This is a genomic window from Campylobacter sp. CH186 (assembly GCF_004378925.1).
Taxonomy (GTDB): Bacteria; Campylobacterota; Campylobacteria; order Campylobacterales; family Campylobacteraceae; genus Campylobacter_D; species Campylobacter_D jejuni.
In genome coordinates this window covers 1-56,606 of sequence record NZ_RYYB01000004.1, presented here as the reverse complement: position 1 = coordinate 56,606, position 56,606 = coordinate 1, and the positions used below count along the sequence as shown (strand labels likewise).

At 29.9% G+C, this 56,606-nt stretch carries 60 protein-coding genes and 4 pseudogenes (1 of these 64 running past the window's edge); 42 read left to right on the top strand and 22 right to left on the bottom strand.

Features of this window, described 5'->3' with window-relative positions; translation table 11 throughout:
• From cmeA to ccoG, 3 genes are all read right to left on the bottom strand, one after another.
• On the bottom strand, nt 1–488 hold the start of the coding sequence (gene cmeA / locus ELQ09_RS04975) for a multidrug efflux RND transporter periplasmic adaptor subunit CmeA (protein WP_057042683.1). 616 nt of this gene lie to the left of the window's left edge; the window shows 488 of its 1,104 coding nt (coding positions 1–488); the start codon lies at nt 486–488; its stop codon lies off the left edge, out of view.
• Nucleotides 489–581: 93 nt separating this feature from the next.
• Nucleotides 582–1,214: a multidrug efflux system transcriptional regulator CmeR gene (gene cmeR / locus ELQ09_RS04970; RefSeq protein ID WP_002854190.1), complete on the bottom strand. Its 633-nt coding sequence runs from the start codon at nt 1,212–1,214 to the stop codon at nt 582–584.
• On the bottom strand, nt 1,201–2,577 hold the full coding sequence (ccoG, locus tag ELQ09_RS04965) for a cytochrome c oxidase accessory protein CcoG (RefSeq protein WP_057042684.1): 1,377 nt from the start codon (nt 2,575–2,577) through the stop codon (nt 1,201–1,203). Before ccoG ends, cmeR begins: the two co-directional genes overlap by 14 nt.
• Nucleotides 2,578–2,736: 159 nt before the next feature.
• Here ccoG and rpsU point away from each other — a divergent pair, with 159 nt between their 5' ends.
• From rpsU to ELQ09_RS04920, 8 genes are all read left to right on the top strand, one after another.
• Nucleotides 2,737–2,949 (top strand): 30S ribosomal protein S21, encoded by a 213-nt coding sequence (gene rpsU, locus ELQ09_RS04960; RefSeq protein WP_002780697.1) that lies wholly within the window; start codon nt 2,737–2,739, stop codon nt 2,947–2,949.
• A 122-nt stretch (nt 2,950–3,071) separates the two neighbouring features.
• Nucleotides 3,072–3,677 carry a UPF0323 family lipoprotein gene (locus ELQ09_RS04950; RefSeq protein ID WP_002866630.1) on the top strand — a complete coding sequence of 202 codons (606 nt, stop codon included), beginning with the start codon at nt 3,072–3,074 and terminating at the stop codon, nt 3,675–3,677.
• A 9-nt stretch (nt 3,678–3,686) separates the two neighbouring features.
• Nucleotides 3,687–4,856, top strand: a complete 1,170-nt coding sequence (locus ELQ09_RS04945) for a glutathionylspermidine synthase family protein (protein ID WP_057042685.1) — start codon at nt 3,687–3,689, stop codon at nt 4,854–4,856.
• Between the two features lie 2 nt (nt 4,857–4,858).
• Nucleotides 4,859–5,794: a D-2-hydroxyacid dehydrogenase gene (locus ELQ09_RS04940; RefSeq protein ID WP_088303801.1), complete on the top strand. Its 936-nt coding sequence runs from the start codon at nt 4,859–4,861 to the stop codon at nt 5,792–5,794.
• Nucleotides 5,784–6,275 carry a YajQ family cyclic di-GMP-binding protein gene (locus ELQ09_RS04935; RefSeq protein WP_088303802.1) on the top strand — a complete coding sequence of 164 codons (492 nt, stop codon included), beginning with the start codon at nt 5,784–5,786 and terminating at the stop codon, nt 6,273–6,275. Before ELQ09_RS04940 ends, ELQ09_RS04935 begins: the two co-directional genes overlap by 11 nt.
• 8 nt (nt 6,276–6,283) lie before the next feature.
• Nucleotides 6,284–6,760 (top strand): hypothetical protein, encoded by a 477-nt coding sequence (locus ELQ09_RS04930; protein WP_002854442.1) that lies wholly within the window; start codon nt 6,284–6,286, stop codon nt 6,758–6,760.
• Nucleotides 6,761–6,770: 10 nt separating this feature from the next.
• A complete protein-coding gene (locus ELQ09_RS04925; protein WP_088303803.1) occupies nt 6,771–7,595 on the top strand; it encodes a hypothetical protein in 825 nt (274 codons plus the stop codon).
• Nucleotides 7,595–9,307, top strand: a complete 1,713-nt coding sequence (locus tag ELQ09_RS04920) for an ATP-binding protein (RefSeq protein ID WP_070295332.1) — start codon at nt 7,595–7,597, stop codon at nt 9,305–9,307. Before ELQ09_RS04925 ends, ELQ09_RS04920 begins: the two co-directional genes overlap by 1 nt.
• On the opposite strand, the gene ELQ09_RS04915 is transcribed toward ELQ09_RS04920, so the two are convergent.
• The 7 genes and pseudogenes from ELQ09_RS04915 to ELQ09_RS04885 all read right to left on the bottom strand — a co-directional run bounded on the left by ELQ09_RS04915 (nt 9,272) and on the right by ELQ09_RS04885 (nt 14,072).
• The gene (locus ELQ09_RS04915; protein WP_052776093.1) at nt 9,272–9,844 is read right to left on the bottom strand and encodes a sulfite oxidase heme-binding subunit YedZ; all 573 of its coding nucleotides are present in this window, start codon (nt 9,842–9,844) and stop codon (nt 9,272–9,274) included. The two genes, ELQ09_RS04920 and ELQ09_RS04915, sit on opposite strands and share 36 nt — an antisense overlap.
• Entirely contained in the window at nt 9,844–10,737 is an 894-nt protein-coding gene (gene msrP / locus ELQ09_RS04910) for a protein-methionine-sulfoxide reductase catalytic subunit MsrP (protein ID WP_002857634.1), read from the bottom strand. The genes ELQ09_RS04915 and msrP overlap by 1 nt, the downstream gene beginning before the upstream one ends.
• Nucleotides 10,738–10,794: 57 nt before the next feature.
• Nucleotides 10,795–11,472 (bottom strand): annotated as a pseudogene (gene pyrF / locus ELQ09_RS04905) (orotidine-5'-phosphate decarboxylase); the annotation flags it as partial.
• A complete protein-coding gene (gene nusB, locus ELQ09_RS04900) occupies nt 11,469–11,867 on the bottom strand; it encodes a transcription antitermination factor NusB (protein ID WP_002854405.1) in 399 nt (132 codons plus the stop codon). The pseudogene pyrF and the gene nusB, both read right to left, overlap by 4 nt.
• A complete protein-coding gene (ribE, locus tag ELQ09_RS04895; protein ID WP_002933962.1) occupies nt 11,867–12,331 on the bottom strand; it encodes a 6,7-dimethyl-8-ribityllumazine synthase in 465 nt (154 codons plus the stop codon). The genes nusB and ribE overlap by 1 nt, the downstream gene beginning before the upstream one ends.
• Entirely contained in the window at nt 12,328–13,143 is an 816-nt protein-coding gene (kdsA, locus tag ELQ09_RS04890; RefSeq protein ID WP_134224752.1) for a 3-deoxy-8-phosphooctulonate synthase, read from the bottom strand. Before kdsA ends, ribE begins: the two co-directional genes overlap by 4 nt.
• Nucleotides 13,140–14,072, bottom strand: a complete 933-nt coding sequence (locus ELQ09_RS04885) for an EamA family transporter (RefSeq protein WP_087695556.1) — start codon at nt 14,070–14,072, stop codon at nt 13,140–13,142. The genes kdsA and ELQ09_RS04885 overlap by 4 nt, the downstream gene beginning before the upstream one ends.
• Before the next feature lie 101 nt (nt 14,073–14,173).
• Here ELQ09_RS04885 and der point away from each other — a divergent pair, with 101 nt between their 5' ends.
• From der to pflB, 5 genes are read left to right on the top strand one after another with little or no spacing between them, the layout of a single operon-like run.
• Nucleotides 14,174–15,556 (top strand): ribosome biogenesis GTPase Der, encoded by a 1,383-nt coding sequence (gene der / locus ELQ09_RS04880; RefSeq protein ID WP_038816916.1) that lies wholly within the window; start codon nt 14,174–14,176, stop codon nt 15,554–15,556.
• Nucleotides 15,543–16,040 carry a shikimate kinase gene (locus ELQ09_RS04875; protein WP_072225852.1) on the top strand — a complete coding sequence of 166 codons (498 nt, stop codon included), beginning with the start codon at nt 15,543–15,545 and terminating at the stop codon, nt 16,038–16,040. The genes der and ELQ09_RS04875 overlap by 14 nt, the downstream gene beginning before the upstream one ends.
• The gene (gene trpS / locus ELQ09_RS04870; protein ID WP_087695559.1) at nt 16,037–16,996 is read left to right on the top strand and encodes a tryptophan--tRNA ligase; all 960 of its coding nucleotides are present in this window, start codon (nt 16,037–16,039) and stop codon (nt 16,994–16,996) included. The genes ELQ09_RS04875 and trpS overlap by 4 nt, the downstream gene beginning before the upstream one ends.
• Before the next feature lie 10 nt (nt 16,997–17,006).
• Nucleotides 17,007–18,242, top strand: coding sequence for a serine--tRNA ligase (serS, locus tag ELQ09_RS04865; RefSeq protein WP_087695560.1), 1,236 nt, complete (start codon nt 17,007–17,009; stop codon nt 18,240–18,242).
• Between the two features lie 9 nt (nt 18,243–18,251).
• Nucleotides 18,252–20,714 carry a motility protein PflB gene (gene pflB, locus ELQ09_RS04860; protein ID WP_134224751.1) on the top strand — a complete coding sequence of 821 codons (2,463 nt, stop codon included), beginning with the start codon at nt 18,252–18,254 and terminating at the stop codon, nt 20,712–20,714.
• A gap of 30 nt (nt 20,715–20,744) precedes the next feature.
• On the opposite strand, the gene ELQ09_RS04855 is transcribed toward pflB, so the two are convergent.
• The 7 genes from ELQ09_RS04855 to ELQ09_RS04825 form a co-directional block, all read right to left on the bottom strand.
• Nucleotides 20,745–21,380 carry a hypothetical protein gene (locus ELQ09_RS04855; protein WP_134224750.1) on the bottom strand — a complete coding sequence of 212 codons (636 nt, stop codon included), beginning with the start codon at nt 21,378–21,380 and terminating at the stop codon, nt 20,745–20,747.
• A gap of 97 nt (nt 21,381–21,477) precedes the next feature.
• Complete coding sequence (gene pyk, locus ELQ09_RS04850) at nt 21,478–22,920, bottom strand: pyruvate kinase (RefSeq protein ID WP_134224749.1); 1,443 nt, start codon at nt 22,918–22,920, stop codon at nt 21,478–21,480.
• A gap of 48 nt (nt 22,921–22,968) precedes the next feature.
• Entirely contained in the window at nt 22,969–24,315 is a 1,347-nt protein-coding gene (locus tag ELQ09_RS04845; protein WP_002854402.1) for an FAD-dependent oxidoreductase, read from the bottom strand.
• Between the two features lie 119 nt (nt 24,316–24,434).
• Nucleotides 24,435–25,064: a type III pantothenate kinase gene (locus ELQ09_RS04840; RefSeq protein ID WP_002854234.1), complete on the bottom strand. Its 630-nt coding sequence runs from the start codon at nt 25,062–25,064 to the stop codon at nt 24,435–24,437.
• A complete protein-coding gene (locus ELQ09_RS04835; protein WP_002938172.1) occupies nt 25,051–25,341 on the bottom strand; it encodes a hypothetical protein in 291 nt (96 codons plus the stop codon). Before ELQ09_RS04835 ends, ELQ09_RS04840 begins: the two co-directional genes overlap by 14 nt.
• Entirely contained in the window at nt 25,338–26,336 is a 999-nt protein-coding gene (locus ELQ09_RS04830) for a hypothetical protein (RefSeq protein WP_002861152.1), read from the bottom strand. The genes ELQ09_RS04835 and ELQ09_RS04830 overlap by 4 nt, the downstream gene beginning before the upstream one ends.
• Nucleotides 26,333–26,911, bottom strand: a complete 579-nt coding sequence (locus ELQ09_RS04825) for a hypothetical protein (protein ID WP_002860270.1) — start codon at nt 26,909–26,911, stop codon at nt 26,333–26,335. The genes ELQ09_RS04830 and ELQ09_RS04825 overlap by 4 nt, the downstream gene beginning before the upstream one ends.
• A gap of 143 nt (nt 26,912–27,054) precedes the next feature.
• Between ELQ09_RS04825 and gatC the strand changes: the two genes are divergently transcribed.
• The 8 genes from gatC to ELQ09_RS04785 all read left to right on the top strand — a co-directional run bounded on the left by gatC (nt 27,055) and on the right by ELQ09_RS04785 (nt 33,358).
• The gene (gatC, locus tag ELQ09_RS04820) at nt 27,055–27,339 is read left to right on the top strand and encodes an Asp-tRNA(Asn)/Glu-tRNA(Gln) amidotransferase subunit GatC (protein ID WP_002858734.1); all 285 of its coding nucleotides are present in this window, start codon (nt 27,055–27,057) and stop codon (nt 27,337–27,339) included.
• Nucleotides 27,340–27,407: 68 nt separating this feature from the next.
• The gene (locus tag ELQ09_RS04815; protein WP_002882168.1) at nt 27,408–27,971 is read left to right on the top strand and encodes a CvpA family protein; all 564 of its coding nucleotides are present in this window, start codon (nt 27,408–27,410) and stop codon (nt 27,969–27,971) included.
• Nucleotide 27,972: 1 nt separating this feature from the next.
• Nucleotides 27,973–28,446: a Fur family transcriptional regulator gene (locus ELQ09_RS04810; protein ID WP_002854230.1), complete on the top strand. Its 474-nt coding sequence runs from the start codon at nt 27,973–27,975 to the stop codon at nt 28,444–28,446.
• Nucleotides 28,447–29,952, top strand: a complete 1,506-nt coding sequence (gene lysS / locus ELQ09_RS04805) for a lysine--tRNA ligase (protein ID WP_134224748.1) — start codon at nt 28,447–28,449, stop codon at nt 29,950–29,952.
• Nucleotides 29,949–31,193, top strand: a complete 1,245-nt coding sequence (locus ELQ09_RS04800) for a serine hydroxymethyltransferase (RefSeq protein WP_134224747.1) — start codon at nt 29,949–29,951, stop codon at nt 31,191–31,193. The genes lysS and ELQ09_RS04800 overlap by 4 nt, the downstream gene beginning before the upstream one ends.
• Nucleotides 31,190–31,735 (top strand): DUF1882 domain-containing protein, encoded by a 546-nt coding sequence (locus tag ELQ09_RS04795; RefSeq protein ID WP_002859481.1) that lies wholly within the window; start codon nt 31,190–31,192, stop codon nt 31,733–31,735. Before ELQ09_RS04800 ends, ELQ09_RS04795 begins: the two co-directional genes overlap by 4 nt.
• A gap of 13 nt (nt 31,736–31,748) precedes the next feature.
• The gene (locus ELQ09_RS04790) at nt 31,749–32,573 is read left to right on the top strand and encodes an SPOR domain-containing protein (protein WP_134224746.1); all 825 of its coding nucleotides are present in this window, start codon (nt 31,749–31,751) and stop codon (nt 32,571–32,573) included.
• Nucleotides 32,570–33,358 (top strand): shikimate dehydrogenase, encoded by a 789-nt coding sequence (locus ELQ09_RS04785; RefSeq protein ID WP_070316747.1) that lies wholly within the window; start codon nt 32,570–32,572, stop codon nt 33,356–33,358. The genes ELQ09_RS04790 and ELQ09_RS04785 overlap by 4 nt, the downstream gene beginning before the upstream one ends.
• A gap of 73 nt (nt 33,359–33,431) precedes the next feature.
• On the opposite strand, the gene ELQ09_RS04780 is transcribed toward ELQ09_RS04785, so the two are convergent.
• A complete protein-coding gene (locus ELQ09_RS04780) occupies nt 33,432–34,331 on the bottom strand; it encodes a membrane lipoprotein lipid attachment site-containing protein (protein ID WP_070316748.1) in 900 nt (299 codons plus the stop codon).
• An 89-nt stretch (nt 34,332–34,420) separates the two neighbouring features.
• Between ELQ09_RS04780 and lgt the strand changes: the two genes are divergently transcribed.
• From lgt to ELQ09_RS04725, 11 genes and pseudogenes are all read left to right on the top strand, one after another.
• Nucleotides 34,421–35,236, top strand: coding sequence for a prolipoprotein diacylglyceryl transferase (lgt, locus tag ELQ09_RS04775; RefSeq protein WP_070316749.1), 816 nt, complete (start codon nt 34,421–34,423; stop codon nt 35,234–35,236).
• A gap of 68 nt (nt 35,237–35,304) precedes the next feature.
• Nucleotides 35,305–36,087 carry a fumarate reductase cytochrome b subunit gene (locus ELQ09_RS04770; RefSeq protein ID WP_070316750.1) on the top strand — a complete coding sequence of 261 codons (783 nt, stop codon included), beginning with the start codon at nt 35,305–35,307 and terminating at the stop codon, nt 36,085–36,087.
• Complete coding sequence (locus tag ELQ09_RS04765) at nt 36,071–38,062, top strand: fumarate reductase flavoprotein subunit (RefSeq protein WP_070316751.1); 1,992 nt, start codon at nt 36,071–36,073, stop codon at nt 38,060–38,062. The genes ELQ09_RS04770 and ELQ09_RS04765 overlap by 17 nt, the downstream gene beginning before the upstream one ends.
• The gene (locus ELQ09_RS04760; protein WP_002854302.1) at nt 38,055–38,780 is read left to right on the top strand and encodes a fumarate reductase iron-sulfur subunit; all 726 of its coding nucleotides are present in this window, start codon (nt 38,055–38,057) and stop codon (nt 38,778–38,780) included. The genes ELQ09_RS04765 and ELQ09_RS04760 overlap by 8 nt, the downstream gene beginning before the upstream one ends.
• A 27-nt stretch (nt 38,781–38,807) precedes the next feature.
• Entirely contained in the window at nt 38,808–40,994 is a 2,187-nt protein-coding gene (locus ELQ09_RS04755) for a dynamin family protein (RefSeq protein ID WP_134224745.1), read from the top strand.
• The gene (locus tag ELQ09_RS04750; RefSeq protein WP_070316754.1) at nt 40,984–42,813 is read left to right on the top strand and encodes a dynamin family protein; all 1,830 of its coding nucleotides are present in this window, start codon (nt 40,984–40,986) and stop codon (nt 42,811–42,813) included. Before ELQ09_RS04755 ends, ELQ09_RS04750 begins: the two co-directional genes overlap by 11 nt.
• Nucleotides 42,813–43,517: a tetratricopeptide repeat protein gene (locus ELQ09_RS04745; RefSeq protein ID WP_088303932.1), complete on the top strand. Its 705-nt coding sequence runs from the start codon at nt 42,813–42,815 to the stop codon at nt 43,515–43,517. Before ELQ09_RS04750 ends, ELQ09_RS04745 begins: the two co-directional genes overlap by 1 nt.
• Before the next feature lie 135 nt (nt 43,518–43,652).
• A complete protein-coding gene (locus ELQ09_RS04740; protein ID WP_070316756.1) occupies nt 43,653–44,381 on the top strand; it encodes a gluconate 2-dehydrogenase subunit 3 family protein in 729 nt (242 codons plus the stop codon).
• Between the two features lies 1 nt (nt 44,382).
• Nucleotides 44,383–46,104, top strand: coding sequence for a GMC family oxidoreductase (locus tag ELQ09_RS04735; RefSeq protein ID WP_134263814.1), 1,722 nt, complete (start codon nt 44,383–44,385; stop codon nt 46,102–46,104).
• A 170-nt stretch (nt 46,105–46,274) separates the two neighbouring features.
• Nucleotides 46,275–46,361, top strand: a pseudogene (locus ELQ09_RS08400) (hypothetical protein); the annotation flags it as partial.
• A gap of 31 nt (nt 46,362–46,392) precedes the next feature.
• Nucleotides 46,393–46,606 (top strand): annotated as a pseudogene (locus ELQ09_RS04725) (hypothetical protein).
• Between the two features lie 58 nt (nt 46,607–46,664).
• Here ELQ09_RS04725 and ELQ09_RS04720 read toward each other — a convergent pair.
• On the bottom strand, nt 46,665–47,369 hold the full coding sequence (locus ELQ09_RS04720; protein ID WP_134263813.1) for a putative metalloprotease CJM1_0395 family protein: 705 nt from the start codon (nt 47,367–47,369) through the stop codon (nt 46,665–46,667).
• A gap of 106 nt (nt 47,370–47,475) precedes the next feature.
• Between ELQ09_RS04720 and ELQ09_RS04715 the strand changes: the two genes are divergently transcribed.
• Nucleotides 47,476–47,838 carry an HIT family protein gene (locus tag ELQ09_RS04715; protein ID WP_002857306.1) on the top strand — a complete coding sequence of 121 codons (363 nt, stop codon included), beginning with the start codon at nt 47,476–47,478 and terminating at the stop codon, nt 47,836–47,838.
• A 74-nt stretch (nt 47,839–47,912) separates the two neighbouring features.
• Nucleotides 47,913–48,485, top strand: coding sequence for a YceI family protein (locus tag ELQ09_RS04710; RefSeq protein WP_134224743.1), 573 nt, complete (start codon nt 47,913–47,915; stop codon nt 48,483–48,485).
• Nucleotides 48,486–48,489: 4 nt separating this feature from the next.
• Here the strand turns inward: ELQ09_RS04710 and ELQ09_RS04705 are convergent, their stop codons facing one another.
• Together ELQ09_RS04705 and ELQ09_RS04700 are read right to left on the bottom strand one after the other, a co-directional pair.
• Nucleotides 48,490–49,446 (bottom strand): membrane protein, encoded by a 957-nt coding sequence (locus tag ELQ09_RS04705; protein ID WP_002921846.1) that lies wholly within the window; start codon nt 49,444–49,446, stop codon nt 48,490–48,492.
• Between the two features lie 60 nt (nt 49,447–49,506).
• Entirely contained in the window at nt 49,507–49,716 is a 210-nt protein-coding gene (locus ELQ09_RS04700; protein ID WP_002778401.1) for a transcriptional regulator, read from the bottom strand.
• Between the two features lie 166 nt (nt 49,717–49,882).
• Here ELQ09_RS04700 and ELQ09_RS04695 point away from each other — a divergent pair, with 166 nt between their 5' ends.
• The 6 genes and pseudogenes from ELQ09_RS04695 (at nt 49,883) to ELQ09_RS04670 (ending at nt 53,828) form a co-directional block, all read left to right on the top strand.
• Complete coding sequence (locus ELQ09_RS04695; RefSeq protein ID WP_134224742.1) at nt 49,883–50,305, top strand: hypothetical protein; 423 nt, start codon at nt 49,883–49,885, stop codon at nt 50,303–50,305.
• Between the two features lie 250 nt (nt 50,306–50,555).
• Nucleotides 50,556–50,873, top strand: coding sequence for a hypothetical protein (locus ELQ09_RS04690; protein WP_134224741.1), 318 nt, complete (start codon nt 50,556–50,558; stop codon nt 50,871–50,873).
• Nucleotides 50,874–50,922: 49 nt separating this feature from the next.
• Nucleotides 50,923–51,389: pseudogene (locus ELQ09_RS04685) on the top strand (hypothetical protein).
• 77 nt (nt 51,390–51,466) lie between these two features.
• Complete coding sequence (locus tag ELQ09_RS04680; RefSeq protein ID WP_134263812.1) at nt 51,467–53,044, top strand: ABC-F family ATP-binding cassette domain-containing protein; 1,578 nt, start codon at nt 51,467–51,469, stop codon at nt 53,042–53,044.
• Nucleotides 53,034–53,369 (top strand): hypothetical protein, encoded by a 336-nt coding sequence (locus ELQ09_RS04675; protein ID WP_002859498.1) that lies wholly within the window; start codon nt 53,034–53,036, stop codon nt 53,367–53,369. Before ELQ09_RS04680 ends, ELQ09_RS04675 begins: the two co-directional genes overlap by 11 nt.
• Nucleotides 53,370–53,444: 75 nt before the next feature.
• Nucleotides 53,445–53,828, top strand: coding sequence for a hypothetical protein (locus ELQ09_RS04670; protein WP_134224740.1), 384 nt, complete (start codon nt 53,445–53,447; stop codon nt 53,826–53,828).
• A gap of 43 nt (nt 53,829–53,871) precedes the next feature.
• On the opposite strand, the gene ELQ09_RS04665 is transcribed toward ELQ09_RS04670, so the two are convergent.
• Nucleotides 53,872–54,456 (bottom strand): YigZ family protein, encoded by a 585-nt coding sequence (locus ELQ09_RS04665; protein ID WP_070316764.1) that lies wholly within the window; start codon nt 54,454–54,456, stop codon nt 53,872–53,874.
• Nucleotides 54,457–54,582: 126 nt separating this feature from the next.
• Here ELQ09_RS04665 and ELQ09_RS04660 point away from each other — a divergent pair, with 126 nt between their 5' ends.
• The gene (locus tag ELQ09_RS04660; protein ID WP_134224739.1) at nt 54,583–55,809 is read left to right on the top strand and encodes a hypothetical protein; all 1,227 of its coding nucleotides are present in this window, start codon (nt 54,583–54,585) and stop codon (nt 55,807–55,809) included.
• Nucleotides 55,802–56,539 carry an ATP-binding protein gene (locus tag ELQ09_RS04655; protein ID WP_134224738.1) on the top strand — a complete coding sequence of 246 codons (738 nt, stop codon included), beginning with the start codon at nt 55,802–55,804 and terminating at the stop codon, nt 56,537–56,539. Before ELQ09_RS04660 ends, ELQ09_RS04655 begins: the two co-directional genes overlap by 8 nt.
• Nucleotides 56,540–56,606: the final 67 nt, after the last annotated feature.

Below are 56,606 nucleotides of genomic sequence, written 5' to 3'. Positions count from 1 at the left end.
GCATTTGCAAGTTGTGCTCTAGCACTTGCTAGACTAGCTTTTGAATTGTTAAATGTAGCAAGAGAAGAGTCGTATTCCTTTTGAGAGATTGCATTTTTACTAAAAAGAGCTTTAGAACGATTAAAATCCTTGCTTGCATTTTCAAAAGTTGCTCTAGCCATTAAAGCTTGTCCGTAAGCCGAATCAACACTAGCTTTAAATTTATCTTGCTCTATAATAAATAATGTTTGTCCTTTTTTTACCTTATCCCCAGCTTTAAAAAGTTTATTTACTATTACGCCACTAACTTGAGGTTTTATAATGACATCATAATCGCTGACAAGTTTAGCAGGGTAAGTAAAACTAAGTGGTAAATCTTCAGATTTAGCACTCATGGTTGTTACAGGTTGAGGCGGCATTTGTATTTTTGGTGCTTCTTCTTTGCTACAAGCAGTGAGTAAAAGCACAACACCTAAAGCTAAAATAGTATTTTTTTGAAATAATTTCATGGTTTTGCCTTGAAAAATTAAATTAAAAATTGTAATATTTATTACAAAAATTTTTGGCTAATTATATCTTAATTTTGGTTAATAAAATTATTTTTAAGCTTTGGAGCCATTGATCCCATTTAGAAAAACGTTTACAACAAATTCAACATGTTCTTTTTGTTCTTTTTTATTTTTCAAAGGAGTATTAATTAAAACATTAAGATGATGATAAGGTTCTTTTAACATAGTACAAAAAAGAACAGCAAGTTTTTCTGCATTTTTTTTCATATAAGAATTATTTTGTTGCTTGAAAAAATCCATAAGTATGTTATAGGAAAAATTTTGTTGATTATTTTCTATCCAATTGGCAAGATGTCTATCTTTGTCATAAACTTGAGAATAGATAATTTTACCAAAAGCTACAGCTTCTGGTTGATTGAAAATTTCTATAAAAGCTAAACCAAAAGAAGTTAAAATTTCTTTTAAAGTGCCATTTTCAATTTCTTGTGTTTTGGAATAAATAAGATGAAAGTGTTTTTTACATATGTCATCTAAAATTTCAAAGAATAGCCCTTCTTTACTTTTAAAACCATCATAAATATTAGAATAAGATCCTCCGGATAATTTAATAATATCACTCAAACTTGTTTCTTGGTATCCTTTTGTTAAAAAAAGCTCTAAGGCCACTGCTTTGATTTTTTCTTGTCTGGCTAAAACTTTTTGTGACGGTGTTCTATTTGAGTTCATTTTTATCCTTTATAAGAGTGCTTTTAGGGTATACAAATATACTTTTTCTAAAAACCGAAATTTTTTCATTATCCTTTGCGTAAGCTTTTATATGTAAAGGAAAGATTACATCTTTTTTATCATTATTTGCTAAATTTTTTGTAGCCCTGATAACAACTATTTTTTTGATTTGTTCTCCTGCTTTTAATTTAAAAGGTTTGTTTGGTCTTATGATTTCAATTCCATCATTTATTCCTTCTAAATTTGCTGTAAAATAATATTCATGAGGTTTAGAATCTGTATTTTGAAACAAAAAGGTATAAGCATTTGAAATGACTAATTCACCTTTAATATTTGAAATATTATATAATTCGCTACTACGATTGATGTTTAAAAGCATGCTTTCTTTTTTGCTTCCCATGATGATTAAAGCCAATAAAGCAATTAAAAGAACTATAAAATATGCTATCGTTCTAAATCTTAAATAATGAACCTTAGAACGCGTTTCAATAGCTTTTGCACTTGTCCAATTGATCAAACTTGGACGATTAAATTTGCTTTGTACCTTAGAGCAAGCATCGGCACATTCAAGACAATTAATACATTCAAGTTGCATTCCTTTGCGTATGTCAATATGAGTTGGACAGATGCTAACACAGGCTTCACAACCTATGCATTCTCCCTCAGGCGGTTTTTTATGAAGTTTGGTGTGTCCATCATAGATCAAGCCCCCGCGTTTTTCATCGTAGATCACTTGCATTGTATCATGATCGAACATTACAGATTGTATTCTTGCATAAGGACAGACATAAACACAAAATTTTTCTTGTAAGTAGGTAATATCCAAAGTAAAAAGTAAGCTAGCACAAAATAAAATTCCAAGTAAAAGTAGATGCTCGCCAGGATTTTGAATATAATTGAAAAAATCTTCAGGAGGAATAAAGTACCAAAGTAAATTACTAACAGCAACTAAAGATATAAAATAAAAAATTATTACTCCAAGAAATTTTTTAAAATATTGCCCTCCATATTCTTTTTGTTTGTTATTGATATTTTTGCGAATTTTAAGAAATTTAGTTTGTATGATATCTCTATATATAACTCTAAAAATCGTTTGTGGACAACTCCAAGCACACCAAATTCTTCCACCTAAAGTTGTAATAAAAAAAATAAATAAAAAAAGAAATATAAGAACAAAAGGCATGAGATAAAATTCTTGTGTTGAAAAAGAAATAAAAAATAGGTTTAATTTAGAATGATCAAAACTTAAAAGAAAAAAATGATTCTCATTAATTCTTATGAAAGGTAGGGCAAATATGATAATACTTGCAATTAAATATACAAAATATCGTTTTTTTGTATAGTTTGTAATGTGTCCTTGCATTTTTAGACCTTAATTATAATTTTTTAGCACTTTGTAATTAAGGATTATAACCGATAAAAACTAAAACAATTTTTAAATGCTTTCTAAGTTAGAATTAATAAGAAGTGTTTTATAATTATATTTCACAACAAAAATTTACACAGAAAGGTGGTGAGGACTGTGCCAGGAATCAAGGTGCATCCTAACGAGTCTTTTGATGAAGCGTATCGTAAATTCAAAAAACAAGTAGATAGAAATCTAGTTGTAACTGAAGTAAGAGCAAGAAGATTTTTCGAGCCTATGACTGAAATTCGCAAAAAACAAAAAATTTCAGCACGCAAAAAAATGCTTAAAAGACTTTATATGCTTAGACGCTACGAGTCAAGACTCTAACCCAAAAGCCCGAAAGGGCTTTTTTTATATCTACGAACTTCATTTGGTATTAAATTAAAAAGTATTTATTATTTTTTGTTAAAATTTCTAAATTTAAATTTTCTGTTTTTAGGATAAACTCTATGAAAAAAATCAAAAAAATCATTCAAATTGGTATGATAGGTGGTTTAGCAGCTGTTGCTGGAGGTGCTTTAGCAGGTTGTGGAAGTAATAATGACAATGCAGATACTTTAAATCAAGCAGCTAATGCTCAAGGAGCTTTTGTAATTATCGAAGAAACAGCTCCAGGGCAGTATAAAATCAAAGATCAATATCCAAGTGATGAAACAAGGGTAGTTTTAAAAGATCTTAATGGTACAGAAAGAATTTTATCCAAAGAAGAAATGGATGCTTTGATTAAAGAAGAAGCAGCTAAAATTGACAATGGAACTTCAAATTTAACTAAAGATAATGGGCAAATCAGTAGTGGGGGATTGAGTTTAGGAGAAACTTTACTCGCAAGTGCTGCAGGTGCTATTTTGGGAAGTTGGATAGGTTCAAAACTTTTCAATAATCAAAATTTTGCTAATCAACAACGCGGTGCTTTTTCAAATCAAAGTGCTTATCAAAGGAGTGTCAATAGTTTTAATAAAGCAGGCACAACAAGTTCTACTTCAAGTGCTAAAAAATCAGGTTTTTTTGGTGGAGGCTCTAAAGCTGCAAGTTCTAGTTCCTCTTTTGGCTCTTAAGGATAAATAATGCAATTACTACAAGTAGATAAACTTCAAAAAGATTATTTAGAAAATATAGGTTTTTCTTGGCATACAGATGAAGATGGAAGTGATTATATTAGCAATAAGTTAGTTTGTGTTAAAGAAAGCGAAGCTAATGCTTATTATGAAGCAGTAAATGAACTTTATGATATGTTTATTGCTGCAGCGCAAGAAGTGATTGATAATGATCGTTTTGATGAGCTTGGAATTCCTTTTAATCTTATTGATGCGATTAAGATGAGTTGGGAAAATGAAGTGCATTGGCATTTATATGGGCGTTTTGATTTAGCGGGTGGACTTGATGGCAAGCCTATAAAACTTATAGAATTTAATGCTGATACCCCTACTGCTCTTTTTGAAAGTGCGATTTTACAATGGGCGCTTTTAAAACAAAATGGAATGGATGAAAGCGCACAATTTAACAGCATTTATGAAAGTTTGATGGATAATTTTAAAAGACTTATTACCCTTGATGAAAGTGTTGAAGGGTTTGAAGAGCATTATCAAGGATGGAAAATTCTTTTTTCAAGTGTTGCAGGAAGTAAAGAAGAAGAAATCACTACAAAATTACTTTCTCATATAGCCAATGAAGCAGGTTTTCAAACTAATTTTTCCTTTGTAGATGAGGTGGAATTTAGTGAAGAGGGTGTTTTTAAAGAGGGTGAAAATTATGAGTATTGGTTTAAGCTTATTCCTTGGGAAGATATAGCCATAGAAGAGGGTGAACTTGCCATGCTTTTAACTCAAATTATGCGTAATCAAAGAGCAATTATTTTAAATCCTGCTTATACACTTTTATTTCAATCTAAGGGAATTTTAAAAATTCTATGGGAACTTTATCCAAATCATCCATTACTTTTAGAAACAAAAGATACTCCTTTGGAAGGTAAAGACTATGTTAAAAAACCTGTTTTTGGTAGAGAAGGCGCAAATATCAGTATAATTAAAGATGGAAAAACTTTGCATGAGAATGTAGGTCCTTATGGGAATAATAAGGTTATTTATCAAGAATATGTAGAGTTTAATTCATGTGAAAACGAATACTATCAAGCAGGTGTTTTCTTTGCTTATGAAGGGTGTGGCTTAGGATTTAGAAAAGGAGGACTTGTGCTTGATAATTATTCTAAATTTGTAGGACATATTATAAAGGATTAGAAATGAAAATTGTTTGTTTAGATGCGGCAACTTTAGGGGATTATGATTTAAGTGTTTTTGAAAAATTTGGTTCTTTGCAAATTTATACTATAACAAATAAAGAGCAAACCATAGAGCGTTTAAAAGATGCTAATGTCGCCATGACAAACAAGGTTGTAATTGATAAAGATGTGATTGATGCTTGTAAAAATTTAAAACTCATTTTAGAAACTGCAACAGGGGTTAATAATATCGATATTGAGTATGCTAAAGAAAAAGGTATTATTGTAAAAAATGCTGCTGGGTATTCTACTATGAGTGTGGTGCAACATACTTTTGCGTTTATGTTTGCTTTTTTAAATCAAATACCTTATTATGACAAATGGAGCAAAGAGGGTAAATGGTGTGAAAGTCCTATTTTTACAGATTATAGTAGAATTTTAAACACCTTAAGTGGTAAAAAACATGGTATTATAGGTTTAGGAACCATAGGTAAAGAAGTGGCAAAAATTTCAAAGGCTTTTGGAGCCGAAATTTATTATTATTCTACGAGTGGAGCTAATAAAAACGCAGATTTTGTACATTTGGAATTAAAAGATTTATTAAAAACTTGCGATATTATAAGTATCCACGCACCTTTAAATGAAAAAACCAAAAATTTACTCGCCTTTGAAGAATTAAAGCATTTAAAAGATAATGCGATTTTGATTAATGTAGGAAGAGGCGGGATTGTCAATGAAAATGATTTAGCTAAAATCATAGATGAAAAAAATATTCGTGTAGGGCTTGATGTTTTAGAAATTGAACCTATGATGAAAAATCATCCACTTTTAAGCATTAAAAATAAAGAAAATCTTATTATCACTCCTCATGTTGCGTGGGCGAGCAAGGAGGCTTTAAATGCTTTAATGGATATAGTTTATAATAATTTAAAAGAATGGATAGAAAATGGCAAGTGAACATAGTTTTGATATTTCAGCAGCTTTAGATAAACAAGAGTTAAAAAATGCTTTTGAACAAGCTAAAAAAGAACTTGATAGTCGTTATGACTTAAAAGGAATTAAGTGTGAGATTGATTTAAGCGAAAAAGAGAGTATTTTTAAACTCAGTTCTTCTAGTGAAGGAAAGCTTGATGTTTTAAGAGATATAGTGATTTCTAAACTTATCAAAAGAGGAATTAATCCTAATGTTATTAAAGAGCTTTCTCGTGAAAGTGGAGCAATGTTTCGTTTAAATTTGAAAGCAAACGATGCTATTGATAGTGAAAATGCCAAAAAAATCAATAAAGCTATCAAAGATAGCAAACTTAAAGTTAATTCTTTGATTCGTGGTGAAGAAATTCGTGTTGTAGCAAAACAAATTGATGATTTACAAGCTGTGATGAAGCTTGTAAAAGAGCTTGATTTAGAGTTAAATATCAGTTTTAAAAATCTTAAATAAGGTCAAATTTGAAGCATTGTTTAGCTCTGTGTTTTATTTTTTTTCTTTGTGCTTGTAGTGTGAAAAATCAAAATTTTTCGAGTCAAAGCTTGATGGTTTTGATTGCTTCTCCTATGATAAAAATCAATGACGCAGCTTTTTTAAAAAAAGAAAATAATGCTTTAAATTTAGAAGTTTATAAACTAGGGCAAGCTTTTTTTGAACTCAAAATCAAAGATAAAATTTGTATCAATGCAGTGTGTTATGATAAAAAAGTGTTTAATCAAAAATTTTTTAAAAATGTATATTATGATGATATTTTAAGTGATATTTTAAAGGCAAATGCTTTATGGCAGGGTAAAAATTTAGAAAAAACTGATTGTGGTTTTGAACAAAATTTAAAAGCAAAAAATTATGAAATTTTTTATCAAGTTTGTGATAATAAAGTAAGTTTTTTTGATAAAATTTCACATACTAAAATTATCTTAACGCATATTCAAAATTGAAGGATAGAGTTTGAAATTTTTTTTACTGGTATTTTGCTTTGTAAATCTAGCTTTAGCGAAAATTTATAAAGGTGAATTGTATTTTTATCATTTGCAGGATAAAGAAATTTTTGCCATAGTTTATGATAATGCACCTATGACCCCACTTTTTGACAGGGATAAAAATCAAACAAGTTCTAGTTTTTTAATTGTTGATGATATAAATGGAAATTTAGAGATTCCGCTCGTTAAGACAAATGATTTTTGGCAGGATGAGCGTAAAAAATATAAAATCAATTCTTCTAAAATGCTTACATATGATAATAAAAATTTTCAAGGAGAAAATTTAGGAACAACTACTTTAGAACTTGTCGAAACGCAAGATGGCATTCGTATAAAGCGTAGTCTTGATTTTATAGGTTTTAATGATGATTTTAAAGAATTTCATCCTGTTCATAAGGGTGTATTTAGCTTTGAGCAAATTTGCCAAAAACCTATTTTTTTACAAGATGGAAAAATTAGTTTTGAAGAATGGTATTATTTTTATGAAGATGGTATGAGTCGTGCTATTTTAGAGTTAAATAATTTTGTTTATGATATTAATGCTCACGCATTTGTAAAACTAAATGATTTGTATAATACTGAAAATCAAAAATTTCAAAATCTTTTACATGAGAAGCTTAAAAATACATGTGATGAGTGTTTTGAAGATCTGCAAAATTTACAATTTAATAATAATTTTTTGCTTAATAATGGAAAACTAAAAATTTGTTATCTACCTTTTGAAGGTCATTTTTTAGATGAAAATATTTGCGTAGAATTTAATGAAGATGAGCTTAAGGAATTTAAAAAATAATGGAAAAATTAAAAAATTTTTTAAGTTTGAAAAATATAGAAGATACTCAAATTTATAAAGAGCTTAAGTGTGCTAAAAATGAAGCTTTGATTCTTAGAGAGCTTTGTAGAAATTATGTCGTTTCTATTTCTTCTATCAATGCCTTTACTTTATTATCGACAATTTTTGGAAATGATAAGTATCTTTATCTTGATGCTTTGGAGGATTTAAAAAAACTTATCGAAAGAGGTTTTGTAAATCAAAATTCGAGTTTTTTTAAAAGTTTGGAAAATAATAAAACTCAAACATTAACTCTTGCCTTATTGCAAAGTGAGCTTAGTTTAAGTGAATATTTTTTAGAATTTTTAGAAGCAAAACCTCGTTTAAACTTTGAGAAACAAGAGGCTTATGCAGATTATTTAGAATATTTAAAAGATGAATTTGTGCGTATTCAATTATACGAAAGATTAAGTTTTATACAAAAAAGTGCTTATAATAGTGAAATAAAAAATCAAATTAAACTTTATGAAAAACATATCAAAGAAAGACTAAAAAAAAGTAAATTTTATAATGTATTGGCTGATATTTTTAAAGAATACAATCTTGAACATAAAGAACAAATTATTTTTCTAGCACTTTTAAAAGAAGAATACGCCTTAAGTAATGAAAGTTCGATTTCTAGAGAAATGAATTCTTTACTTTCTTTAATCAGTGAAAATGATTTAGAAAGACACAAAAATAAAAAACTATTACAAGAAAATGCTCCTCTTTTAAACTTAATCGAGTATGATGAATATTTAAATGCTTTTGGAGATATTTCTAAAAGTTTTTTTATTATTGATGAAATTTTACAAAGAATTATAAATTTTGAACCAAAACAAAGTAAAAAAATCAAAATTGAAAGTGTTTTAAAAGATCAAGATATTTTCGAGCTTATAGAACCAAGCACTGACATCAATGATATTATTATGCCTGAAAATACAAAAGAGCTTTTAGAAAATATTTTAAAACAACAAGATAAAAAAGTCCTAGAAAGACTTCATTCTTGGGGTATAAAGAGCAATAAAAATATAGAAGCTAAAATTATTTTTTATGGTCCTGCTGGTACTGGAAAAACTATGTCAGCTTTAGCTATGGCTAAATCAATGAAAAAATCTGTTCTTAGTTTTGACTGTTCTAAAATTTTGAGCAAATGGGTTGGAGAGAGTGAGCAAAATGTAAGAAAAATTTTTGATACTTATAAAAATATTGTGCAAACTTGTAAACAAAGTCCTATTTTACTTCTCAATGAAGCCGATCAGTTTTTAAGTACGCGTGTAGATGGAAGTAGTGGTAGTGATAAAATGCATAATCAAATGCAAAATATATTCTTAGAGCAAATTGAGCGTTTTAGTGGTGTAATTATCGCTACGACAAATTTTTTAGAAAGCTTAGATAGTGCATTTTCAAGAAGATTTGATTATAAGATAGAATTTAAAAAACCTGATTTTAAAGATAGGCTTAAAATTTGGGAAAAATTTCTACCTAAAAAAGCATTATTTGAAAAAGATTTTGATATAAATATTTTATCAAATTATGAATTAAGTGGAGCACAAATTTTAATGATAGTAAAGAATACAGCTTTGAAAGTAGCTGTATCACAAGATGGGGTTTTTAAAATGCAAGATTTTATAGAAAGCATACAAAAAGAATTAAATTCAAGTTTTGATAAAAGTAAGATTGTTGGATTTTAACTTTTTTAATGTTTTTGTATAGCGAACTATAAAATAAAACAAAGCTACAATTAAAGCACTCCATTCCCAAAACATAGGAACTTTTGGGGTTAAAAAATAATGATAACTTGCCAAAACTAAGCATAAATATCCTAGTTTTCTGATTTTACTAAGTTTTTTAAAGATTTTAAAAGAACTTAAAAGCATTAAAAATATGATTAAAAACGCGATAAATCCACTTGCTTCTAATAAACGATGTGAAATATCATCGAAAAGCCTTGAAATTTGAGCATTTCTATCAAAAATAAAATAATTTAAAAAGTGCAAAATCGCCCAAAAAGCTGCAAAAATACCTAAAATTTTAGGATAATTTTTTGTTTTTTTAAATTTAAGTAAAGAAAATAAAAGACTTAAATTTAAAAAGATTAAAGCAAATATTCCAGTGTAAATGTAGGCTTCTTTTACAAAATCAAAGGCTTTTATGATATGATAAAAGCCATAGATTAAACTTATGATAAAGCTAAAATAAGCAAGAAATTTAAAGTATTTTGTCTGCATTAAAAATTCACTTTTAAGTCCATGTTTTTATATAAACTTGCCACTTCTTTTTCATAACCATTAAACATTAAAGTAGGCTTGGTAAAGAAGTCTCCTAAAGCCCTTTCGTTAGCTTGAGACCATCTAGGATGAGAAACATTAGGATTGACATTAGCATAAAAACCATATTCACTTGGAGCGTAACTTTCCCAAGTGGATTTAGGCTGTTCTTTGGTAAATTCTATTTTAACTATAGATTTAATACTTTTAAAGCCATATTTCCAAGGAACAACAAGGCGTATTGGAGCACCATTTTGAGGCTTTAAGGCTTTTTTATACATTCCTACTGCAAGCAAGGTAAGAGGATGCATAGCTTCATCCATGCGAAGTCCTTCTACATAAGGATAGTCTATAGTTGGAAATAAAGCGTCTTGATCGGGAAATTGGCTCTTATCTAAAAGAGTGGTGAATTTAACAAATTTTGCCTCGCTTGTAGGTTTTGCCATTTCAATCAAACGACGCAATTCAAAGCCTACCCAAGGTACCACCATAGACCAAGTTTCAACACAGCGAAAACGATAAATTCTTTCTTCTAGTGGGAATTTTAAAATATCTTCCATGCTTAAAGTTAAAGGTTTTTCTATTTCTCCACTGATATCGATTTTCCAATTTTGAGTATTGAAATTTTGTGCCAATGATACAGCCTTTTTTTTATCTGTTGAAAATTCATAAAAATTGACATAATTTGTAGCAAGTTCTTCATCGCTGATTTCAAGTTTGTTTGGATTAGTATCGCTTGTGAAATTTAAAGCAGATAATTTAGAAGCAAGCACGCTTGAACTTATTAAAGCACCTGCTCCAAGTTTTAAAAAATCTCTTCTTTTTTTATATAAATTCTCAGGGGTTATAATCATAATTTTTCCTTGTTAAAAATTTTTATTATTAAAACATAACAAGGATAATGATTATTAAATTTCTTGTAGAATTTTTTCGCAAATTTTTCTAGGGTTATTATCTTTATAAATAGGGCGTCCAACTACTATAAAATCGCTTAAATTTTCTCTAGCCATTGTTAAATTAGCGACGCGTTTTTGATCATCATTTTTCTCTCCAAATGGACGAATTCCTGGAGTGAGAGTTAGGAAATTTCTTTGAGTGTGTTCTTTGATGATTTTACTTTCAAAAACAGAGCATACCATACCATCAAGTCCATTTTCATAGGATATTTTTGAAAAATTAATTACAGCTTCTTCGATTTTTTGTCTATAAATACTAAAGAAATTTTCTTCATCAAAACTCGTAAGAGCAGAAACTGCTAAAACTAAAGGTCTTTTTGAAAATTTGCTAAGCCGTGTCATAACTTCTTGCATAGCTATTTTTCCAGCACTTGCGTGGATATTGATCATATCAACACCAAGTTTTGATATTTCTTCGCAAGCATCTGCCATAGTGTTGGGAATATCATGAATTTTAAGATCAAGAAATATTTTAAAATCATCAACTTTTTTAAGTTCTTCTATGAATTTAAAACCATCTCTTAAATATGCTCTTAAACCTACTTTTAACCATATGTCTAAATTTTTTAATTCTTTAGCAAGTTGCAAGCATTCTTCTTTTGTAGAAAGATCAAGTGCGACACAAAGCTTCATTTTTTAGCCTTTATCAAGGCATCTAAAACTCCATTTATAAATTTTGGAGAATTATCATTAGCAAGCTCTTTGGCAAGTTCTATAGCTTCATTGATAACAATGGCGCTAGGAGTATCGGTAAAAAGTAACTCATAAGCTCCAAGTCTTAGTATAGCTCTTTCTACATGTCCTAAAGCTGTAATTTGATTATCATTTAGAAATGAATTTAAGGTTTCATCAATATTGTTTAAATTGTCTAAAATTCCATGATATAAATTTAAAGTAAAATTTTTTTGTTCATTGCGTATTTTTTTTTCATCTAAAATTTCATCTACAAAAACGTTGTTTTGAGAATTTAATTCAAAAGCATAAAGCAAGGAGATGACGCTTTGGCGAACTTGATGACGCGTTGCCATTAAAGCTCCTTGCTTAAATTTAACATCTCGATTACAGTTGTCATAGCTTCAAAGCCTTTATTGCCTGCTTTGCTTCCAGCTCTTTCTATGGCTTGTTCTATTGTATCTGTAGTTAAAACACCAAAGCTTACAGGGATATTATGATTTAAACTCACATTGGCTATGCCTTTGGTGGTTTCTGCTGAAACATAGTCAAAATGCGGAGTTGAGCCACGAATTACTGCGCCTACGCAACAAATTGCATCAAATTTTTTGCTTTCTATAGCTTTTTTTAACGCATACGGAAGTTCAAAAGCACCAGGAACAAGTATAAGGCTTAGATTTTCCTCTTTGCCTCCGTGTCTTAAAAAAGCATCTTTTGCTCCTTCTACAAGGCGATCTGTGATGATATGATTAAATCTTGCATTAATGATAGCAATTTTTGTATTTGAGTCTAAATATAATTTTCCTTCAATAATGTTCATTTGTTTTCCTTTATGATATTTTGTATTTCTAGTAATGTATTAACGCAATTTTTAAGGCGTGTAAGATTAAGCATATTAGGTCCATCGCATAAAGCCTCGCAAGGATTAATATGTGTTTCAAAGAAAAAGCCATCTATGCCTACGGCTGCTGCCGCTCTTGCTAAAGGTTCTACAAATTCGCTTTTCCCTCCGCTACTTCCACCTGCAGCCCCTGGCATTTGTACACTATGGGTAGCATCAAAAATAACTGGAGCAAATTCACGCATAATAACTAAAGAACGCATATCTACTACTAGATTTCCATAGCCAAAGCTAGATCCTCTTTCAGCTACAAAAACACCATTTTTTTGAGCAGCTTCATAGCCTTCATTTTCTATGCCACGGGTTTGTAGAACTTTTTTAACGCTGTATTTGATATCGCTTGGGTTTAAAAATTGTCCTTTTTTGATATTAACTTTTGCCTTAGTTTTTGCTGCGGCTACAAGTAAATCGGTTTGACGACATAAAAAAGCAGGAATTTGCAAGACATCAGCTACTTCACTTACAGGGTTTGCTTGATTGCTTTCGTGTATATCGGTTAAGATTTTCATACCAAATTCATCTTTTACGCTTTGTAAAATTTTTAATCCTTCTTCAAGACCAGGACCTCGAAAAGAATTAATACTTGTGCGATTGGCCTTATCAAAACTTGATTTGAAATAAAATTCTATATTTGGATTTTCATTAAAGTTTTTTAACTGTTCAGCAACTTTAAAAATCAAATCTTTGCTTTCTATTACGCAAGGACCAGCAATGAGTATCATTTTTTTCATTTTTTTCCTTTGTTCTTAACTAAAATTAATCCACCAAAAATAATGCCTATTATACCTAAAAAAACCATAGTACTTGGTAAATTATCTCCTAAAATTATCCCAACTATCATACTAAATACTACATCAAGATAACTAACTCCAGCAACTACTCCTGCTTGTTTAGCGATACCATAAGCTTTAGTGACATGAATTTGATAAATGGTGCCTAAAGTTCCCATAATGGCAATGATAAGCCAAGCTGTAAGACTTGGCATCACAAAAGGTGCTAGAATGAAATCTAAATGTAAAGAATCAAGATGCTGTGGTTCAAAAAATTCAGCACTGATCATAGAAATTAAAGGCATTAAGGTTCCTAAAAGGATAAAAGAAAAGGCAATTTGTTCTGTAGTGTAAGATTTTCTAAGTTCTCTTACACTTGTAAGAGCTAAAGCAGCTAAAAATCCACTCGTGATACCTATAACTGAATTTTTTAAATCAAAGCCTGAATGATTTAAATTATGAGCCCAAGGCTGAGCGATTAAAAGCACTCCACCAAATGCTATTAAAATTCCTATCCAGCCTTTGATGCCAATATTTTCTTTAAAAACAACAAAAGCTATTAAAGTAATAAAAATAGGAGCAGTTTTTTGAAAAGCAAAAGCTCCACCTAGTGTAATATTTGAAACATTATAGAAAAACATATATAGTGAAAGCGTGCCTACTACTCCACGAAATACCAAGAGCCAAAAATGTCCCCCTTCTTTATGTGCCTTAGATTGCTTTAAAAGATAGACTATGAAAAAAATTCCTATGATATTTCTAAAAAACATAATTTCTATAGAACTCATTTCCTTGCTAAGAATTTTTGCACAAGCTCCCATAAGTGCAAAATCCAAACATGCTAAAATCATGAAATAAATTCCTAAATTATGCTTGATTACTTTTAGCATTTTTTTTCCTTGACTAAAATCTGGGTTAATTCTAGTCTTTTTTTGCTTAATATTAAGCCAAATTTTATATAATTTTAAAAATATAATTTTCTAGGAAAAAAATGCAAAGCATCATACTTATAGGCAAGCCAAATGTTGGTAAATCAAGTCTTTTTAATAGAATGGCAAGACAAAGAATAGCTATTACAAGTGATATTTCAGGTACAACTAGAGATACAAATAAAACGCAAATTCATATTCATTCAAAAAAAGCCATGCTTATTGATAGTGGAGGGCTTGATGAAAGTGATGAACTTTTTAAAAATGTGAAAAAAAACACTTTAAAAGTAGCCAAAGAAAGCGATATCATACTTTATCTAGTTGATGGAAAATTAGCGCCTGATGATGAGGATAGACAGTTTTTTTATTCTTTAAAAAAACTTGGAAAACCTATAGCCTTAGTGATTAATAAAGTAGATAATAAAAAAGATGAAGAAAGGGCTTGGGAGTTTGCAAATTTTGGCGTAAAGGAAATCTTTAATCTTTCAGTAACCCATAATGTAGGCTTAGATGAACTTTATGAATGGCTTGAAAAATTTTTACATGAAGAGTTTTTAATCCCCGATGAAGAAGAAAATTTAGAAGATTTTTTAGAGCATTATGAAGAAGGAAAAGAATTTCAATTTAAAGAAGTCGATCAAAATCATATCAGAGTGGGTATTGTAGGGCGTGTAAATGTTGGAAAATCAAGTCTTTTAAATGCTTTGGTTAAACAAGAACGTAGTGTTGTAAGTTCTATCGCAGGAACTACTATAGATCCTGTTAATGAAAGTGTAGTTCATAAAGATAAAGTGATAGAATTTGTTGATACTGCAGGTATTAGAAAAAGGGGTAAAATTCAAGGACTCGAACGCTTTGCCCTAAATCGCACGGAAAAAATTTTATCTCATTCTCAAATAGCACTTTTGGTTTTAGATGCGCATGAGGGCTTTAACGAGCTTGATGAACGCATTGCTGGGCTTGTGGCTAAGCATTATTTGGGTGTGATTATTGTTTTAAATAAATGGGATAAAAGTGAGATGGATTTTGATAAGACTGTAAAAGAATTGCGTCTTGATCGTTTTAAATTTCTAGCTTACGCACCCGTGATTAGTGTATCAGCTTTAAGTGGAAAAAGGGTGCATGTTTTACTCGATAAAATTTTGCAAATTTTTGAAAATTTCACTCAAAAAATCCAAACTTCTAAGCTTAATACGTTGATAGAAAATGCCACAAGAGCACATCCTTTGCCGCATGATTATGGGAAATTGGTTAAAATTTATTATGCAGTACAATATGACTTAGCACCGCCAAAAATTGCGCTTATCATGAATCGTCCTAAGGCTTTGCATTTTAGTTACAAGCGTTATTTGCAAAATCAAATCAGAAAAGAATTTAATTTTGAAGGTGTGCCTTTAGTGATTGCTTCGCGTAAAAAGGGCAGTAAAGAAAATGATGAAAGCTAAAAATATCGTTTTTATAGGATTTATGGGTTCTGGAAAAAGTACTTTAGCAAGAGCTTTGGCTAAGGATTTAGATCTTGTTTTTTTAGATAGTGATTTTTTAATAGAACAAAAATTTAATCAAAAAATCAGTGAAATTTTCGCACAAAAAGGCGAGATTTTTTTTAGAGAACAAGAGCAAAAAATGGCTGATTTTTTTAGTTCTTGTGAGAAAACTTGTATTGCTACAGGCGGGGGTTTTGTTAATGTTTCAAATTTAGAAAAAGTAGGTTTTTGTATTTATTTAAAAGCAGATTTTGAATATTTAAAAAAGCGTTTAGATGAAAATGAAATTTCTAAAAGACCTTTGTTTTATGATGAAATTAAAGCAAAAAAATTATATAATGAGCGTTTAAGCAAGTATGAACAAAAGGCAAATTTTGTTTTAAATATAGAAAATAAAAATATAGACAAGCTTTTAAGCGAGATTAAAAAGGTGATAAAATGAGAGTATTAACAGGCCTTCAGCCAAGTGGCGATTTGCATATAGGTAATTATTTTGGTGCGATTAAGCAAATGGTAGATGCACAAGAAAAAAGCCAAATGTTTATGTTTATTGCTAATTATCATGCCATGACTTCTTCTCAAGATGGAGAAAAACTTAAACAAAATTCCTTAAAAGCTGCTGCGGCTTTTTTAAGCCTTGGTATAGATCCGCAAAAGAGCGTTTTTTGGTTGCAAAGTGATGTTAAGGAAGTTATGGAGCTTTATTGGATTTTATCGCAATTTACTCCTATGGGTTTATTAGAGCGTGCGCATAGTTACAAGGATAAAGTTGCTAAGGGGCTTAGTGCTTCACATGGGCTTTTTTCTTATCCTGTTTTAATGGCAGCTGATATTTTACTTTTTGATACACAAATTGTTCCTGTGGGAAAAGATCAAATCCAACATGTTGAAATCGTACGTGATATTGCTTTAAAAGTTAATAATGAATGGGGTGAAATTTTTACCCTTCCAGAGGCTAAAGTTAATGAAGAAGTAGCTGTAGTTGTAGGCACCGATGGGGCAAAAATGAGTAAATCTTATCAAAATACTATAGATATTTTTAGCAGTGAAAAAACCTTAAAAAAACAAATTTCTTCCATAGTTACAGATAGCACCGCTTTAGAAGATCCAAAAGATCATGAAAACTGCAATATTTTTAAAATCGCAAAGCTTTTTTTAGATGAATCAGGGCAAAAAGAATTACAAATACGCTATGAAAAAGGTGGTGAGGGTTATGGACATTTTAAAATGTATTTAAACGAGCTTGTAAATGCTTATTTTAAAGAAGCAAGAGAAAAATATAATGAGCTTTTAGAAAAGCCTTTGCATTTGAAAGAAATTTTGGATTTTGGTGCGACAAAAGCAAGAAAAATCGCCCAAGAAAAAATGCAAAAAATTTATGAAAAAATCGGACTTTAAGGAGTAGAAAATGCTAGATTTAAAAAATTTGCAAAATAATTTTGATGAAGTGGCTAAAAAGTTAAAAAATAAAAAAGTTGATGAAAATATCTTAAAAAAACTTGCTGAACTTTTTGCAAGTTTAAAAAAAGAAAAAACAGCTTTAGAAGAATTTCAAGCTTTTCAAAATAAATTCAGTAAAGAACTTGCTACAGCCGAAGATAAAGAAAGTTTAAAAGCAAAATTAAGCGAAAATAAAAGTAAAATTAATGAGCAAAGCGCTAAAGTAAATGTTTTAGAAAATGAGCTTGAAGAAATCGCTCATGCCATCCCAAATATCCCTGATGAATGTGTGCCTGTGGGTGAAGACGAAGATGAAAATGTGGAGCTTAAAAAAGTTTTAAATTCACCTAGCTTTGATTTTACTCCAAAAGAACATTTTGAATTAGGTGAGAGTTTAAATTGGCTTGATTTTGTGCGTGGGGTAAAAATTTCACAAAGTCGTTTTTGTGTGCTTAAAAACGAAGGAGCTTTATTAAGCCGCGCTTTGGTAAATTATATGATAGATTTTAATAGAAGTCGTGGATTTGAATTTGTTAATGTGCCTTTTTTGGTAAATGGTGCTACTATGTTTGGGACGGGTCAGTTGCCAAAATTTAAAGAAGATATGTATAAGGTAGATGATGAGGATTTGTATTTGATCTCAACTTCTGAAATTCCAGTAACCAATCTTTACAGCGGAGAAATTTTAGCTAGTGAAACTTTACCTATAAAAATGACTTGTTATAGTGCTTGTTTTAGAAAAGAAGCAGGCAGTGCAGGGCGTGATACAAGGGGTATTATAAGACAACACCAGTTTGAAAAAGTAGAGCTTGTAAGTATCACTAAACCTGGGCAAAGTGATAGTGTGTTTAATGAAATGCTTGAGTGTGCAAGTGATTTGCTGAGTTCTTTAGGTTTAGCGCATAGACATTTGATGCTTTGCACTGGAGATTTGGGTTTTAGTGCGGCAAAAACCGTGGATCTTGAAGTGTGGCTTCCAGGACAAAATAAATATCGTGAGATCAGCTCGGTTTCAAATTGTCGTGATTTTCAAGCAAGACGCGCTAAAATTCGCTATAAAAACGAACAAGGAAAAAATGAACTCGTCCACACTCTTAATGGCTCATCTTTGGCAGTAGGAAGAACCTTGGTAGCAATTATGGAAAATTATCAAGACAAAGAAGGAAAAATTCATATTCCTGATGTTTTGAAAAAATATTTTTAAAGAGTATAGATGGCTGAACAAGAAGATATAATACTAGAAAAACCCGAAGATGGCTTAAATCAACCAAGACTTGATGAGAGTTTAGAGGGATTTAAAGGGCAAGAGGGGCAAGCTCCAGAAGATGAAGAATTTGCATCATTGCCAGAAGAATTACCTCAAGAAAATAGTGAAAGTGGTTTTAAATTTACAAGAGAAAGTGCGCCTGAAGATGTATCAACTTTTGAAGAAGTTGAAAGTCAAGAGCCTACGCCTTGGTATAAAGATCGTAAGTTTATGTCTCTTGTGGGTTTATCTTTGGGGATTATTTGTATTTTAGTTTTTACACTTTTTTATTTAACTTTTAGTGAAGGAAAAATTAAACCAGATATTATAGCTTCTAAGCCTTTAGAACAACCTGTTGTTATGCCTGATGAATCATATAAATACAATGATATGCAAAGAATTGATGGTATGATCCAAAAAGCAAATGCTTTATATTTAAAGGGTGAGGTTGAACAGGCTTTAAAAGTTTATGAGCAAGTTGCCGTATATAACGAATCTTTATCTAATTATAATTTAGGCGTTTCTCAAATGAATGAGAATAAATTCCAAGAAGCTTTTGAAAGCTTCAAGAAAGCTATAGCCAATGGAGAAAATCAAAGTGTAGCTGCTATCAATGCTGCTGTTTGTGCTTTAAAGCTTAATGATAAGGAAAAATTTAGATATTATATTGATTTAGCTCGAGTGTATCTTCCAAAAGAAGGAAAATCAAAATTATATGATTATTATTTAAGCTTGATTAATTATTACAAAGGATATTACCCTGAGGCTTTACAAATGTTACAAAGAACAGATGTGGAGCCGTATTCTGATGTTGCAAAGTATTTGTCTGCTAAAATTTATGCAAAAATGGACTTTGATTCCAAGGCTATACAGCAATTAAATTCTCAAGGCAATTTTGAATCTAGTTTATCTTTAGGTCTTTTATACGCTAGAATAGGAGAATATGCTAAAGCTAAAGTCGCTTTAAGTACAGCGATGAAAATTGAAAGAGATTTTAATCAAAGTTTGGCGGCTTTAACATTGGTTGATATTAAAACAGGAAATTATCAAGATATGTTAGCGCGCTTACAAAATTCTTATGATAATGATAAAGATAGATATAAGATTTTAGATGCTTATAAAATTCAAGTTCGTTTAAATAAGGATATTTTTAATATAGCAGTTGCTCAAAATTCTTTTTCAAAAGATTTGTTAAAAAAACAAAAAGATCAATTCGATTTGCTTTTTTATTTTGCGCCTTATCAAGTTTTTGATAGTAAGCAGGCTGCTTTATATATTAAAAAAGCTAATGTTACAGATTTCGTTGATGATAGTGCTGATGCAGGAGTTTATCTTAATACAAGCAAGGCTCTTTCATCTACCAATGTAAAAATTGCCAATATTATTAACTATGCATTAAATCAGAAGTTACGCTTTGCTAACCAAGAATTTCAAAAACTTATCAAGGATTATCCAGAACATAGTATTTTACATTATAATTTGGCTTTAACTTATGCCCAAATGCAAAATTATGAACTTGCTTATAAGCATTTTTCAAGTTCATATCATCTTAATCCTAAAAATTACTTAGCAGGTGCTTTTGCTATGTTTTGTGCAAAATTAATTGATATTGATACAACTAAACTTTACAATGAAATTCTTGATAATATAGCTGCTGATTCTAATTTTAAAGCTAATATGCAAAAAAGTATGTTGTTTTTAGTTAATAATAATTATATTTCTATGCTTCCTTATTTAGATGAAGCAAAAAAAGATACGCCTTTGAGTTTGATTTTTGAAGCTATTGTTGCTAAAAATAATAACCTTAATAATCAAGTAGATGTGAAAATTGCTAAATTGCGTTCAGAGTTGCCTGAAGATATTTTGGCAAATATTTTGTATTTTAATTCTTTAAATTCAAATTTAAATATTAAAGAATATGCTCAAAATGCTCAAATTCATTTTAAAAATTTAAAACTTGATTATCGTAGTGTTTTTGGTGGGCCAAATATAGCTAGGGAATTTTATGTTAATTTAATGCATATTGCAGGGCTTTTAAATTTAGAAAGACAGAAATTTAAAGAGTTGATTAATGTTTCAGGAGCAAAAGATGAGGGTATTTTACAAACTTTAGCTTATTTGGATATTTTTGCACAGCAATACGAGGAGGCTTATGCACTTTATAATTCTTTGATTGATGATTATGGAGCTAAAGATACTAAAACTTTATTTTTAGCAGCCGTAGCAGCCGTAGGTGCAAATAATCCAAATTCAGCTATAGCGCTTTTGCAGCTTTCTAAACTTACAGATAAAAATAACAAAGAGAGTAAAGCAGCTCTTGGTATGTTGTATCAAGAAGTAAAGAACTATGAAGCTGCGATATCTCAGTATAAAACTTTACCTAATAATTTTAAGAGTGAATTTTTTACTTTTGATATTAATAACAACTAAAAATGCTTAGAAATTTCTAAGCATTTTTGGTTAAGCTTGAAGATCTAGAGTTTTTCCGCCTAGTTCATCAATGCGATCGCTAACTTTTTTAAGTGCCGCATCTATTGTATTTTGACTGATTTGAGGAAGTTCTCCACCCCACATTTTTTCTGCTTGCTCAAATCCTTTTTTCATACCTTCAAGACCTTTTTTCAATTTTTCAACATCGTCGCCACCGCCTTTAATAACAAAATCCGCGATGCGATTGGCTGTATTTTCCACTCCAAAAAAACCATCTTCACTTACAAGTTGTTGAAGTTCATCTGTATTCATATCAAGTGGATTTTTGCCACTGTAGCCTAAGGATGCAAAATCAATATTTGTAAGTATAGATTTCGCAGTATTTAAATTGGCACCATTTAAAAGACTATCTAGTCCAGTTTGGGCATTGCTCGAATCTATTACAGCATTCATTGTTTGCTGTTGAAACTGAACTAGGTAAATTTGTGTAATGCCCTTTCCACCAAGTGCATTTAATTTTTCAAGGGTATTTTTATCTACATCCTTGCTAGAATTAGCACTTTGAACATTTTTGTCTTTTGTGTTTTCTTTAGCATCATCTGCCTTCTTATTGCTAACTTGTGTTTGTGCCATGCTAGCGATATTTGAAAAAGTATTCACTTGCATATTTGCTCCTTTGTGTGAGGCTTTAATTTATATCGACTTTTGACTTAAAAAATTTATAAGGACATTAAATTCCTTATTTTCAAAGGAATTTAATGTTTTATTGTAGATAATAAGCAATTTGCTCTTTATTGAGAATGCGGATAAGATTGCTAGTACCTTCTACTCCTGTTGGAAAGCCTGCAGTTAGAAGATAGCATTTGTCTTCATCCATAAAACCTTTTTCAACACTTGATCTTACAGAGTCTTTTAATAATTCTGTAAGTTCATTACTTTTGTTAACCAAGATCGCAGGATTAACTCCCCAAACTATACTTAAAGAGTTTAAGGTTTTTTCAGAATGCCCTACTGCTATGATTTCTATATTTGGACGATATCTTGCAATCTTAATAGCAGATTTTCCGCTACTTGTTAAAGAAAAAATAGCATCAGAGTTAAGATCTGTTGCAAGATGAGCTGAAGAACGCATGATTTTATCTGTATTGTCTAAATCATTAAAATCATTAAATTTGTTATATGGATAGCGTTTTTCTGTTTCTATTATAGTTTGGCACATTATATCAACAGCGTTTGCAGGATCTATACCAACGGCGCTTTCTTCACTTAGCATTACTGCATCTGTTCCATCTAAAACAGCATTTGCAACATCTGAAATTTCAGCTCTTGTGGCGGTTTTGCTTTTGGCTAATGAAAAAAGCATCTGAGTCGCAGTAATAACAGGCTTAGAGGCATTGTTTGCTTTTTGTATAATTTCTTTTTGGATATTAGGAACTTTATAATAAGGTACCTCAATACCTAAGTCTCCTCTTGCAACCATTATACCATCGCTAGATTTAATAATCTCATCAATATTTTCTACTGCATCAAATTTTTCAATTTTTGCAAAAATAGATATTTTTGCGTTATTTTGTGCTAAAATTTCACGAACTTCATCAATATCGTGCGCATTTTGTACGAAAGATATTGCTAAAAAATCTACTTCATTTTTTATACCCCAAAGTAAATCATTTTTATCTTTTTGTGTAATAACATCAATATTGATTTTAGTATTCGGAAAATTAATACCTTTATTTGAGTTTAAAAAACCATCATTTTCTATAATGGTTTCAATTTTTTGATCATCTATGCTTACTACTTTAGCACGAATTGATCCATCATATAGATAAATATATTCATCAATTTTTAACATATCTAAAATGGATTTTTGATTGATGCTGATTTTATAATGATTTTGAGCAATCTTCTCCCCTAAAATTGTTTCACGATAAAAATCAAGTCTATCACCCTTTTTTAATTCAAATGGTTCTTTAAGTTCACCTGTACGAATTTTAGGACCACTAATGTCTTGTAAAATTCCAATACGAGTATGCAATTCTTTAGCTACTCTTCTTATGGTATCTAAGTTTTTTTTATGATACTCATGTGTTCCATGAGAAAAGTTTAAACGGAAAACATTTACACCATTGATAATCATTTGGCGTAGAATTTCTTCCTTTTCACTTGCTGGACCTACTGTGGCTACAATTTTTGTTTTTTTAAGCATGGTAAACTCCTTTTGAAATTATTGCAGCTAAAAATAGAAACAAAATGATTACAATAATTCTGAAGAAAATTTATCTTCGTTAAATTCCATTCCTAGGTAATTACATACAAGCTTTGCATCTCTTTCGGCATTTCCTAAACAACTTGTTGCTCCAGGACTTGGAGTCATATTGAAAATAATACCAGGGGTTTCTGTGATGCTTGCTTCACCTAGCATTAATTCTCCTTTAGTTTTATCAATAACTTGCGGTCTTACGCCTCCAAAACCTTTCGCATAATAAATATCGCTTGCTTTAAGACTTGGGACTATTTTTTTGGCATCTTTAACAAATAAGCTTTTATCAACAAAAGGTAGTTCAAAAAGATAATTATAAAAGATGTAATTTCTAATTGTTGCATCTTTAAACATATTAAAAGTTACTTTTAAAACAGTTTTATCAAGTTTTAGTGCTTCAAAAAATTCTGGAACTGATTTTAGACCATGATAACGTTCTAGTTTTGGAATAACAAGTGCGGTAGGTCCAAAGCGGGTGTTCATATCAGCAAGCAAATCAGGATCTCCATGAAGAGCTGCAAATGGAAGTTTAGGATTTTGCACCATATAAACCTTACCATTTAAAAGTTTTTGTTTGGTTAAATAAAAACTTCCTGCAACAGGCCAACAAGACTTATCCATACCTAAGTTCATTTTATGTGCTAAATATAAAGAGTGCGCTCCAGCATTGACAACTACGCTTTTGGCATGGTATTCTTGATGATTTGAGGTTTTTAATATAAAAATATCATCCTTTTTTTCTATGTGAATAATTTCTTGATTAAAGGCAACGAAAGTATTTTTATTTTGTTTTTGGGCTTGTTCTATTAGATTTATACTCATTTTCCCAAAATCTACAGTTGTAAAAACCTCGCCGCTTTCAACACCCATGGCGCAGATATTTTCAGGTCTATCTTGATTGCAATCTTCTCCTAAAACAACCTTGGGTTCAATTTGTTTGATTTTTGCTTTATCGAAAAATTTTATATAAGGATAAAGTTCTTTAAATTCTTCATAGCGTTTTTTCATATAATCACATTCTATATCTCCAACAGCTAGAGCCATTTTTTGATGAGAAAACATGAAATTATTTTGCGCATTTTGCATGAGTCCATATTTAACTATCATATCAGCTGTTCTTTTTACTTTTCGCGCTTTTTCTAAAGTATAATTGGTTTCAATATCTCCACAATGAATGGTTTGAGAATTACTCGTTCCCTTAGAATTTAATGTTGCAGCTGTATTATATTTTTCTATCAAAGCAATATTTTTAATATTTGTATATCTTGCAAGCTCGTAAAATAATGCTGCTCCTGAAATTCCAGCTCCGATGACAAGCACATCAAATTCTTGTTGGCTCATTGTTTTTCCTTTTTTTTATTTTAATAAACTTTTTTCTAAATAGAAGTTTAATTGAATTTGTTTTACAAAAAGTTAAATTTCATTAAGGTTTGATATCAATGAGAATTTTTGTAACATTTTTAATAAAGTAAATTGGGATTTTCTTTTATAATCTTTTTCATTCCTCGAAAGATTAAAAGTTTATCATAAATTGCGTGATCGAAATAATTTGCTAAAAATTGCCCATCTCCACCAGTGAAATAAAGCTTTTTATTTTGAGCGGCATCTTTTATCAGTAGGTAAATTCCTTTAAAAACACCATAACTTAAAGCATCCATGGTTTTTTGTGGGAATGCATCAAGACTAACTTGAGTGTTAAATTCACTTTTTAATCGTGGTGAAATATGGCTATAAATTTTTTTATAATTTGCAATACCTGGCAAGATAAAACCACCAAGATGTATAGAATTAGAAATAATATCAATTGTAATAGCACTACCTGCATCTACAACAACTCCATCTTCAATAGTATAACAAGCTGCTATGCGATCGATTCCTAATCCCTGATAAATAGTATCAAATAAAAAATAAGGTTCAAGATTGATAAAATTTTTTTGATTTTTTAAATGTTCTTTGAGATGTTCATTGACATTGATATAAAAAATTTTTTGTTCATTTTTAAATTCTAAAAACTGATCTATACTAAGAGTAAAATATTTGTTATCATCTAGGAAATTAGCATTTGAATTCCCAATATCACAGAGTAGCATAGATATTAAATCCTTTCATTTCTAGATGATTTTTTGCTTTAGAGCAAAGAGAAGCCATGCTAAAAAAATATTTGTTATTTATGTTAATTTGCTGTGCTAGATTTTCTAAAAATAAGGCATCTTTCATTAAAAATTTTGTTTTTCCTGTATACATAAAAAGAATGTTATTTTGATCTTTAGCACAAATATAACTTTTTTTTCTAGTCAACATACTTAAGTCATAGGGCTTTAAATTTAATTTTAAAGCCTTTATTGTTTGTTCTAAAATTTTTATCATAGCAAATCTAAAATTTTATCTCCGTAGTAAAATTTACCATTTCCCATGAAAGAAATTTTATCAACAGCTTCTGAAAGTTTAAATACTTGTGCATTATCTAAATTTAGATTCATTTTGATAAGATAGCCTGTTTTTTCAAAAATATATAAATAATTATTGTATATATTGCTTTTTACAAAAATAGCAAATTCAAATTTTTTTTCCGCAATTTTTCTTAAGTTATAATCAGTTTTAATAATAGTGCCATCTTTTTCTAGTATAAAAATACCATCATCGCTAAGTGCAACATCTTTTATGTCAGCGTCAAGATAAAGAGTTCTAGCAGGGCTTACAACAATGATTTTTTTAGCTGTTGCTGCTATAAGTTTATCTCCGATTACACTTAGATGGATTACATTGTTGAAAAAATTTTCTGCTGAAATAACCACATCTTTAATGATTTGAAGATTGTTTCTTGAAAGAATTAAAATTTTACCATCTAGTGTTGGATAAACGATGATATTGTCTAAAAATATAGGATTAGCGGTACGACTGTCTTGGGCTGGAGCTGAGGTTAGGGTTTGACTGAATTTAATACCCAAAGAACGATTTGCAAGAACTATAGTATTGTTTGCAAGTACAAGGGCTAAATCATCTCCATTAGAAGCTACTCCTACAACACTAGCGTCAAATTGAAAATTATAAATTTCATTATAAGAATTGTCAAAAATTTTTAAATTTCCATTATTATCTGCAGTAAAATATTCCCCATCTTGATAAGCTAGAAGCATATAATTTTTAGGAAGTTTAAACTTGTCTATGGAGATATTATTTTTTAAGATAGCTGTATTATTGCTAAGTTTTGCAGAAACTAGATTCCAATCAACGATTTTACTTTTTAAATTGCTATTATGACTTAAATCTCCATCGGTTTGTTTTGGTTCAAAATATTGTCTTTTGGTGCCACAAGCACATAGAAATATTAAACAAAATAGTGTTAAAAATATTTTTTTCATTGTGTAATGCCTTGATAATGTTTGAGATTTTTAGCTATTTGATTTAAACTTGAATTTTCTTTTATCTGAGAAAGTAAAACATTAGCTTCTTCGATTTTATTTTGCTCTAAAAGTTTGTAAGCTTCTAATAATTTATCATAATTTTTTAAAAATATCGATTTATCTCCTAAAGATAATGCGATAATATTTTTAAGTAAAGTGTTTGTTTGAGTATTACTATAAATTTGTTTTAGTTCATTTTGGAGAGCTGTATTATTAAAATCATTAATATTTTCTTTTAGTAAAAAGATAGCGTAAAGATTGGTATTTTTATTTTTAAGTTGTTCTAAAAGATTTTTATTGCTAGGATCTTGTATTAGATTGGCATAAATTTCATTTGCTTCTTTTGTTTTATAATCGTTTATTTTTGAGATTATAAAATTTCCAGCAAACCAAGCAACTAAAATTATCACAACAGCAGATATATAAAATTTATACTTGCGTATAAATCTCTCTCCTTTGATAAAATTTTCTATAAATTGTTCTTCTGTGTTAAGTTCATTTTTAACAGCTTTTAAATTATCTTTTAGTCCCAAAATTTATCCTTGAAAAAATATTTTTATTTTTGTATAGAAAAATTATGGTATTGTATCATATAAATTGCAAAATATCCTAAACAATTTAAAGCTTTTTATGATATAATTTTCAAAATTTTAACTTTTTTATTAAGGTTTAAGAAATGCAAATAGATGAGAAATTATTAAGCAAGCTTGAAAAATTAAGTGCTTTACAAATAACAAAAAACAGAAATGAAACCATTGCACAGTTAAGTGAAATTGTGAATTTTGTTGAAAAATTAAACGAACTTGATCTAGATTCCCAAGAGATTACTGTGAGTACTATAAAAGGTGGAGCTCCTTTGAGGATTGATGAGATAAGAAATAGCAATGTTATTGATGAGGTTTTGGATTGTGCTCCAAAAAAACAAGAACATTTTTTTGTTGTTCCTAAAATCATAGAATGATTAACTTAGCATTTAGTGCTTATTTGTAGAATAAATTTAAAATAAAAAAAAATCAGAGAGTGATTGAAATGAATTTTTATTGGTTTGATGCTTTTATTTTAGGATTTACCTTGCTTTTAGGGCTTAAGGGTATTATCAATGGTTTGATAAAAGAAATTTTTGGGCTTTTGGGTATTATTGGTGGTGTTTTTATTGCTTCAAAATATGCAACTCAAGCAGCTGAATTTATACAAAGTACTTTTTATAAGATAGAAAATCAAAGCTTAGCTGGATTTGCTGGATTTTTGGCCATATTAATTATTTTTTGGATAGTTTGTTTATTGGTGGGTAATTTTCTTTCTAAGTTGATCAAATTAAGTGGCTTAGGTTTTTTAGATCGTATTGGTGGCTTTATATTTGGCGGAGCAAAAATCTTTTTAATTTTTGCAATTTTGGTTTTTTGTGTAGCAAGAATCGATTTTTTAAATGATAAATTAGATAATTTTGCTAAAAATAGCTATACTTTAAATTTGCTTAAAGAAACTGGATCTTTTATTATGAATCAACCTTTAACAGAAAATAGTCTAGATCATGCTAGTGAAAAGTTGCAAGATATTGTAAGTGATTTAAACAATACTCAAAAAGGGGAGTGATATGCTGATAGAAAATGTGGAATATGATGTTTTACTTGAGAGATTTAAAAAAATATTAAGACAAGGCGGACTTAAATATACTAAGCAAAGAGAAGTGCTTTTAAAAACTCTTTATCACAGTGATACTCATTACACACCCGAAAGTTTATATATGGAAATCAAACAAGCTGAACCTGATTTAAATGTAGGAATTGCAACTGTTTATCGTACTTTAAATTTGCTTGAAGAAGCAGAAATGGTAACTTCCATTTCTTTTGGTTCAGCAGGTAAAAAATACGAGCTTGCCAATAAACCTCACCATGATCATATGATATGTAAAAATTGCGGAAAAATTATAGAATTTGAAAATCCTATTATAGAAAGACAGCAAGCCTTGATTGCAAAAGAACATGGTTTTAAACTTACAGGGCATTTGATGCAGCTTTATGGTGTTTGTGGTGATTGTAATAATCAAAAAGCAAAGGTAAAAATATAAATGTTTGATAATATTTTAGAGCAGCAAAGAATAGAAAAAGCTAAGGAATTAAAAAATTTAGGGATCAATCCTTATCCTCATTTTTTAGAAAAAGAAATGTCTTTAAAGACTTTTAAGGATAAATTTTCTTATATTTTAGAGCAAGTTGAAAAAAGAGATGAAAGTGTCAATGCTGTTGTTGCAGGACGTTTGAAACTTTTGCGTATAGCTGGGAAATCGATTTTTGCAAACATTGAAGATGGGGATACAAATTTACAAATTTATTTTAGTAAAGATAGCGTAGGTGAAGAACTTTATGCGATTTTGAAAAAGAATTTAGAAGTAGGTGATATTGTTTTGGTTAAAGGTTTTCCTTTTGTAACTAAAACAGGTGAGTTTAGTTTACATGCAAGTGAAGTAAAACTCGCTGCAAAAGCTATTGTTCCTTTACCTGAAAAATATCATGGATTAACAGATATTGAACAAAGATATCGTAAACGTTATGTTGATATGATAATGAATGCAGAAGTTAGAAAAGATTTTTTAGTGCGTTCTAAAGTGGTGAGTTTGATTCGTCATTTTTTTGAAAATAAAGGCTTTTTAGAAGTAGAAACTCCTATGATGCATCCGATTGCAGGTGGAGCAAACGCTAAGCCTTTTGTAACTTTTCACAATTCTTTAGGCGTAGAAAGATTTTTAAGAATTGCTCCAGAACTTTATCTTAAAAGACTTGTAGTGGGTGGTTTTGAGGCAGTTTTTGAAATCAATCGTTGTTTTAGAAACGAAGGTATGGATTTAACTCATAATCCCGAATTTACAACTATAGAATTTTATTGGGCTTATCATAATTATAAAGATTTAATGGATTTAACTGAAGAACTTTTTGCTTTGCTTTTAGATAAACTTAATTTGGGAAAAACAATAGAATTTGATGGAAAAATGATAGATTTTTCTAAACCTTTTGAAAGAATAACCTATAAAGATGCACTTTGTAAATATGGTGGTTTAGATAGGGATTTAATCGAAGATAAAGAAAAAATTCTTACTAAATTAAAAGCTGATGGTTTTGAAGCGAATGAAAAGCTTGAACTTGGACATTTACAAGCTGAACTTTTTGATAATTATGTGGAAGAAAAATTGATCAATCCTACTTTTGTGATTGATTTTCCTATTTCCATAAGTCCTTTATCAAGACGTAGCGATGAGGATTCTCAGATTGCTGAGAGATTTGAGTTGTTTATTTGTGGAAGAGAATTGGCAAATGGTTTTAATGAGCTTAATGATCCTCTTGATCAATATGAGAGATTTTTAAAACAAATTGAAGCTAAAAATGCAGGCGATGAAGAGGCTTGTGAAATGGATGAAGATTTTGTAAATGCTTTGGGTTATGGAATGCCTCCAACGGCAGGGCAGGGTATAGGCATAGATAGACTTGTTATGCTTTTGACAAATAAAAAATCTATTCGAGATGTGATATTGTTTCCTGCAATGCGTCCATTAAAATCAGAACTAAAGGAGAAAGAATGAGTTTAGAAATGTTTGATAAAGAAATTTTTGATTTGACAAACAAAGAGTTAGAGCGTCAATGTGAAGGTCTTGAAATGATAGCGAGTGAAAATTTCACTTTGCCTGAAGTAATGGAAGTTATGGGAAGTATTTTGACAAACAAATACGCAGAGGGTTATCCGGGTAAAAGATATTATGGTGGTTGTGAATTTGTTGATGAGATTGAAACTCTAGCTATTGAAAGATGTAAAAAACTTTTTAATTGTAAATTTGCTAATGTTCAGCCTAATTCAGGTTCTCAAGCTAATCAAGGTGTTTATGCGGCTTTGATTAATCCAGGTGATAAAATTTTAGGAATGGATTTAAGTCATGGTGGACATTTAACTCATGGTGCAAAAGTAAGTTCTTCAGGTAAAATGTACGAAAGTTGTTTTTACGGCGTAGAACTTGATGGAAGAATTGATTGTGAAAAAGTAAGAGAAATTGCTAAAAAAGAAAAGCCAAAATTAATAGTTTGTGGAGCTAGTGCTTATGCAAGAGTGATTGATTTTGCTAAATTTAGAGAAATCGCTGATGAAGTAGGCGCCTATCTTTTTGCTGATATAGCACATATTGCAGGTCTTGTTGTAGCAGGCGAACATCCAAGTCCTTTTCCACACGCTCATGTAGTAAGCTCAACTACGCATAAAACTTTGCGTGGCCCAAGAGGTGGTATTATTATGACAAATGATGAAGAGCTTGCTAAAAAAATTAATTCTGCCATTTTTCCAGGTATTCAAGGTGGTCCTTTGATGCATGTAATTGCTGCAAAAGCAGTAGGATTTAAATTTAATCTTAGCGATGAGTGGAAAGTTTATGCAAAACAAGTAAGAACCAATGCCCAAGTTTTAGCTAATGTTTTAATGGATAGAAAATTTAAACTTGTTAGCGATGGAACGGATAATCATCTTGTTTTAATGAGTTTTTTAGATCGTGAATTTAGTGGAAAAGATGCAGATTTAGCTCTTGGAAATGCAGGTATTACTGCAAATAAAAATACCGTTCCAGGAGAGATTAGAAGTCCTTTTATCACAAGTGGATTAAGACTTGGAACTCCAGCCCTTACTGCCAGAGGTTTTAAAGAAAAAGAAATGGAAATTGTGTCAAATTATATTGCAGATATTTTAGATGATATTAATAATGAAAAATTACAAGAGAATATTAAACAAGAATTAAAAAAACTTGCAAGTAGTTTTATTATTTATGAAAGGGCTATGTTTTGATTTCACCAATGGATATGTCGCTAATTAAAATAATTGGCGATCATTATTATATAAGACGCGATAAAATTGTAAATAAAATTACACATAGAGGTCGCTTATTTTTTGATAAATTTGAAAGAGTTGATGCTCCTTTAAATTTAAATGTCATGAGAGAACACGCTGCTAAAAAAATTGTTGTCGCTCATGATTTAATAACAAAAGATAATAAAGTAGAAAATATTGTCTTTGATTATAATGGTTTTAATGCTGAAAGATTTTATCACCGTGCACAACTTATTTTAAGAGAGGAAGGTTTTATAAATTTCACAGCCTATAAGACTAAAACTCCAGGACATTTACATCTTTATATTCATAAAGGACACACGGCGTTAAACGAAGGTTATTCTTTAGCGTCTAAACTTTCAATGATGTTTGCAAGTAAAATGCCAGTAGAATGGAAGGTGTTTCCTAGCATGGATGTACCTAGGGAATTTAATATTTTAATATTGCCTTATGAGGTTTATCAAAAAGAACGAGGAAGTTCTTGGTCTAAGCATATGTAAGAAAGGACAAATTGTGGAAAATCAAAAAAATGAATTTGATGATATTATTTTAGAAAAAAGTAATAAAAGTGAAAAAGTAAAAAAAATTCTTTTACGAGTTATTGCTTTAGTTATTTTGTTTTTAGCTATTATGATAGTTATGAAGCTTATTAATGGTAGTGGTGATGAAAATACGCAAAATCAAAGTGTATTGCCAAGTGAACCTATAGCAACTCAAGACAATAACAATGATACTTCTTTTGAAAGTATGCCAATTACAGATAATACTTCAGCAGAAGATCAATTTGAGGCATTAAGAAAACAATTTCAAGATGAACAAAATACAACAACCTCTAGTTCAAATAACAATGATACTGCAAATTTTGCTATGCCTGATCAAGAAGTTCTAGCAGAACCAACAGCAACTGCTTCAGAAAATACTACTCCGCAAGCAAGTGCTCCCAAACAAGAAGTAAAACAAACTGCAAAACCTAAAGAAGAAGCAAAAAAACAAACAGCTGTCAAAAAAGAAAAAGAAAGTGCAAAACAAACCCCTAAAAAAGAACAAAATGCAAATGATTTATTTAAAAATGTTGATGCTAAACCTGTACATCCAAGTGGTTTAGCATCGGGTATTTATGTGCAAATTTTCTCAGTAAGTAATTTGGATCAAAAATCAAAAGAACTTGCTTCTGTAAAACAAAAAGGTTATGATTATAAACTTTATAAAACTACAGTTGGAGGTAAAGAAATTACCAAGGTTTTAATAGGACCATTTGAAAAGGCAGATATTGCAGCAGAACTTGCTAAAATCCGTAAGGATATTGCAAAAGATGCTTTTTCTTTTACTTTAAAATGAAATTTTTAGCAGTTATAGGCGATCCTATTTCTCACTCTAAATCGCCTAGAATGCATAATAATGCTATTAAAGCCTTAGGGCTTGATAGCATTTATACACGCTATCATTTAAGAAATGCTAACTGTTTAAGAGAAGATTTTTTTAAATTAGGACTTAGTGGAGCTAATATTACTTTGCCTTTTAAGGAAAAAGCTTTAGATATTGCTGATGTGAAGGATGATTTTGCTAGAAATATTGGCTCTGCAAATACTTTATGCTTAAAAGAAAATAAAATTTACGCTTATAATACTGATGCTTTAGGTTTTTTAGAAGCTATTAAGGATTTTGATAATATAAAAAAAGCTTTGATTTTGGGTGCTGGAGGTACAGCTTTGGCGCTTGCTTATGCATTAAAACAAAAAGGCGTAGAAGTGTATATAGCTAATCGTAGTAAAGAAAGATTTAAAGATTTTTTAGCTTATCCAACTTATCTTTATAAAAACTTGCAAGATTTTGACTTTGATTTGGTTGTAAATTCAACTTCTGCTGGATTAAAAGATGAAAATTTACCTTGTGATAGAGAGCTTTTAGATAGAATTTTACTTAAAGCTAAATTTGCTTTTGAGGTAATTTATGGCAGAGAAACACCTTTTTATAGATTGTGTAAAGAGTATCATTTAAAAATTAAAGATGGACTTGATATGCTTTTATGGCAAGGAGTTTTTGCTTTTGAACTTTTTTTTGAAATACGAGATAAAAGAGAGATGATAAAAAATGCAATGCAACAGGCATTGATTTTAAAGTAGAATGATAGTTATTTTTTTGCATAAGAAAAACTTATTTTTTGTGTGAGAAAGTTTAATTTTCTCACAAGTTTTATTATTCAAATATTTCTACCCCATCTTGATTTTTACTTTGATTATTTTGATTTGTTGAAGATGGATTTGTAGGAATATTTTGTGTAGGCGTGTTTTCAATTGTATTATTTTGATTAGAATTTGCTTGAGGTAAGCTTTCTTCAAAGGTAGCATCGCCATCAAAACTATTAAAACCACTGTTTGTATTAGGTATAGTTTTGCCTATGTCTGTTGCTTTTGGTAGATTGTTATAAAGTGTATTTAATGTATTTTTATAAAAAGCTAAAAAACTTTTATCAATTTCAAAAGCAGGTTGCTCTAAACCTTTATTGAGTTGAGTTGGTACAGTGGAGATAGTAGTTTTAAACATATTAACCCCATCATCATTTTTAATAGGATAGTTAAGCGCAACTAAAGAATCCAGTTTGGTGCTGCTTGAAAGATTGGTTGAATTTTGTGGATTGTGTGCATCTATAAAATCTATTTTACTTTTAAAATTTATACCTAAATTGGATTTTACATAATCTCCACTCATAAAATTGCTTGTTTTTTGTGCATTTTTTTCTTCTGTATAAATACTGATTGAACTTTTAAGAGTGTAGTCTGGATTAGTAGTAACTATTTTATAGCCTTTTAGTTGAGCGATGGTTTTGATCTGCTCTTCTAAATTTTGTTTTAAAAGATCAATTTCTTTTTCTATGCGAATTTTAAGCACTGAATTTTCAAAATAATCAGAATAATTGTTATTTTGTTCTATATTAATAGGCTCAAGAGCAATGCTTACTCCAGAATCAATAGGTTCAACCTTTGTTGGAACTTGGGGTTTAAAATTTGGCATAGAAACATTGACAAAATTACTACTTGTACCCCCACAAGCTGCTAAAATTAACATACTACTAGCAAGTAAAATATATTTTTTCATTTTTTACCTTTATTTAATGTGTTTGTGTTAATTATAGCAAGTTAAAGTTTTTTTGTTATATTTTTATAAAAGAAAATTAGGAAAGATATATGGAATTTTGGCAGCATATTTATTCAAATTTTAATGTTATAGCTTTTAGCATCTTTGGTTTAAAGGTACATTGGTATGGCATTATGTATGTTATAGCTTTGCTTTTGGCTTTGCTTTTGGCTAAATTTTTTGTAAGAAAATTTCAACTAGACATTAATGAAAAACATTTGGATAGTTATTTTATATGGGTTGAAATAGGGGTTATTTTAGGTGCAAGGCTTGGATATATTTTGATTTATGATGCAAATACTATGTATTATATTACTCATCCTTGGCAAATTTTTAATCCTTATATTAATGGTGAATTTGTAGGTATTCGAGGTATGAGTTATCATGGAGCAATTATAGGATTTTTGATAGCTACTTTATTGTTTTGTAAAAAATATAAAACAAATCCTTGGATTTTTCTTGATTTGGTTGCTTTAAGTGTTCCATTGGCTTATGTTTTTGGTCGTATAGGAAATTTTTTAAATCAAGAGCTTTTTGGTCGCATTACAAATGTGCCTTGGGGAATTTATGTTGATGGAGTATTGCGCCATCCATCGCAACTTTATGAAGCATTTTTAGAAGGTATTGTTGTTTTTATTATAGTTTATTTCGCAAGATTTAAGCAAAGTTTTCAAGGGGAATTGATTCTTGTGTATGCTGGTGCTTATTCATTGGCAAGATTTATATGTGAATTTTATCGCGAGCCTGATTTTGGTATAGGTTTTGTTTTATGGGGTATGAGTATGGGACAAATTTTAAGTTTTATAATGTTTATAACAGCTTTGTTAGTTTATATTTGTATAAAGTTTAAAAAAGTAAATATTTAATCTATCTTAAAGACTTTTGTAATATAATGAAATGGATTTTTTTAATTTCTTTTTACAAAGGAGTAAAGATGCGTGAGCTTATCGAAGGTTATTTGGGTAAGAGCATTGAGGGCAAAAAAAGTAAAATGCCTGCGAAATTAGACTTTATCCAAAGCGCCTCAGGGCTTTTTTTAGGTCTTTTTATGTGGGTGCATATGCTTTTTGTTTCTACAATTTTAGTCAGTGAGGATTTTTTTAATTCTGTGGTACATTTTTTAGAATTAAAATTTGTTTACGATAATCCTGTTATGAGTTATCTTACTTCATTTTTAGCCGCCTGTGTTTTAGTGGTTTTTTTCGTTCATGCTTTGCTTGCAATGAGAAAATTTCCTATTAATTACCGTCAGTATCAAATACTAAGAACACACAGTAAAAAAATGAATCACAGCGATACTTCGTTATGGTGGGTTCAAGCTTTTACAGGTTTTATTATGTTTTTCTTAGGTTCTGCTCATCTTATTTTTATTGTAACCAATGCAGATAAAATTAGTGGTGATATGTCAGGAGATAGGGTTGTAAGTCATTTTATGTGGCTTTTTTATGCTGTTCTTTTAGTCTGTGTTGAACTTCATGGAAGTATAGGGCTTTATAGACTTTGTGTTAAATGGGGTTGGTTTGAAGGAAAAAATGTAAAAGAAAGTCGCAAAAAGCTTAAAACTGCTAAATGGATAATCAGTATTTTCTTCCTAGTTTTAGGTGTGTTAAGTCTTGCAGCATTTATAAAAATAGGTTATAAAAACTACCAAAATCAAACCCAAACTACTGCGATGATAAAAAACTACAATGGAGCAAATTATGAATATACAATATAGTGATGCTTTAGTAATAGGCGGAGGATTAGCAGGTCTTAGAGCGGCTATTGAAGTAGCAAAGAGTGGCCAAAGTGTAACACTTTTAAGTATTTGTCCAGTGAAGCGTTCTCACTCTGCAGCGGTGCAAGGAGGTATGCAGGCAAGTTTAGCAAATGGGGCAAAAGGTGAGGGTGATAATGAAGATCTTCACTTTGCAGATACAGTAAAAGGAAGTGATTGGGGCTGTGATCAAGAAGTAGCAAGAATGTTTGCTCAAACTGCGCCAAAAGCAGTGCGTGAGCTTGCGGCTTGGGGTGTGCCTTGGACTAGAGTTACTAAAGGTCCAAGAACTGTTGTAATCAATGCACAAAAAACTGTGATTGAAGAAAAAGAAGAAGCGCACGGGCTTATTAATGCTAGAGATTTTGGTGGAACTAAAAAATGGAGAACTTGCTATATCGCAGATGCAACAGGGCATTGTATGCTTTATGGTGTAGCAAATGAAGCTATTAAACATCAAGTAAAAATTATTGATAGAATGGAAGCAGTAAGAATTATCCATGATGGTAAAAAATGCTTAGGTGTGATTGCTAGAGATTTAACTAATGGACAACTCATTGCTTATATTGCAAGAGGAACCATGATAGCAACAGGGGGCTATGGTAGAATTTATAAACAAACTACAAATGCGGTAATTTGTGAAGGAACAGGTGCAGCCATCGCTCTTGAAACAGGGCTTTGCAGACTTTCAAATATGGAAGCAGTGCAATTTCATCCAACTCCTATTGTGCCAAGCGGTATTTTGCTTACTGAGGGCTGTCGTGGTGATGGTGGAATTTTACGCGATGTGGATGGATATCGTTTTATGCCTGATTATGAACCAGAAAAAAAAGAACTTGCAAGCCGTGATGTGGTAAGTCGTAGAATGATGGAACATATTCGTAAAGGCAAAGGTGTAAAAAGCCCTTATGGGGATCATTTATGGCTTGATATTTCTATACTTGGAAGAGCTCATGTGGAAAAAAATCTCCGCGATGTACAAGATATTTGTAAAACTTTTAATGGTATTGATCCAGCAGATGAAGGTCCAAAAGGTTGGGCTCCAGTTCTTCCGATGCAGCATTATTCTATGGGTGGAATTAGAACTAAGCCAACAGGTGAAAGTCAATGGCTAGAAGGACTTTTTGCTTGTGGGGAAGCAGCTTGTTGGGATATGCACGGCTTTAATCGTTTGGGTGGAAATTCATGTGCTGAAACTGTTGTAGCAGGTATGATAGTGGGAGATTATTTTGCAGATTATTGTAAAAATAATGGTGAAGTAATTGATACAAATGTAGTAAAAGACTTCTTAACTAAAGAGTATCAATATTTAAAATCTTTAGTAGATAAAGAAGGTCAATATAATGTTTTTGAAATCAAAAACAGAATGAAAGAAATCATGTGGGATAAAGTGGCCATCTTTAGAACAGGTGAAGGTTTGAAAGAAGCAGTAGATGAACTTGAAAAACTTTATAAAGATTCTCAAGATGTTAAAGTACATTGTAAAGAACTTGATTGTGCAAATCCAGAGCTTGAAGAAGCGTATAGAGTGCCAAGAATGTTAAAAATAGCACTTTGCGTAGCTTATGGAGCGCTTTTAAGAACAGAAAGTCGTGGGGCGCATTATAGAGAAGATTATCCAAAAAGAGATGATTTAAATTGGATGAAAAGAACCAATACTTTTTGGGTAGAAGGCGAAACCTTGCCACGCATAGAATACGAAGAGCTTGATATTATGAAAATGGAAATTCCACCAGCATTCCGTGGATATGGAGCTAAAGGAAATATTATAGAAAATCCTTTAAGTGAAAAACGCCAAGCTGAAGTGGATGCAATACGTGAAAAAATGGAAGCTGAAGGCAAAGGTCGTTATGAAATTCAAAACGCTTTAATGCCTTATGAATTACAAGCTAAATATAAAGCACCAAACCAAAGAATAGGAGTTGATTATGAGTAGAAAATTGACAATAAAGGCATTTAAATATAATCCTTTAAGCAAAATTTCTAAACCACATTTTGTGACTTATGAGCTTGAAGAAACTCCTTTTATGACGGTTTTTGTATGTTTGACTTTAATCCGTGAAAAAATGGATGCGGATCTGAGTTTTGACTTTGTTTGTCGTGCAGGGATTTGCGGATCTTGTGCAATGATGATTAATGGAGTGCCAAAACTTGCTTGTAAAACTTTGACTAAAGATTATCCTGATGGAGTGATAGAGCTTATGCCTATGCCTGCATTTAGACACATTAAAGATTTAAGCGTGAATACAGGCGAGTGGTTTGAAGACATGTGTAAACGTGTTGAAAGCTGGGTGCATAATGAAAAAGAAACTGATATTTCTAAACTTGAAGAACGTATTGAGCCAGAAGTTGCGGATGAAACTTTTGAACTTGATCGTTGTATAGAGTGTGGAATTTGTGTAGCTTCTTGTGCAACTAAACTTATGCGCCCAAATTTCATAGCTGCTACAGGGCTTTTAAGAACAGCTAGATATTTACAAGATCCGCATGACCATAGAAGTGTGGAAGATTTTTATGAATTAGTAGGCGATGATGATGGTGTTTTTGGTTGTATGTCGTTGCTTGCTTGTGAAGATAATTGCCCTAAAGAATTACCTTTGCAAAGTAAAATTGCTTATATGAGAAGACAACTTGTCGCTCAAAGAAATAAATAAATCTTTCCCCTTTTTAAGGGGAAGATTATGAAAGAATTATTCCAAAAAATTTGGCAAAATGAACTCCAATTTTTAAATTTTGATGCTAAATTTCAAGATAAAAGCAAACTTGATACAGCCGAGTGCGCGATTATTTTAAGTGTCAATAAAGACAATTATGAAAGATATTTTCTCTTAAAAGAATTTCAAGAGCTTTGCAAAAAAATTGATTTAAGAGTGGATATTTTTAGTATACAAAATGCTCAAATTTGTATTTTAAATCTTTTTAAATCAGGTTTTATTCCAAGGCAAGATTTGCTTAAGGCTCTAAAAATTTTAGAAAAAATTTCAAAAAATACCGAAATGCTTGATTTTATTTCACAAGAAAAAGTTCAAAGTATAGATCAAAAAGCTTTATTTCAAAATGATTTTAAAGAATTAAACACCATTAATTTAGAGCTTCAAAAGCTAAGTTTTGATGAAAATTTAAAATCAAGACTTCAAAAAACTTTGGAAAAATTTCAAAATTTAGAGTTTAATATAGCCATCACTGGCGTGATGAATGCAGGAAAATCAAGTCTTTTAAATGCTCTTTTAAAAGAAGATTTTTTGGGGGTTTCAAACATACCTGAAACAGCTAATTTAACAGTATTAAGTTATGGCAAGAGTGAAGAAGCAAAGATATATTTTTGGGATAAAAAAGAATGGCAAAATATACTTGAAAGTTCGCACTTTAATGCAGATTTAAAAGAATTTATCGACAAGCTGGATAAGAGTGTAAATATAGAGGATTTTATCAAAGATAAACCTTTAATACAAAATATCGCACTTTGTGAGCTTAAAAATTTCAGTTCAGCTAAAAATAAAATTTCAGCTTTAATTAAAAAAATAGAAATTAAAAGTCATTTAGATTTTTTAAAAAATAATATTTCCATAGTTGATACTCCAGGACTTGATGATGTTGTAGTTCAAAGAGAAATTGTTACAAATGAGTATCTTAAAGAAAGTGATTTTTTAATTCATTTAATGAATGCTTCTCAAAGCTTAACTCAAAAAGATGCAGACTTTTTGGTGCATTGTCTTTTAAACTCAAGGCTGAGTAAGTTTTTAATTGTTTTAACTAAAGCGGATTTGTTAAGCAAAAAGGATTTAGAAGAAGTCATTGTTTATACCAAGGAAAGCTTAAAATCAAGACTTGTGGATTTAGATGAAAATTTAGTGGAAAAGATTGATTTTTTATGTGTGAGCGCTAAAATGGCAAGTGATTTTTATAAAGGTTTAGCATCTAATGAAAGCTTGCAAAAAAGTGGTATGCAAGAAGTTGAAAACTATCTTTTTAACGAGCTTTATGCAGGAGAAAAAAGTAAGATTGCCTTAAGAGCTTACAAAAAAGAATTGCATTTAGAGCTTAAAAATATTCTAAGCGAATATGAAATGCAAAATCGTCTTATTAAGGAGAATAAACAAGGTGTAAGTGAAGAAAATCAAAAGCTTTTACTTGAACTTCAAAAGCAAAACACCTTATTAAAAGAAGCACAAGATGAAATTTCAAATTCCATTGCAAAACTTAAAAATATAGATAGTGGCATAGATAATCTTGTTTTACTTTTGGCTAAAAAATTAAAAGAACGCTTGATAGATGAGTTTAAATATTTGAAAAATAATGCACAAAAGCTTAATCTTTCTCGTATTTTAAATATAGTTGATATTACCACAAAAGATGGGATTAATGATATTTTAAGAGAAATTAAATTTGAAAATATTAAAAAAATCGAGGAGCTTAAAACAAATTTATCTTTAAAATATAATTTTTTAAAAGATGATTTTGACAATGGTTTTGAAGGTTTTAAAGATGGAATTTCAAAAAATATAGATAGTATTTTTCAAAGCGAAAAATTTGCACTTTTAAGATTGAAAATTGAAAAATTAAGTAATCTAAAATCAGATTTATATGAGCTTGAAACGAATTTAGATACGGTTATTTTTGATACTTTTAAAGAATTTAAAATGAGCGAAATTTTAAACTCTTTAAATATCAATGGAGCATTTTTTGAGTTTTTAAATGATAAATTAAAACATTATGAAAAAAATCAAAAATCAAAATTAGAAAGTCTTGAAAAAGGTTTACAGAGTCTGAAAAATCAAGATGCTAATATTTTAAATTCTTTTGAAGAAAATTTAGAAAAAATTGAAAAATTAAAACAACTTGAAATGGGGCTTTTAAATGCAGATTAATCTTTTAAATGATTTTATAAAAGCCTATGAAAATACTTATAGTGTGAGTTTTGATGATAGTTTTAAAGGGTGTATTCAAGAGCTTTGTAAGGAACTTAATGAGCCTTTTATGCACGCAAGTTATGCTTTAGAAAATGAATTAAAAGAACTTGTGTTTTCTTTGGATAAGAATGTTAATATCGCTATTATAGGGCAGTTTTCAAGTGGTAAATCAAGTTTGCTAAATTTGATCTTAGGGTGTGATTGTTTGCCTACGGGTGTTGTTCCTGTTACTTTTAAACCTACTTTTTTACGCTATGCAAAAGAATATTTTTTAAGAGTAGAATTTGAAGATGGAAGTGATATTATCACAAATATAGAAAAATTAGCCTTTTATACGGATCAAAGAAATGAAGTAAAACAAGCAAAAAGTTTGCATATTTTTGCACCTATTCCTTTACTTGAAAAAATTACTCTTGTAGATACTCCAGGTTTAAATGCAAATGAAAATGATACTTTAACAACTCTTGATGAGCTTAAAAATATTCATGGGGCGATTTGGTTAAGTTTGATTGATAATGCAGGTAAAAAAAGTGAAGAAGATGCCATAAAAGCAAATTTGGAACTTTTAGGAGAAAATAGCATTTGTGTATTAAATCAAAAAGATAAATTAAGCACAGAAGAACTAGATAATGTTTTAAATTATGCAAAAAGTGTATTTTTAAAATATTTTGATGAGCTTATTGCCATTTCTTGCAAAGAAGCTAAAGATGAGCAAAGCTATGAAAAATCTAATTTTCAATCTTTGCTTGATTTTTTAACTCAGCTAGATACAACAGCTTTAAAAGAAAAATTTGTTAAAAGAAAAATTTTAAATTTATGCGAAATTTTAGAAGATGAAAATCAACTTTTTGTAGGTATTTTTGATCGTTTATTAAATCAATTTCAAAATTATGAAAAGCATTTACTTTTAGCGTATGAAAATTTTTTAAAAGAGATTGAAATTTTAAATCATCAGATTTTAGAACAGCTTAAAAGCATTAGCGAAAGAATTTCTAGTGAAATTTTTGCAAGTGTTAAGGAAAAAGATGCTTATTTTTACAAAGAAAACAAAGGATTTTTAAAGAAAGATTTATATACAAGATATGATTATAAAGCGCCTTATATTTCAAGTGACGATGCTTTTTTGGCGATGTTTTATAATAGTGATGTGATGAGTAAAGAGTTTAAAAAAATCAAAAATGAACTTTATAAATCTTTTGAAGAAATCAAGATGAAATTAAAAGACTTTATAAACATACTTGAAAGAGAAATTTTGCTGTTTAAAGCAGAATTTTCAAACATACAAAAAGATCACATTTTCCAAAGTGATAAAAATTTTAGCGAATTAAGAGCTTTTTGTAATGCAAGCGATGAGTACTTTTTGAAAGATTTTAAAGAACTTTTATTTAAAAGCATTTTAGAGCTTGATTTATTTTTTGAAAAATTAAATCTTAAGGCTTTTACAAATTATGAAAATGCTACGAAACTAAGCCTTGCATTTTTTAGTCGTAAAATCAATGAAAGTCGTGTTCTTTATGAGCTTGATAGTTCTGAATTCGTACTTTTTTATCCTAAAAAAAGCGAAATTTATGAAAGAGTTTTAAATGAATTAAATGTTTATGAGTTTGAAACTTTGCTTATTAATAAGCCTATTTTGACAAAAATTGCAAAAAATTTCTTAGAACAAAGTCAAAATTTAATCCAAGAAAAAAATAAATTTTTAGATCTTAAAAAAGCAGAACTTCAAAAAAGAAGAGCGCAGATTTTAAATGTTAGAGAAAATATAAAGGAAGATTAATGAGAATATTTTTAGCTTTATTTTTATTTTTTAATTCATTATTTGCATTAAGTGAATTAGAAGAGGGTTTAAAACTTTACGAGGCAAATAAATTTGATAAAGCTTATGAAATTTTTAAGAATCTTTGTGAAAAAGATATTTCTAAAGCTTGTTTTTCTTTAGCTTTTATGCATGAAAGTGCTAAGGGTGTGAGTAAGGATTTAAATCAAGCTTATAAATTTTATGATAAAGCTTGTAAATTGGGTTTAGCAAATGCGTGTTCTAATATGGCTTTGCTTTTGCAAAATCAAGGTTATAAAAATGAAGCTCTTTTGGCTTTTAATAAAGCTTGCACTTTAGGAGAATCGTTAAGTTGTAATAACATAGCTTTATTTTATGAAAAAGAAAAAGATGGACAAATGGCCTCAAGTTTTTATAAAAGATCTTGTGACTTAAAAAATGCAAGAGCTTGTTATCAGTTAGGATCTTTATATGATAAAGGAGAACTTGTTAAAGCAAGTGTAAAATCTGCTCTTGCTTTTTATTCTAAATCTTGCACTTTGGGTTTTGGTGAGGCTTGTTATTTGCTAGGACGCTATAATCAACTAGAAAAACAAGATCTAATAAAGGCAAAAAGATATTTTGGTATGGCTTGTGATCAAAAACATCAAGAAGCTTGCGCAGCTTATAAAGAACTTAATTCTAAAGATATAGAGCTTTATTAAAAGTTCTATTTTTATTACTTTCAAAGATATTCTTAAATAAAATTAAGAATAACACAAAATTTATCGCTTTTTAAAGTTAAATTTATATCAATAGGAATAATATAGTCTTGTTTAAGTTATTATCAAGGAGAAGTAATGCAAGACAATATTATTGATCGCAGAAGCTTTTTTAAACTAGGGCTTTTAGGTGGTTCTGTAGTAGCAGCTAGTACTATAGGTGGCGGTGCTGTTTTAAAGGCAACAGAACTTACGCATTCGCATCAAGCTTCACAAGGAAATTCAAGTAAAATTAGAGGTAGAATGTTTTTTCAAACTCAAACTGAATTTGATACCTTAAGTGCAGCCTGTGAAAGAATTTATCCTAAAGATGAACAAGGAGAAGGAGCTATAGGTTTAGGTGTGCCTTATTTTATCGATAATCAGTTAGCTAGTGCTTATGGTTATAATGATAGAGAATATATGCAGGGGCCTTTCATGGAGGGTAAAGCTGAACAAGGTTATCAAACCCCTATGCAACGCAAAGATATTTTTTTAGAAGGCGTGTATGCTCTTGAAGAAAATGCTAAAAAGCGTTATAAAAAATCTTTTTCTTTGCTTAAAGGTGGAGATCAGGATAAAATTTTAAGCGATTTTGAAAAAGGAAAAATTCAAACTACAGGTTTTAAATCTTCTTATTTTTTCACACTTTTAAGAGATATGACAGTAGCTGGAGTTTTAGCTGATCCAATTTATGGCGGAAATGATAATAAAAACGGTTGGAGAATGATGCAATATCCAGGCGCACAAATGAGCTATGTGGATAAAATTGCAAGTGATGAATTTTTTAACATTGAACCTATGGGTTTAGCAGATATGGAGAGTTAAAATGTCTGAAGTATTAAAAAAAGTAGATGTAGTAACAGTTGGAGCAGGATGGACTGGAGGTATAGTGGCTGCAGAGCTTACCAAAGCAGGTTTGAATGTGCTTAGTTTAGAACGCGGACATATGCAAAGTACTGAAAATTTTAATTTTATCCATGATGAGTGGAGATACGGGATTAATTATGGTTTGATGCAAGATTGCTCAAAAGACACTGTGACTTTTCGTCATGACCCTAGTAGTTTAGCCTTGCCTTATCGTAAAATGGGTTCGTTTTTATTAGGTAATAATGTTGGTGGTGCAGGGGTGCATTGGAATGGTTGGACTTTTAGGTTTATGCCTTATGACTTTGAAATTCAAACCCTAAGCAAACAAAGATATGGTAATAAATTAGGCAATGATTATACCTTGCAAGATTGGGGTGTGACTTATAAGGATATGGAGCCTTATTATGATAAATTTGAAAAAACCTGTGGAGTATCAGGTGAGCCAAATCCTTTAGCAGAAAAAATGGGGGCTTTTAGATCTAGTCCTTATCCACAAGAACCTCTTGAAAATACTAAAATGCTTAAACGATTTGAAAGTGCAGCAAAAAGTTCAAATTTACACACTTATCGTTTGCCAGCCTCAAATTCTAAAGGTGGCTATACAAACCCTGATGGTCAAGATTTAGCTCCTTGTCAATACTGTGCGTATTGTGAGCGTTTTGGTTGTGAGTATGGCGCAAAAGCAAGTCCTTTAAACACAGTAATTCCAAAGGCTATGAGCACAGGTAAATACACCATACGCACTTATAGCAATGTAACGCAAATTCTTAAAAAAGACGGAAAAGTAACGGGGATAAAATTTGTCGATACTAGAACGATGAAAGAGTATATCCAGCCTGCTGATATAGTTGTACTTACTAGTTATATGTTTAACAATGCTAAGCTTTTAATGGTAAGCAACATAGGTGAGCAATACGATCCAAAAACAGGTAAAGGAACTTTAGGTAGAAATTATTGTTATCAAATGAACATGGGTACAACAGCTTTCTTTGATGAGCAATTTAACACCTTCATGGGTTCAGGTGCTTTAGGAACTACGAGTGATGATTTTAACGGAGATAATTTTGATCATTCTAAGGAAAAATTCCTTCATGGAGCTATGATTTATAGCGTTCAGCTTGGAACTCGCCCTATACAATCAGCCCCACTTCCAGCAGGAGCTCCAACTTGGGGTGCCGAATTTAAGAAAGTATTAAACTATAATTTCACAAGAGCTATTACAGTAGGAGGACAAGGTGCTTCTTTGCCTCATAAGAATAATTATTTAAGTCTTGATCCAACTTATAAAGATGCTTTTGGTATGCCACTTTTACGCTTAACTTATAATTTCACTGATCAAGATAGAGCTTTGCATAAATTTATCACAGATAAAACAGCTGAGGTAGCAAAAAGAATGCAAGGAGTAAAATCAATCAAAAAAGGTGCTTATCTTAAGGATTATAGCGTTGTGCCTTATCAATCTACTCATAACACAGGTGGAACAACCATGGGCACAGATAGAGAAACTAGTGTGGTTAATACTTATTTACAACACTGGGATGCGGATAATCTTTTTGTTGTAGGAGCAGGAAATTTCCAACATAATAGTGGATATAATCCAACTGATACTGTGGGAGCTTTGGCTTATCGCTGTGCTGAAGGTATTTTAAAATATCATAAAAGTGGAAAAAGCTTAGCTTGATAATAACTTGAGAGTTTTTGAAAACTCTCAAGATTATAAATTTTTAATTTTTTTCCGATATAGTATATAATATCAAGGAAGGCAAAAATGATTAATGGTGTAAATTCTTATTCAAACTACAATTATACAAAAAGGCAAATGTAGTCTGCTCTTGGAGGGTGGTATGCAAGATGATTACTTTAAGTTCTTTTAATAGATATTTTGGAAATAATCCCCTGCAGACACTTACTAAAATTAGAGATGAAAGTATTGAAAATGCAAAAATTTAAATTATAAAAAGGATAAAAAATGTTAAATATTTTACATGCAAATTCAAGTCATCGTTTCCATAAATGTATGCCTAAGGAAGTTCATCAAATATATGATACTTTAAAGCTTATGGAACAGCAAGAAGGTACAAAAAAAAGTAGAAGCCAAAAAAGAAGAGCAAAGTAATTCTACAAATACAGATAAAGCAGATAATAAAAAAGATAAATTTTTAGACATGTCCGTTTGGTTTTAAAACAAAGCTTTATTTATAAGGAAGATTGGCATAATTTTTTTTATTTAAATTAAGAATTTTAAGATGCGATATTGAATTTAATGTCGTTATTTTGCGAGTTTTGTTGATAAGTTTTGGCTATGAAATTTTTAAAATCTTTATCAAAATTTGAATTTTTATCGTTGTTTTTTGAATCTTTATCTGTTTTTTCTAAGCTATTTTCTGAATTTTTGTCATCTTTTTCTTTATTTTCTTCTTCTTTTTCTTTGGCTTCTTCGGCTTTAAGCTTCATTGCTTCAGCTCTTGCTTCAAATTCCATTTTTGTAGCATTTGCTGCAACTTTATAGTCTTGTGGGCTAGGATCAGCAGGAGCCATAGCTGCTGCTGCAATTTGTCTTGCATTGGCTATAGTTTCTTCTGGTGTGTTTCCTTTTTGCATGCTGATAGGAACTTCACCTGCTGTAGCATATATTTGATTATCAGGGCCTCTTGTGTAAGTAAAACTTGCAGCACCTGTCAAGCCACCACCTGCTGCTTGATGTGCAGCTTCATGAGCCTTTACATTTCTATCGATACTTTGGAGTTCGCGAACTTGAGCTACTTCTTTTTGGCTTAGCTCTACGCCATTAACCATTTGGGTTTGTTCGCCATTTTTTTCTTTATCATCTTTATTTTCGCTAAGATTTTTTTCATCTTTTTGAGTGGAATCAGATTGATTTGTTTTATCAAAAGAAGGTTTGCTAGAGTAGTAATCATAAGAGTTATAACTTGAACTAATTTGCATTTATCCTCCTTTTTGTTTTTTAAATTTTAGGAATTTTAACGCATTTTGACTTAAAAATTTGATAAATTTTGTAAAATAATCATAAATACAATTTCAAAGGAATGTAATGATTTATGAAAATGATTTGATTTATATAGAGAAAGAGGAGGCTCAAGTGCCTTGGCTTAAAATTTTTACTAAAGAAATTTATAAAGAATTTAGCGATTGTCCTTTAGAGTTGCAAAAAGAACTTTTTGAAAAAATTTTACTTTGTGAAAAGGCTATGATAGAATTTTACAAACCTGAAAAAATCAATATCGCCTCTTTTGCAAATTATGTGCCAAGGGTGCATTTTCATGTTATGGCAAGATTTAAAGAAGATGCGTTTTTTCCAGAGTGTATGTGGGGAAAACAGCAAAGAGAAGCAATAAAGCTTGATTTGCCTAAATTTGAAGAATTTGTAAAATTTTTAAATAGTAAAATTTTTTAATTTTTATTAATGATTTATTATGTTTTATCTAATAAAATTTTTATATTGAAAATTACTATAAAAAAAGGAAAAAAATGAAAAAAGTTTTATTAAGTTCATTGGTTGCGGTGTCTTTGTTAAGCACAGGTTTGTTTGCTAAAGAATATACTTTAGATAAAGCACATACAGATGTAGGTTTTAAAATCAAACATTTACAAATTAGCAATGTAAAAGGAAATTTCAAAGATTATTCTGCGGTGATTGATTTTGATCCTGCGAGTGCTGAGTTTAAAAAGCTTGATGCAACTATAAAAATCGCATCTGTAAATACAGAAAATCAAACAAGAGATAATCACTTACAACAAGATGATTTTTTCAAAGCAAAAAAATATCCTGATATGACTTTTGCAATGAAAAAATATGAAAAAATCGATAATGAAAAAGGCAAAATGATGGGAACTTTAACTATAGCTGGAGTTTCTAAAGATATTGTTTTGGATACTGAAATCGGCGGTGTAGCTAAAGGCAAAGATGGAAAAGAAAAAATAGGTTTTTCTTTAAATGGAAAAATCAAACGCTCTGATTTTAAATTCGCGACAAGTACTTCAACTATTACTTTAAGCGATGATATTAATTTAAATATCGAAGTTGAAGCAAACGAAAAATAATTTTTTAGTCTAAGAGTCTTGCTCTTAGACTTTGTAAATTTTTATCCAAATTTCCTTCACTTTCTTGCCAAATCAATTTAAAATCCGGTTTAAAATTTTCATTTTCTAAATTAAATTCCGTGTTTTTCAAGGTGGATTCTAAAAAAGCAAGATGATTTAAAGCTTGATTTTTATCATTAAAAATTAAAATAAAATCATTGTCTACGATGAAAATTTTTGCTCTAAAGCGTTTTAAAATTTTTGCAATTTGTTTTAAGATGAGTTTGGCATAGCTTTCTTTAGTATCTTTTAGTTCATTAAAATGAAGCAAGGCAATGATATAGTTGTTTTTTCCCTTTGTAAAGCGTGTAAGGCTTTTTTCATTAGGTAGTTTTGTTAAGATGTCAAAAAAAGCCAATTTATAAGCGTGATTTAAAAGATAAAAACAAAAAACTAAACTTGCAAATTCAAAATACCTTATTCCTGCTCCTTCTTGGAATAAAAACTGAAAATATGCAGCAAAAAATGCGATAATAAGATAATATTCTTTAGTTTTAAAAGTTTTGATAAAAATGAGTATTAAGCCGACTAAAAAAAATAAAAATCCTAATTCACTCACAGGCTTAAAAAAATCTAATGCAATAAAATGAAATTCTAAACCAGCGCTATTAAAAGTAGTATTTCTAGGTAAAATGATGCTTAAAACGCCTATAAAAATAAGGGTTGTAATTGAAGCGATATTTTTTTTACTTAAAATTAAAGCATGGTGTTTTCCAAGGCAAAATAGAGTAAAAATCATAGGTAAAAACAAAGCCACAAATAAATTAGCTTGAAAAAAACTTGTATAAAAATAAGGCAACTTAGCTCCTAATAGCACTAAAGTTAAAAAGAAAATTCTTGAATTTTTAAAGTAAAAGGATAATACAAGTGCTGAAATTTCAAAAATAAAACTCAATGATATTAAAAAATCTAATAAAAACATTTCAAATCCTTGATTTTAATAAAAGTGATAATTGTATAGAAAAAAGCTTAAAAGTGGACTTTATTTAAATTTAGCAATCTCATCTTGTATAGTTTGTTCTATATGAAGTAATTCTTCATGAGTTTTTTTACTATTTTCTAAAAGTTCATCAAATTTAAAGCCAAGCATAACAATACGATATAAATTGGGTTTATATTTTCTCCAATTATATAAAGTGCTAACATCAATGTCTAGTTCATATGCCATATCACGCTTGCTCTTTTTTGTCATTTTTTACCTTAAAAATTTAGCCTTTAAAAAATTTTACATTAAAATTTCTTTATTAAAAACACTTGAAATATTCAATCTTTTATATAAAATATATTTAATATTTCAATATTAATTAAGTTATAGCATGGAATAATTCGAGATATTTTTTAATTTTCAAGGAGTAGTTATGGATTTCAATTCGGTTCTTTTCAGTATTGGCGATAAATTGCCAAAAGATGCAACATCTACCGTGATGCTAAAAGAGAAATTTGATCGCTTAAATGAGGATAAACAAAAAGAAGTAGTAGCACAGCTTCCAATGATAAAGCTAAAAAGTCCCGCTCTAGTATTTTGGGTAGGGACTTTTTTATTTGGTGCTTTTGGAGTGGGTCGTTTTATGATAGGAGATTGGGTTTTAGGGCTTATACGCTTGGGAGTTACAATTGTAGCTATGTTTTGCGGTATTTTAATGATTACATATAGTGCTTTAGGGATAATATATGGTTTGTTGTGGCTTGTTAATTGGATTTGGTGGATTGTAGATATGTTTTTAGTGGGTAAAAAATTAAGAAAACAAAATTTTGAAAAGATTGCAAATATTATACAATAATTTCGAGTTTTATGAAAAACAATCAAAAATAAGTTTGCAAAATATTTTTATCAAGTTTTTAGTAAATTTTGTTTTTGTGGCAAGTGAGGTTTAGAATTCTTAAGCAATAAAGAAAATTGCTTTTAAATATTTTGTCTGTTGCTTCAAATATTGCACAGGTTTTTTTAGAGATTACAAGTAAAATGGTGGACTTGGTACAGATGAAGAGAAACTAAAATATTATTTAGGTGAACAAAAAAGGAGGAAATTAATGAAATGTTTTAATGCGAAATTTATGTTTGTTGGAATTTTGGCAGTATTTTTGAGTGCTTGTAGTAGCGGTATTCCAAAATGTAGTGATCAAGATGTACAAAATGTTTTAACTGAGATTGATCGTAAAAAGTTGAAATTTACTTATAGCGGTTTTATGAGCGATTTAACCGATAAGGAAAGTAAAACACAGTATTGTAAAGCTCAAGTAAAAGCAAATGGAAGTATTGATTCTCGCCCTTACAAATGGGATGCTTGGATCGAGTATTTTGCTAGATATACTGATGATGGTATGGTATATGTAGAAATTACCAGATAACTTTTTAAGGCAAAAATGCCTTAAAAAGTTAATTTTGAGGAGACTGGATATGGACTATAATGTTTTTCTTTTAAATATACAAGATAAAATAAATCAAGAAGATTTTTTCAATTTAAAGCTTAAGTTTGAACAATTACAAAATAAAAAAGAAGCTTTATCAAATTTGGTATTTTTAAGACTTCAAGATCCTATAAAACCTTTAATTATGAGTATGATATGTGGTTTTTTAAGTTTAGGTTGGTTGGCAATCGATAGATTTATGATAAAAGACTATGCATTAGGAATATTGCGTATAATATTATCTTTATTTCCTTGTGTGTTATTTTTGATACTAGGAATTAGCTATGAAAATGATTCTAACTTGGATATTTCTGAAATTTTTTCGGGTTGTTTGGAATTTTTCTATTATTAGGCATTATTTGGTGGGGAGTAGATTTATTTTTAGTCTATAAAAAAATTAAAAAACAAAATTATAATAAAATTATAGAATTTATTTTTAACTATCAAAAAATTTAATTTTAAAATTAAAAATTCAAGCCTTTTTCGCTACAATTTCTTAAAAATTTTTATAAGTAAAAAATTTAAGGAAAATCATGGTTGAAGTAAAAAATCTTACTATGCGTTTTGCAAATCAGCTTTTATTTGAAAATGTGAATTTAAAGCTTGTTCGAGGACAAAGATACGGACTTATCGGTGCTAATGGTGCGGGAAAATCGACTTTTTTAAAAATTCTTTCAGGAGAAATTGAGTCAAGTAGTGGTGAAATAGTATTTGATGAAGGTTTAAAAATCGCAGTTTTAGGACAGGATCAATTTGCCTTTGAAAACTACACCATCAAAGATGCAGTGATGTGTGCAAATAAGCGTTTATATGAGGCCTTAAAAGAAAAAGAAAAGCTTTATATGAGCGAGGAATTTACAGATGAGATCAATGAGCGTTTAGGTGAGCTTGAGATAATAACGGCCGAAGAAGATCCAAATTATGATTGTGAAACGCGTTGTGAAAAAATTTTAAGTTCTTTAAAGATTAAAGATTTTGATGCTTTGATGAGCACCTTACAAAGTGCGGATAAATTTAAAGTCTTACTAGCTCAAGTTTTATTTTTGGGCGCTGATGTGCTTTTTTTAGATGAGCCTACAAATAACCTTGATTTAGAGGCGATTTCTTGGCTTGAAAATGAACTTTTAAGACATGAAGGAACTTTGGTTGTCATCTCTCATGATAGGCATTTTTTAAATAAAATTTGCACAAGAATTTTAGATGTGGATTTTAAACAAATTCGTGATTTTGCGGGAAATTACGATGATTGGTATATGGCTTCAACGCTTTTGGCAAAACAAGCTGAGCTTAAACGTGATAAAACCTTAAAAGAAAGAGAAGAATTAGAAAATTTCATTCGCCGTTTTAGTGCAAATGCTTCTAAGGCAAAACAAGCCACAAGCCGTGCTAAAGCACTTGAAAAACTAGAGCTTGAAGAGATTAAAATTTCAAGTCGTAGAGATCCTAGCATAGTTTTTAGAACCAATCGTGAAATAGGTAATGAAGTTTTAGAATTTAAAGGTATAGGCAAGGCTTATGATAAACAATTGTTTTCAAATTTGGAGCTAAAAATAGAAAAAAATGATAAAATCGCTTTGATCGGGGCAAATGGTATGGGCAAAAGTACTTTGGCAAAAATCATCACCCATGCTATAAATCCAGATAGTGGATCTATGCATCTTGGGGCGACTATAGAGCTTGGATATTTTCCTCAAGATACAAGTAATTTAATTTGTGAAAATTTGAAACTTTATGAATGGTTGATGAGTGAAAAATTTAAAGATCTAGATGAAATCCGTAAGTGTTTAGGTAGAATGCTTTTTAGTGGCAGCGATCAAGAAAAAATGGCAGCAAGTTTAAGTGGGGGTGAAAAACATCGTTTAATGCTTTCTCGTTTAATGCTAGAGCGTCCAAATTTCTTGCTTTTAGATGAGCCTGATAACCATTTAGATCTTGAAAGTATTATTGCGCTAGGTGAAGCTTTGTATAATTTCAAAGGTGTAGTGCTTTGTATCAGCCACGATAGGGAGTTAGTTTCTGCTTTTGCTAATAGAATTTGGCATTTAGAAAATGGTAAGCTTACGGATTTTCGTGGAACTTATCAAGAATTTTTAGGAGAAAATGATGGCTAAATTTAGAATTCAATACAGCGCAGGTTTTGGGCACTATACGCAAAATCACAAGGGTTTTGGACCTACGATTTATATAGAAGAGGTCGTAGAGTTTGATAATGGCAAGGATTATTTTGATTATATAGATTTTTATAAAACTTATTCAAAGAGCGATGATACTTATTTTCATATTAGTTTTTTAGAAGATAGACCTCTAAGCGATAAAGAAATCACGATTCGCAATGAATACCGCAAAATGCGTGATGAAAACTGTAAAAAAGCCAAGGAAGAATTTATAGCTAATAATGAGCTTGATGTGGAGCATTTGCCTACTCATCATGATTGAAAAACATTAATTTTTGCATAAAAAAGGAACACTTTTTGCTTGTATAGTTTTTGCATATTTTGAAAGGAGAAAACTATGCAGGTAAATTATAGAACGATCAGCTCGTATGAATACGATGCTATTAGTGGTCAGTATAAACAGGTGGATAAACAGGTTGAAGATTATTTTTCATCTGGAAATTCTGATTTTATGGATATATTAAATAAGGCGGATGAGAAGTCAAGCGGAGATGCTTTAAATTCTAGCAATAGTTTTCAAAGCAATGCGCAAAACTCAAATTCAAATTTAAGTAATTATGCTCAAATGTCAAATGTTTACGCTTATCGTTTTAGACAAAATGAAGGCGAGTTGTCTATGAGAGCTCAAAGTGCTAGCGTTCACAATGATCTTGTGCAACAAGGTGCAAATGAACAAAGTAAGAATAATACTTTGTTAAATGATTTATTGAACGCAATTTAATCAAAAGCTCCATTTTGGAGCTTTTGTATTTACTTGCAAGAATTTATAATTTCTCTATTTCAAAAGGTGCAAAATTTTTACAAAAAATTTCAAATTCTTGCTCCTCTTTTTCATTTAATTTGATATGTAATATAGCTTTGCAATCCTTAAAATCTTTTGTGAAATTAAAAGAATAAGTTTTTAAAAAATGTTCAAAACGATTTAAATTTTTTAAATCAATAGCAATGGATATATTTTTTTTCAATTCGAATAAAAGTAAAGAAGAATTATTAATCACGGCATTTGCTGCATCGCTATAAGCTCTTACAAGTCCCCCTGTACCAAGTTTTATACCGCCAAAATATCTTACAGTGATTAAAGCCGCATTGATAAGATCATAGCCCCTTAGAACATTTAAAGTTGGCATTCCAGAAGTTCCTTTAGGCTCTCCATCATCGCTTTTATCTTCTACAATTTGATTAAAATCATTTAAAACACGATAAGCATAGACAAAATGAACAGCTTTTGGATGCTCTTTTTTTAGCGTTTCTATTAAAAATTTAAAATCTTTAAAAGGGCAAAGAAAAGATAAGAAAATAGATTTTTTAATATCGATTTGTGTTTGAAAAATTTGATTAATAGTTTGCATTTTTGCCTTTTTTGTTTAAAATTATACTTATAAAAACTAAAATCAATTTGATGTTAATTTTTAAGATATTTGATATTTATATGATTTGCATTGATATTTTAAGTTTAATTTTGTAAAATTTTCATTATGGAAAAAATCAAAAATTATAAACTTATCACCATTTTACTTAGTCTTGATTTGTTGGCTTTGCTTTATGGAATTTCAACACTGAGTATTAGTACTGATGAAGCTGATATTTATTTTGGTGAGCAGGGTAAATCACTTATTTTTTTCCATAGTTTGCTTTATTATATATCTCATTTTGGAACTTTTATTTTTGGGCAAAATGATTTTGGTTTAAGGCTTCCTTTTTTATTTTTTCATTTTTTAAGTTGCTTGCTTTCGTATTTGCTAGCTTTAAAATATACTAAAACTAAAATTGATGCTTTTTTTTCTTTATTGTTGTTTGTTTTATTGCCGGGTACTGTTGCAAGTGCTTTGCTGGTTAATGCCGCATCTTTGGTGATTTTTTTAACCCTTGCTATATTATGTGCTTACGAATATGAAAAAAAATGGCTTTTTTATATATTATTGATTATAGTATTATTTGTTGATAAATCTTTTAATATTTTATTTTTAACTTTTTTCTTTTTTGGGATTTATAAAAGAAATGCTATTTTATTTACCTTATCTCTTGTTTTGTTTGGAGCGAGTATCAGTTTTTATGGTTTTGATACAGGTGGTCGTCCAAGAGGTTATTTTTTAGATACCTTAGGAATTTTTGCTGCATGTTTTTCTCCTTTGGTTTTTGTGTATTTTTTTTATACTATTTATCGTTTGACTTTTCAAAAATATAAAAATTTATTATGGTTTTTAATGAGCGTAACATTTGTATTTTGTTTGTTGCTTTCTTTAAGACAAAAACTTTTTTTAGATGATTTTTTGCCTTTTTGTGTTATTTGCACTCCTTTGCTTATAAAAACTTTAATGCAAAGTTATAGAGTGAGATTGCCAGTTTTTCGATTAAGGTATAAAATCTTTATAGAATGTTCTATAATTTTTTTGATATTTTGTTACTTTTTAATCGTCGCTAATCAATTATTGTATTATTTTATAAACAATCCAAATCGTCATTTTGCCAATAATTATCATTTTGCTAAAGAATTGGCGCTAGAATTAAAAAAACAAGATGTTTTAGAGCTTGCAACAGCCCCAAGTTTGCAAAAAAGATTACGATTTTATGGAATAAAAAATAGCAATAAGTTTTATTTAAAAGCTTTAAAACAAGCCGATAAGCATGATATGGACAAAAAAATTGTTAAAGTAAAACTTGGAAAATATGAAAAAGTATATCAGATTTTAAACTATGATTAAAGCTTTCAGTTTGTTGGAATTTGTGTTTATAATTCTCATTTTAGGTATAGTTTTTAATTTAGGCAGTCTTTACTTAAAAAAAGACAATCTACTAGAAGGTGCAATACAAATTCTTAATGATATCCAATATACCCAAAGTTTAGCCATGATGCAAGAAGGCATAAGAGTTGATGAGTTGGCTATCGCAAAAAGAGAGTGGTTTAAAAGTAAATGGCAGATTTATTTTATAAAATCAGCTGCCACAGGTTATGATCAAACATATACTATTTTCTTGGATAAAAATGGCGATGGAAATGCTAATTTAGGTAAAACTGAAATCAATATAGATAGAGAAATTGCTGTTGATGTAATCAATTATAACAAATTAATGAATTCAGGTCAAAGTGGAGTTATTAGTAAAGATGATGAAAAAACTACACAAAGATTTAATCTTACAAAAAGATTCGGAATAGAAAAGGTTGAATTTAAAGGATCTTGTTCAGGATTCACTAGATTAGTATTTGATGAAATGGGCAGAGTGTATTCTCCGTTAAAAAATGCCAATTATGCATATGAAAAAACTTTAGCAAAGAATAATTCAGATTGCATTATACGTTTGTTATCAAAAAAGCATGTTCTTTGTATTGTTATAGATACGCTTAGCGGTTATGCTTATATTCCAGATTTTAAAACACTTAAAAGTCAATTTGTTAATATAAAAAATAAAAATTACGAGTGCTCTAAAATATAGCCCCCATTATACTTATATAAATACTTACACAAATATTTATACTATTTAATCCTTTATTTAATCCCCT

Excerpts from the sequence above, each read along its gene's own strand:
- cmeR (WP_002854190.1), bottom strand. The coding sequence starts at position 1,214 with ATGAACTCAAATAGAACACCGTCACAAAAAGTTTTAGCCAGACAAGAA.
- ccoG (WP_057042684.1), bottom strand. The coding sequence starts at position 2,577 with ATGCAAGGACACATTACAAACTATACAAAAAAACGATATTTTGTATAT.
- ELQ09_RS04950 (WP_002866630.1), top strand. The coding sequence starts at position 3,072 with ATGAAAAAAATCAAAAAAATCATTCAAATTGGTATGATAGGTGGTTTA.
- ELQ09_RS04945 (WP_057042685.1), top strand. The coding sequence starts at position 3,687 with ATGCAATTACTACAAGTAGATAAACTTCAAAAAGATTATTTAGAAAAT.
- ELQ09_RS04940 (WP_088303801.1), top strand. The coding sequence starts at position 4,859 with ATGAAAATTGTTTGTTTAGATGCGGCAACTTTAGGGGATTATGATTTA.
- ELQ09_RS04935 (WP_088303802.1), top strand. The coding sequence starts at position 5,784 with ATGGCAAGTGAACATAGTTTTGATATTTCAGCAGCTTTAGATAAACAA.
- ELQ09_RS04920 (WP_070295332.1), top strand. The coding sequence starts at position 7,595 with ATGGAAAAATTAAAAAATTTTTTAAGTTTGAAAAATATAGAAGATACT.
- ELQ09_RS04915 (WP_052776093.1), bottom strand. The coding sequence starts at position 9,844 with ATGCAGACAAAATACTTTAAATTTCTTGCTTATTTTAGCTTTATCATA.
- msrP (WP_002857634.1), bottom strand. The coding sequence starts at position 10,737 with ATGATTATAACCCCTGAGAATTTATATAAAAAAAGAAGAGATTTTTTA.
- nusB (WP_002854405.1), bottom strand. The coding sequence starts at position 11,867 with ATGGCAACGCGTCATCAAGTTCGCCAAAGCGTCATCTCCTTGCTTTAT.
- ribE (WP_002933962.1), bottom strand. The coding sequence starts at position 12,331 with ATGAACATTATTGAAGGAAAATTATATTTAGACTCAAATACAAAAATT.
- kdsA (WP_134224752.1), bottom strand. The coding sequence starts at position 13,143 with ATGAAAAAAATGATACTCATTGCTGGTCCTTGCGTAATAGAAAGCAAA.
- ELQ09_RS04885 (WP_087695556.1), bottom strand. The coding sequence starts at position 14,072 with ATGCTAAAAGTAATCAAGCATAATTTAGGAATTTATTTCATGATTTTA.
- der (WP_038816916.1), top strand. The coding sequence starts at position 14,174 with ATGCAAAGCATCATACTTATAGGCAAGCCAAATGTTGGTAAATCAAGT.
- ELQ09_RS04875 (WP_072225852.1), top strand. The coding sequence starts at position 15,543 with ATGATGAAAGCTAAAAATATCGTTTTTATAGGATTTATGGGTTCTGGA.
- trpS (WP_087695559.1), top strand. The coding sequence starts at position 16,037 with ATGAGAGTATTAACAGGCCTTCAGCCAAGTGGCGATTTGCATATAGGT.
- serS (WP_087695560.1), top strand. The coding sequence starts at position 17,007 with ATGCTAGATTTAAAAAATTTGCAAAATAATTTTGATGAAGTGGCTAAA.
- pflB (WP_134224751.1), top strand. The coding sequence starts at position 18,252 with ATGGCTGAACAAGAAGATATAATACTAGAAAAACCCGAAGATGGCTTA.
- ELQ09_RS04855 (WP_134224750.1), bottom strand. The coding sequence starts at position 21,380 with ATGCAAGTGAATACTTTTTCAAATATCGCTAGCATGGCACAAACACAA.
- pyk (WP_134224749.1), bottom strand. The coding sequence starts at position 22,920 with ATGCTTAAAAAAACAAAAATTGTAGCCACAGTAGGTCCAGCAAGTGAA.
- ELQ09_RS04845 (WP_002854402.1), bottom strand. The coding sequence starts at position 24,315 with ATGAGCCAACAAGAATTTGATGTGCTTGTCATCGGAGCTGGAATTTCA.
- ELQ09_RS04840 (WP_002854234.1), bottom strand. The coding sequence starts at position 25,064 with ATGCTACTCTGTGATATTGGGAATTCAAATGCTAATTTCCTAGATGAT.
- ELQ09_RS04835 (WP_002938172.1), bottom strand. The coding sequence starts at position 25,341 with ATGATAAAAATTTTAGAACAAACAATAAAGGCTTTAAAATTAAATTTA.
- ELQ09_RS04830 (WP_002861152.1), bottom strand. The coding sequence starts at position 26,336 with ATGAAAAAAATATTTTTAACACTATTTTGTTTAATATTTCTATGTGCT.
- gatC (WP_002858734.1), top strand. The coding sequence starts at position 27,055 with ATGCAAATAGATGAGAAATTATTAAGCAAGCTTGAAAAATTAAGTGCT.
- ELQ09_RS04815 (WP_002882168.1), top strand. The coding sequence starts at position 27,408 with ATGAATTTTTATTGGTTTGATGCTTTTATTTTAGGATTTACCTTGCTT.
- ELQ09_RS04810 (WP_002854230.1), top strand. The coding sequence starts at position 27,973 with ATGCTGATAGAAAATGTGGAATATGATGTTTTACTTGAGAGATTTAAA.
- lysS (WP_134224748.1), top strand. The coding sequence starts at position 28,447 with ATGTTTGATAATATTTTAGAGCAGCAAAGAATAGAAAAAGCTAAGGAA.
- ELQ09_RS04800 (WP_134224747.1), top strand. The coding sequence starts at position 29,949 with ATGAGTTTAGAAATGTTTGATAAAGAAATTTTTGATTTGACAAACAAA.
- ELQ09_RS04785 (WP_070316747.1), top strand. The coding sequence starts at position 32,570 with ATGAAATTTTTAGCAGTTATAGGCGATCCTATTTCTCACTCTAAATCG.
- ELQ09_RS04780 (WP_070316748.1), bottom strand. The coding sequence starts at position 34,331 with ATGAAAAAATATATTTTACTTGCTAGTAGTATGTTAATTTTAGCAGCT.
- lgt (WP_070316749.1), top strand. The coding sequence starts at position 34,421 with ATGGAATTTTGGCAGCATATTTATTCAAATTTTAATGTTATAGCTTTT.
- ELQ09_RS04770 (WP_070316750.1), top strand. The coding sequence starts at position 35,305 with ATGCGTGAGCTTATCGAAGGTTATTTGGGTAAGAGCATTGAGGGCAAA.
- ELQ09_RS04765 (WP_070316751.1), top strand. The coding sequence starts at position 36,071 with ATGAATATACAATATAGTGATGCTTTAGTAATAGGCGGAGGATTAGCA.
- ELQ09_RS04760 (WP_002854302.1), top strand. The coding sequence starts at position 38,055 with ATGAGTAGAAAATTGACAATAAAGGCATTTAAATATAATCCTTTAAGC.
- ELQ09_RS04755 (WP_134224745.1), top strand. The coding sequence starts at position 38,808 with ATGAAAGAATTATTCCAAAAAATTTGGCAAAATGAACTCCAATTTTTA.
- ELQ09_RS04750 (WP_070316754.1), top strand. The coding sequence starts at position 40,984 with ATGCAGATTAATCTTTTAAATGATTTTATAAAAGCCTATGAAAATACT.
- ELQ09_RS04745 (WP_088303932.1), top strand. The coding sequence starts at position 42,813 with ATGAGAATATTTTTAGCTTTATTTTTATTTTTTAATTCATTATTTGCA.
- ELQ09_RS04740 (WP_070316756.1), top strand. The coding sequence starts at position 43,653 with ATGCAAGACAATATTATTGATCGCAGAAGCTTTTTTAAACTAGGGCTT.
- ELQ09_RS04735 (WP_134263814.1), top strand. The coding sequence starts at position 44,383 with ATGTCTGAAGTATTAAAAAAAGTAGATGTAGTAACAGTTGGAGCAGGA.
- ELQ09_RS04720 (WP_134263813.1), bottom strand. The coding sequence starts at position 47,369 with ATGCAAATTAGTTCAAGTTATAACTCTTATGATTACTACTCTAGCAAA.
- ELQ09_RS04715 (WP_002857306.1), top strand. The coding sequence starts at position 47,476 with ATGATTTATGAAAATGATTTGATTTATATAGAGAAAGAGGAGGCTCAA.
- ELQ09_RS04710 (WP_134224743.1), top strand. The coding sequence starts at position 47,913 with ATGAAAAAAGTTTTATTAAGTTCATTGGTTGCGGTGTCTTTGTTAAGC.
- ELQ09_RS04705 (WP_002921846.1), bottom strand. The coding sequence starts at position 49,446 with ATGTTTTTATTAGATTTTTTAATATCATTGAGTTTTATTTTTGAAATT.
- ELQ09_RS04700 (WP_002778401.1), bottom strand. The coding sequence starts at position 49,716 with ATGACAAAAAAGAGCAAGCGTGATATGGCATATGAACTAGACATTGAT.
- ELQ09_RS04695 (WP_134224742.1), top strand. The coding sequence starts at position 49,883 with ATGGATTTCAATTCGGTTCTTTTCAGTATTGGCGATAAATTGCCAAAA.
- ELQ09_RS04690 (WP_134224741.1), top strand. The coding sequence starts at position 50,556 with ATGAAATGTTTTAATGCGAAATTTATGTTTGTTGGAATTTTGGCAGTA.
- ELQ09_RS04680 (WP_134263812.1), top strand. The coding sequence starts at position 51,467 with ATGGTTGAAGTAAAAAATCTTACTATGCGTTTTGCAAATCAGCTTTTA.
- ELQ09_RS04675 (WP_002859498.1), top strand. The coding sequence starts at position 53,034 with ATGATGGCTAAATTTAGAATTCAATACAGCGCAGGTTTTGGGCACTAT.
- ELQ09_RS04670 (WP_134224740.1), top strand. The coding sequence starts at position 53,445 with ATGCAGGTAAATTATAGAACGATCAGCTCGTATGAATACGATGCTATT.
- ELQ09_RS04665 (WP_070316764.1), bottom strand. The coding sequence starts at position 54,456 with ATGCAAACTATTAATCAAATTTTTCAAACACAAATCGATATTAAAAAA.
- ELQ09_RS04660 (WP_134224739.1), top strand. The coding sequence starts at position 54,583 with ATGGAAAAAATCAAAAATTATAAACTTATCACCATTTTACTTAGTCTT.
- ELQ09_RS04655 (WP_134224738.1), top strand. The coding sequence starts at position 55,802 with ATGATTAAAGCTTTCAGTTTGTTGGAATTTGTGTTTATAATTCTCATT.